General features: G+C 34.2%; 53 protein-coding genes and 1 pseudogene (1 of these 54 running past the window's edge). 5 read left to right on the top strand and 49 right to left on the bottom strand.

Annotation, left to right across the window (positions count from 1 at the left end):
• The 14 genes and pseudogenes from K5S59_RS02245 to K5S59_RS02180 all read right to left on the bottom strand — a co-directional run.
• Nucleotides 1-1,043 carry the 5' portion of an S-layer homology domain-containing protein gene (locus K5S59_RS02245; RefSeq protein WP_098873106.1) on the bottom strand. Its footprint begins 685 nt before the window's first position, so the window shows 1,043 of its 1,728 coding nt (coding positions 1-1,043); its start codon is at nucleotides 1,041-1,043; its stop codon lies beyond the left edge, outside the window.
• 160 nt (nucleotides 1,044-1,203) lie between these two features.
• Entirely contained in the window at nucleotides 1,204-1,797 is a 594-nt protein-coding gene (locus K5S59_RS02240; RefSeq protein ID WP_162937145.1) for a hypothetical protein, read from the bottom strand.
• Nucleotides 1,798-1,803: 6 nt separating this feature from the next.
• A complete protein-coding gene (locus tag K5S59_RS02235; protein ID WP_000386815.1) occupies nucleotides 1,804-2,823 on the bottom strand; it encodes a nuclease-related domain-containing protein in 1,020 nt (339 codons plus the stop codon).
• 209 nt (nucleotides 2,824-3,032) lie between these two features.
• Nucleotides 3,033-4,082: a GH25 family lysozyme gene (locus tag K5S59_RS02230; protein WP_001154089.1), complete on the bottom strand. Its 1,050-nt coding sequence runs from the start codon at nucleotides 4,080-4,082 to the stop codon at nucleotides 3,033-3,035.
• Between the two features lie 132 nt (nucleotides 4,083-4,214).
• Nucleotides 4,215-5,978: an ABC transporter ATP-binding protein gene (locus tag K5S59_RS02225; RefSeq protein ID WP_000136740.1), complete on the bottom strand. Its 1,764-nt coding sequence runs from the start codon at nucleotides 5,976-5,978 to the stop codon at nucleotides 4,215-4,217.
• Nucleotides 5,978-7,729, bottom strand: coding sequence for an ABC transporter ATP-binding protein (locus K5S59_RS02220; protein ID WP_098873102.1), 1,752 nt, complete (start codon nucleotides 7,727-7,729; stop codon nucleotides 5,978-5,980). The genes K5S59_RS02225 and K5S59_RS02220 overlap by 1 nt, the downstream gene beginning before the upstream one ends.
• Before the next feature lie 124 nt (nucleotides 7,730-7,853).
• Nucleotides 7,854-8,075 carry a YneF family protein gene (locus K5S59_RS02215; protein WP_087948877.1) on the bottom strand — a complete coding sequence of 74 codons (222 nt, stop codon included), beginning with the start codon at nucleotides 8,073-8,075 and terminating at the stop codon, nucleotides 7,854-7,856.
• A 78-nt stretch (nucleotides 8,076-8,153) separates the two neighbouring features.
• On the bottom strand, nucleotides 8,154-8,594 hold the full coding sequence (gene sirA / locus K5S59_RS02210) for a sporulation inhibitor of replication protein SirA (RefSeq protein ID WP_000860645.1): 441 nt from the start codon (nucleotides 8,592-8,594) through the stop codon (nucleotides 8,154-8,156).
• A 156-nt stretch (nucleotides 8,595-8,750) separates the two neighbouring features.
• Nucleotides 8,751-10,751, bottom strand: coding sequence for a transketolase (gene tkt, locus K5S59_RS02205; protein WP_000019749.1), 2,001 nt, complete (start codon nucleotides 10,749-10,751; stop codon nucleotides 8,751-8,753).
• Nucleotides 10,752-10,974: 223 nt separating this feature from the next.
• Nucleotides 10,975-11,456 (bottom strand): annotated as a pseudogene (locus K5S59_RS02200) (coproporphyrinogen III oxidase).
• A 73-nt stretch (nucleotides 11,457-11,529) separates the two neighbouring features.
• Nucleotides 11,530-12,333 carry a phosphonate ABC transporter, permease protein PhnE gene (gene phnE / locus K5S59_RS02195; protein ID WP_000047914.1) on the bottom strand — a complete coding sequence of 268 codons (804 nt, stop codon included), beginning with the start codon at nucleotides 12,331-12,333 and terminating at the stop codon, nucleotides 11,530-11,532.
• Nucleotides 12,333-13,127: a phosphonate ABC transporter, permease protein PhnE gene (gene phnE, locus K5S59_RS02190; protein WP_001000747.1), complete on the bottom strand. Its 795-nt coding sequence runs from the start codon at nucleotides 13,125-13,127 to the stop codon at nucleotides 12,333-12,335. The genes phnE (K5S59_RS02195) and phnE (K5S59_RS02190) overlap by 1 nt, the downstream gene beginning before the upstream one ends.
• On the bottom strand, nucleotides 13,124-13,897 hold the full coding sequence (gene phnC / locus K5S59_RS02185; protein WP_000569262.1) for a phosphonate ABC transporter ATP-binding protein: 774 nt from the start codon (nucleotides 13,895-13,897) through the stop codon (nucleotides 13,124-13,126). The genes phnE (K5S59_RS02190) and phnC overlap by 4 nt, the downstream gene beginning before the upstream one ends.
• Before the next feature lie 86 nt (nucleotides 13,898-13,983).
• On the bottom strand, nucleotides 13,984-14,922 hold the full coding sequence (locus K5S59_RS02180) for a phosphate/phosphite/phosphonate ABC transporter substrate-binding protein (protein ID WP_000915073.1): 939 nt from the start codon (nucleotides 14,920-14,922) through the stop codon (nucleotides 13,984-13,986).
• Nucleotides 14,923-15,105: 183 nt separating this feature from the next.
• Between K5S59_RS02180 and K5S59_RS02175 the strand changes: the two genes are divergently transcribed.
• Nucleotides 15,106-16,689 (top strand): bifunctional metallophosphatase/5'-nucleotidase, encoded by a 1,584-nt coding sequence (locus K5S59_RS02175; protein WP_001072210.1) that lies wholly within the window; start codon nucleotides 15,106-15,108, stop codon nucleotides 16,687-16,689.
• Nucleotides 16,690-16,728: 39 nt separating this feature from the next.
• Here the strand turns inward: K5S59_RS02175 and K5S59_RS02170 are convergent, their stop codons facing one another.
• Together K5S59_RS02170 and K5S59_RS02165 are read right to left on the bottom strand one after the other, a co-directional pair.
• Nucleotides 16,729-16,968, bottom strand: a complete 240-nt coding sequence (locus tag K5S59_RS02170; protein WP_001190582.1) for a DUF896 domain-containing protein — start codon at nucleotides 16,966-16,968, stop codon at nucleotides 16,729-16,731.
• 45 nt (nucleotides 16,969-17,013) lie between these two features.
• On the bottom strand, nucleotides 17,014-17,670 hold the full coding sequence (locus K5S59_RS02165) for a YneB family resolvase-like protein (RefSeq protein ID WP_000991463.1): 657 nt from the start codon (nucleotides 17,668-17,670) through the stop codon (nucleotides 17,014-17,016).
• A gap of 141 nt (nucleotides 17,671-17,811) precedes the next feature.
• Here K5S59_RS02165 and lexA point away from each other — a divergent pair, with 141 nt between their 5' ends.
• The gene (gene lexA / locus K5S59_RS02160; RefSeq protein WP_120450761.1) at nucleotides 17,812-18,432 is read left to right on the top strand and encodes a transcriptional repressor LexA; all 621 of its coding nucleotides are present in this window, start codon (nucleotides 17,812-17,814) and stop codon (nucleotides 18,430-18,432) included.
• An 87-nt stretch (nucleotides 18,433-18,519) separates the two neighbouring features.
• Here lexA and K5S59_RS02155 read toward each other — a convergent pair whose 3' ends face one another.
• The 32 genes from K5S59_RS02155 to hflX form a co-directional block, all read right to left on the bottom strand.
• A complete protein-coding gene (locus K5S59_RS02155; protein WP_098259284.1) occupies nucleotides 18,520-19,326 on the bottom strand; it encodes a DUF4097 family beta strand repeat-containing protein in 807 nt (268 codons plus the stop codon).
• On the bottom strand, nucleotides 19,327-19,869 hold the full coding sequence (locus K5S59_RS02150; protein ID WP_000032406.1) for a DUF1700 domain-containing protein: 543 nt from the start codon (nucleotides 19,867-19,869) through the stop codon (nucleotides 19,327-19,329).
• Nucleotides 19,862-20,185 carry a PadR family transcriptional regulator gene (locus K5S59_RS02145; RefSeq protein ID WP_001102620.1) on the bottom strand — a complete coding sequence of 108 codons (324 nt, stop codon included), beginning with the start codon at nucleotides 20,183-20,185 and terminating at the stop codon, nucleotides 19,862-19,864. Before K5S59_RS02145 ends, K5S59_RS02150 begins: the two co-directional genes overlap by 8 nt.
• 228 nt (nucleotides 20,186-20,413) lie before the next feature.
• Nucleotides 20,414-22,213 carry an ABC transporter ATP-binding protein gene (locus K5S59_RS02140; RefSeq protein WP_120450764.1) on the bottom strand — a complete coding sequence of 600 codons (1,800 nt, stop codon included), beginning with the start codon at nucleotides 22,211-22,213 and terminating at the stop codon, nucleotides 20,414-20,416.
• A gap of 11 nt (nucleotides 22,214-22,224) precedes the next feature.
• Complete coding sequence (locus tag K5S59_RS02135) at nucleotides 22,225-23,412, bottom strand: nucleotidyltransferase domain-containing protein (protein ID WP_120450765.1); 1,188 nt, start codon at nucleotides 23,410-23,412, stop codon at nucleotides 22,225-22,227.
• Nucleotide 23,413: 1 nt separating this feature from the next.
• Nucleotides 23,414-23,887, bottom strand: coding sequence for a lasso peptide biosynthesis B2 protein (locus K5S59_RS02130; RefSeq protein WP_120450768.1), 474 nt, complete (start codon nucleotides 23,885-23,887; stop codon nucleotides 23,414-23,416).
• Nucleotides 23,888-23,923: 36 nt separating this feature from the next.
• The gene (locus K5S59_RS02125) at nucleotides 23,924-24,232 is read right to left on the bottom strand and encodes a lasso peptide biosynthesis PqqD family chaperone (RefSeq protein ID WP_120450770.1); all 309 of its coding nucleotides are present in this window, start codon (nucleotides 24,230-24,232) and stop codon (nucleotides 23,924-23,926) included.
• Nucleotides 24,195-25,166 (bottom strand): aldolase, encoded by a 972-nt coding sequence (locus K5S59_RS02120; RefSeq protein WP_120450771.1) that lies wholly within the window; start codon nucleotides 25,164-25,166, stop codon nucleotides 24,195-24,197. The genes K5S59_RS02125 and K5S59_RS02120 overlap by 38 nt, the downstream gene beginning before the upstream one ends.
• A gap of 79 nt (nucleotides 25,167-25,245) precedes the next feature.
• A complete protein-coding gene (locus K5S59_RS02115; RefSeq protein WP_120450774.1) occupies nucleotides 25,246-25,371 on the bottom strand; it encodes a paeninodin family lasso peptide in 126 nt (41 codons plus the stop codon).
• A 15-nt stretch (nucleotides 25,372-25,386) separates the two neighbouring features.
• On the bottom strand, nucleotides 25,387-27,324 hold the full coding sequence (locus tag K5S59_RS02110) for a lasso peptide isopeptide bond-forming cyclase (protein WP_120450776.1): 1,938 nt from the start codon (nucleotides 27,322-27,324) through the stop codon (nucleotides 25,387-25,389).
• Between the two features lie 290 nt (nucleotides 27,325-27,614).
• On the bottom strand, nucleotides 27,615-28,778 hold the full coding sequence (locus K5S59_RS02105; protein ID WP_120450778.1) for an aminotransferase class I/II-fold pyridoxal phosphate-dependent enzyme: 1,164 nt from the start codon (nucleotides 28,776-28,778) through the stop codon (nucleotides 27,615-27,617).
• Between the two features lie 31 nt (nucleotides 28,779-28,809).
• Complete coding sequence (locus K5S59_RS02100; protein WP_098049409.1) at nucleotides 28,810-29,505, bottom strand: HAD family hydrolase; 696 nt, start codon at nucleotides 29,503-29,505, stop codon at nucleotides 28,810-28,812.
• A gap of 1 nt (nucleotide 29,506) precedes the next feature.
• A complete protein-coding gene (locus K5S59_RS02095) occupies nucleotides 29,507-30,469 on the bottom strand; it encodes an ATP-grasp domain-containing protein (RefSeq protein ID WP_374702077.1) in 963 nt (320 codons plus the stop codon).
• Between the two features lies 1 nt (nucleotide 30,470).
• On the bottom strand, nucleotides 30,471-31,076 hold the full coding sequence (locus K5S59_RS02090; protein WP_120450780.1) for a sugar transferase: 606 nt from the start codon (nucleotides 31,074-31,076) through the stop codon (nucleotides 30,471-30,473).
• Nucleotides 31,077-31,442: 366 nt separating this feature from the next.
• Nucleotides 31,443-33,953 carry a right-handed parallel beta-helix repeat-containing protein gene (locus K5S59_RS02085; RefSeq protein ID WP_120451108.1) on the bottom strand — a complete coding sequence of 837 codons (2,511 nt, stop codon included), beginning with the start codon at nucleotides 33,951-33,953 and terminating at the stop codon, nucleotides 31,443-31,445.
• Between the two features lie 239 nt (nucleotides 33,954-34,192).
• On the bottom strand, nucleotides 34,193-35,164 hold the full coding sequence (locus tag K5S59_RS02080; RefSeq protein ID WP_098238113.1) for a beta-1,6-N-acetylglucosaminyltransferase: 972 nt from the start codon (nucleotides 35,162-35,164) through the stop codon (nucleotides 34,193-34,195).
• Nucleotides 35,165-35,308: 144 nt separating this feature from the next.
• Nucleotides 35,309-36,874: a lipopolysaccharide biosynthesis protein gene (locus K5S59_RS02075; protein ID WP_098238114.1), complete on the bottom strand. Its 1,566-nt coding sequence runs from the start codon at nucleotides 36,872-36,874 to the stop codon at nucleotides 35,309-35,311.
• 17 nt (nucleotides 36,875-36,891) lie between these two features.
• Entirely contained in the window at nucleotides 36,892-38,160 is a 1,269-nt protein-coding gene (locus K5S59_RS02070) for a peptidase (protein WP_120450784.1), read from the bottom strand.
• Nucleotides 38,161-38,202: 42 nt separating this feature from the next.
• Nucleotides 38,203-39,171, bottom strand: coding sequence for a polysaccharide pyruvyl transferase family protein (locus K5S59_RS02065; protein WP_088029249.1), 969 nt, complete (start codon nucleotides 39,169-39,171; stop codon nucleotides 38,203-38,205).
• 69 nt (nucleotides 39,172-39,240) lie between these two features.
• Nucleotides 39,241-40,440: a glycosyltransferase gene (locus K5S59_RS02060; RefSeq protein ID WP_098238122.1), complete on the bottom strand. Its 1,200-nt coding sequence runs from the start codon at nucleotides 40,438-40,440 to the stop codon at nucleotides 39,241-39,243.
• Between the two features lie 133 nt (nucleotides 40,441-40,573).
• The gene (locus K5S59_RS02055) at nucleotides 40,574-41,713 is read right to left on the bottom strand and encodes a glycosyltransferase family 1 protein (protein ID WP_120450786.1); all 1,140 of its coding nucleotides are present in this window, start codon (nucleotides 41,711-41,713) and stop codon (nucleotides 40,574-40,576) included.
• 47 nt (nucleotides 41,714-41,760) lie between these two features.
• A complete protein-coding gene (locus tag K5S59_RS02050; RefSeq protein ID WP_120450788.1) occupies nucleotides 41,761-42,825 on the bottom strand; it encodes an EpsG family protein in 1,065 nt (354 codons plus the stop codon).
• A 35-nt stretch (nucleotides 42,826-42,860) separates the two neighbouring features.
• On the bottom strand, nucleotides 42,861-43,754 hold the full coding sequence (locus K5S59_RS02045; protein WP_098049403.1) for a glycosyltransferase family 2 protein: 894 nt from the start codon (nucleotides 43,752-43,754) through the stop codon (nucleotides 42,861-42,863).
• A 5-nt stretch (nucleotides 43,755-43,759) separates the two neighbouring features.
• Nucleotides 43,760-44,869 (bottom strand): glycosyltransferase family 1 protein, encoded by a 1,110-nt coding sequence (locus tag K5S59_RS02040; RefSeq protein WP_098873161.1) that lies wholly within the window; start codon nucleotides 44,867-44,869, stop codon nucleotides 43,760-43,762.
• Entirely contained in the window at nucleotides 44,854-46,011 is a 1,158-nt protein-coding gene (locus K5S59_RS02035; RefSeq protein WP_048544229.1) for a glycosyltransferase family 4 protein, read from the bottom strand. Before K5S59_RS02035 ends, K5S59_RS02040 begins: the two co-directional genes overlap by 16 nt.
• A 33-nt stretch (nucleotides 46,012-46,044) precedes the next feature.
• Nucleotides 46,045-47,871 (bottom strand): polysaccharide biosynthesis protein, encoded by a 1,827-nt coding sequence (locus tag K5S59_RS02030; RefSeq protein WP_120450790.1) that lies wholly within the window; start codon nucleotides 47,869-47,871, stop codon nucleotides 46,045-46,047.
• A gap of 290 nt (nucleotides 47,872-48,161) precedes the next feature.
• The gene (locus tag K5S59_RS02025) at nucleotides 48,162-48,824 is read right to left on the bottom strand and encodes a CpsD/CapB family tyrosine-protein kinase (protein ID WP_000323608.1); all 663 of its coding nucleotides are present in this window, start codon (nucleotides 48,822-48,824) and stop codon (nucleotides 48,162-48,164) included.
• A complete protein-coding gene (locus tag K5S59_RS02020) occupies nucleotides 48,773-49,513 on the bottom strand; it encodes a YveK family protein (protein WP_120450792.1) in 741 nt (246 codons plus the stop codon). Before K5S59_RS02020 ends, K5S59_RS02025 begins: the two co-directional genes overlap by 52 nt.
• A 508-nt stretch (nucleotides 49,514-50,021) precedes the next feature.
• A complete protein-coding gene (gene glnA / locus K5S59_RS02015) occupies nucleotides 50,022-51,356 on the bottom strand; it encodes a type I glutamate--ammonia ligase (protein ID WP_000135323.1) in 1,335 nt (444 codons plus the stop codon).
• Nucleotides 51,357-51,404: 48 nt separating this feature from the next.
• The gene (gene glnR, locus K5S59_RS02010; protein WP_000656784.1) at nucleotides 51,405-51,794 is read right to left on the bottom strand and encodes a transcriptional repressor GlnR; all 390 of its coding nucleotides are present in this window, start codon (nucleotides 51,792-51,794) and stop codon (nucleotides 51,405-51,407) included.
• 175 nt (nucleotides 51,795-51,969) lie between these two features.
• A complete protein-coding gene (locus tag K5S59_RS02005) occupies nucleotides 51,970-53,241 on the bottom strand; it encodes a methionine gamma-lyase family protein (protein ID WP_098872194.1) in 1,272 nt (423 codons plus the stop codon).
• The gene (gene hflX / locus K5S59_RS02000) at nucleotides 53,234-54,508 is read right to left on the bottom strand and encodes a GTPase HflX (protein WP_120450795.1); all 1,275 of its coding nucleotides are present in this window, start codon (nucleotides 54,506-54,508) and stop codon (nucleotides 53,234-53,236) included. The genes K5S59_RS02005 and hflX overlap by 8 nt, the downstream gene beginning before the upstream one ends.
• Nucleotides 54,509-54,600: 92 nt before the next feature.
• Here hflX and K5S59_RS01995 point away from each other — a divergent pair, with 92 nt between their 5' ends.
• Both K5S59_RS01995 and K5S59_RS30080 read left to right on the top strand, forming a co-directional pair.
• A complete protein-coding gene (locus K5S59_RS01995; RefSeq protein ID WP_048544241.1) occupies nucleotides 54,601-55,224 on the top strand; it encodes a trimeric intracellular cation channel family protein in 624 nt (207 codons plus the stop codon).
• A gap of 99 nt (nucleotides 55,225-55,323) precedes the next feature.
• Complete coding sequence (locus K5S59_RS30080; RefSeq protein WP_255299418.1) at nucleotides 55,324-55,458, top strand: hypothetical protein; 135 nt, start codon at nucleotides 55,324-55,326, stop codon at nucleotides 55,456-55,458.
• Nucleotides 55,459-55,493: 35 nt separating this feature from the next.
• Here K5S59_RS30080 and spoVK read toward each other — a convergent pair whose 3' ends face one another.
• The gene (spoVK, locus tag K5S59_RS01990; protein WP_048525539.1) at nucleotides 55,494-56,450 is read right to left on the bottom strand and encodes a stage V sporulation protein K; all 957 of its coding nucleotides are present in this window, start codon (nucleotides 56,448-56,450) and stop codon (nucleotides 55,494-55,496) included.
• Between the two features lie 261 nt (nucleotides 56,451-56,711).
• Here spoVK and K5S59_RS01985 point away from each other — a divergent pair.
• Nucleotides 56,712-57,671: tyrosine-type recombinase/integrase (locus tag K5S59_RS01985; protein ID WP_220784036.1), on the top strand; the 960-nt coding region annotated here is incomplete at its 3' end.

The following is a 57,671-nucleotide window of genomic DNA, read 5'->3' as shown; positions in this document are numbered from 1 at the left end:
AATTTACGAGCATTTTCAACAGCTTTATTATAATCACCATCTTCATTTACAGCGATTTCAATCGCAATCGATTCTCGATTTCCAGTTCCTTCTGCTCCATCTCCAGCATGCCAACCATTTTCATTTAGTGGAAGGTGTTGATAAATTTCTTTATCGTCTACCGTAAAATGCCAAGATGCTGAACGATCTTCCGTTCCTGTTGCTTGGTTATATAAATATATTGCATGGTTTCTAGCATTTGCCCCAACACTGTAATTATCTGTCTCATGAATCGTAATATACTTCGGATTCATCGCATAACCTGGACGAATATTTTCATTTCCTTTCGGTACAATCATTTCTTTTAAAGTTACGCCATAAATATCTGTTGTTTTCTCTTCTACTGGCGCAGCATACATAACTGCTGCACGTTTCGTACGTGTTGGTTCTGTATCCTGAATAAGCGATGCCTTCGTTCCTTCGAATTTTGCTGAAGGGGAATAAATCCATTTCATCTCATCATTGATTTTTACTTGGAACCATTCTCCCGCCTGTCCCATTACTTGAATAGTTTGTGGCTCCAATACATTTTCTTCTTTGTATGAAGCAAATGGTTCAGAGTATGTAGAGGCTTCTTCATTAATAACTAACTTTTCACTTGATAACGTATGAACTTCTTTAATCTCTACATTCCTCTCACTATTTTGTATCCATCCAGTTCCAGATGAAGTCCGAACATAGTAAGCGTTTCCTTTTCTCTTCTCAGCTTTTACGACTTGATTCGAAATATGAACCCCTGTCTCTTTTTGAAGATTACTAGCATCATATAAAGGTACTTCTTTCACTATATGTACAAGAAATTCACCTGGCACTTCATTTTGTACTCCTTTATCTTCTCCTCGACCATCTTCATCTTTCATATGGTTTTCAATACTTTTTAAAGCTTGTTCATCAGGTGAAACTGTCACAGTTTTTTCAAGCTCGCTAGCATAGGAATAATTTGGAATCGTTACCATACTAAATACAATCGATGCAGCTAAAACATTATAAAATCTTTTTTTCATCATAATACTTAACACGTCATAATTAAATACGTGTTAAATTCCCCCTCCTCAACTAAAATATATGTCATCTAGTAAACTATTAAACTACATAACCATTTACAATATAACAGACTCATTCCGATTCGTATAGATAGGAATGACTACTATTTGCCTACATTTACTATATTGGAATATAAAAAGAAGCTATAACATATAGCTTCTTTTTATATTCCATAACCCTACCATCTCTATCAAATTGTAAAACAAGCTGTTCACTATCAATTGAAATAAAGCCACGTTCATTTCCAAGATAGTACGAAGTGATAATCCCTTCTTCTCCATTTCTCGTTTCAGTAGGCGTTCCTAATAATGTTGTAATTTCTTCATTTGATTTCCCTGTTAATTTATATTTTTGCATTAGATCATCTACCATATGTACCCGTTTTTCTTCAGCATGTAACCACCGATCTTGATTAAACTTTGAGGTGTATGTATTCATACTTAATTGTGCAGTGCACACTAACAATAGAATACATCCTACTATCATTACACCTAGCATTTGCTTCTTTTCTGTATTACGATTTACAGAAGTACGTAAGACGAACTTTTGAATCACGACTAATATAGCAAATGGCATGACTACTACAAACATACTTTTTACACTTACTGACATATGGACCGAATCAATAACAAACATAAACGCAAGATACATTAGTATATATAAACAAACATAAACATACAAAATACCCCTTAATATAGCACTCAGAAAGCCCACCTCTTTTTAATTCATTTTATAATTCATCCGGTTAATGGTTTCTTGAAGCTTTTCTAACTCTTGATCTGTATATATTACTTTCCCTGTTAAAATCTCATTTCTGAAGAACGCTACAATTTGCTCTCTATCTTTTAATCTCGGTGTTTTTTCTTTAGAAAGATCTAGCACTTCTTTCCCACTCTCATTATAAAAATATACAATCGGTTTTACGTTTTCCTTTACAATATCAACTTGGATTTCTTTCAAACAATTGTATAGAATATGAGCTAGTTTCTTCGCTCTATATACTGGATTCCCTTCATTTTTCACTTGTATCGTTAATGAATCTTCACCTGTTATGCATTCAAACGTCTCTTCTTTCTCTACTTCTTGTTGGTACTTGCCAATTTCATCAATCATAAATGAATATATACTAGCATTTTCTTTCGTTAAGCCATGAATTAATTTCCCTGTCCATTCTTTCGTCTCAAGTAGATACATACCCGTTTTACTTAAGACAAGATGATGAATTCGAAAATCATTTCCGCCGTGCTGATTTCTAATAAAAACATTCGGCATAATATGAAATTCATTATCTAGTATTATGCCTTGTTCTACGAAGCCTCGCTTCATATAATGTAATGTTTCGTGTGTATTCACTTCAGCGCCATTTTTCGTATACTCTCGCAAATTTGCAATTAATTGTTGAAACATATGTATTTCGTTACTATGCTTTTCTTGCACTTCACTGCGTTCTTTACTATGTTGCACAGCTAATTGATTTTTCATCATACGCATATTTTCAAGTTCTCTAGCTGCACTTATTTGTAAATCATTATATTTCTTCTGTTCCATACTTTTCAATGTATTTTGTTGTTCTTTATGCTCTGTAACCGTAGCTGCAATTTCACTTTCATACGTTTCAATTGCTTGTTTCTTTTCAAACTCTACTTGCTGACTCTCTGATTCTAGCTGTTTATTTTTATAGAACAGCACGAATGCTACAGCTAATAATAATAAAATCACACCTATTAGCACATAATCCATATTTTTACTCCTTTATTCCATTTTCATTTATTTTTATAAACATCCATTATATTATACTATGCTTTCAATATACACTTTGCAAAAATTACATATTTTTAATGAAACGAGACTTTAATAAGCCATTTTTCCCATGCCCTACTGATCGTTTCAGGTTGCTCTCAAATAGCAGAATAAAAGGCACCTCAGGCGAGATACCTTTTACATGCATTTTATTGTACACCATACTGAATATAACTTGGATCATAGTATATCCAGCCATTTCCACCTAAACCAAGCCATCCATCTTGCTTACACCATACTCTATAAGCCTCACCATGATGTAACTGTCTTATAACATTTCCAGTTAATGATGGAGCATCCCGCAGATTCACATTATCACCAGTAATAGTCGCCACATAATGTTTATACTGAATGTAACTTGGATCATAGTATATCCATTCGTTTCCACCTAAAGCAAGCCAGCTACCTTGTTCGTTCAAAACTTCATACGATTCTCCTCTATTTAGCTGGCGGATTACACTAGATTGTAAAGATGGTCCACTCCGTAAATTTACATTATCGCCTTTAATTACAGCAACACCGTAGACTGCAGTAGCAGTACTAGGCGGGGAAACATTTCCACCACCATTTGTTCCATTTCCTTGCAAAGCTTCTAATGAAACCGCTGCTGATACGTCACAATTTCCTACTACACCTGAAATTTTTCCAGAATCTGTGTATTGCCATGCTGTCCACTCTGTCCATCCACCAGCATCAGCAGGCGGCGTACTAGAGTATTTAGAAATCCAAAGTGGAATATCACTTAACCCGTTAATTCCAAACTCATTAATATACCAAACTCCTGTATATAACATGACATCTTTTCCAGTAGCCTGTTTCACATAATTTATGAAACTTCTTGCCCAATTAGATATAGCAGTACCAGTTAAATTACTATTACTCGGATCTATCGGTGATTCTAAATCTAGAACTGGCATTAAGTCTGTCTGATTGCTTTGTAATATGTTCACAAAATGTTTCGCTTCTGAAATTGCATCATTTAGTTCTGGATGTGCAAAATGGTATGCACCGATTAATACATTCGCATTTCGCGCTGCTTGTACATTTTGAACCAAGGTAGGATCAAGATTATTCACACCTTCTGTCGCTTTTGCATACGCCGCTGAAATACCGGATCCTTTCACTGCATTCCAATCAATATTCCCTTCCCAATGAGACACATCGATAAACGTAATATTCGAACTAGATCTATCTTGCATATAAAAGCTCCTATCAATTTTTTTCATTTCGTATACATACAATATGTACAACTTTATTAAAGGGTCACGACGTTTATACTATAGACATAAAGAGCAAACATATTTTATAAACAAAATAAAAAAGCCTTGTAATTACAAGGCTTTTTGTAAACTTCCTTTATTTTGTAGTAAATACATATTATAATACAACCCTTGTTCACTCAGTAATTCTTGATGTGTACCTCTTTCTACTATTTCTCCATCATGCATAACAAAGATTTGATCCGAATCTTGAATTGTAGATAATCTGTGCGCAATGGCTATCGTCGTTCTTCCTTTTCTCATTTGCTGTAATGCTGTTTGGATTGCATCTTCTGTTTCTGTATCAATATTAGCTGTTGCCTCATCTAATACTAATACTTTCGGATTCGTCGCTATCGTTCTAGCGAAAGCAATTAATTGGCGTTGACCACTAGAAAATGCAGCTCCTCTTTCTACTACTTCCGTTTCATACTGCTCTGGTAATCTTTCAATAAACGTATTGGCTTGCACAAATTGTGCCGCTTCTTTTACTTCTTCATCCGTAATTTCTTCATTATACATACGAATATTTTGTTTTACATTTCCCGCAAATAAAAATGCATCTTGCAATACGAGTCCTATTTTCTTTCTAATTTCTTGCTCTTCAAATCCCTCTAAATCTACACCATCTATTACAATATTTCCGGACTTAATATTATAAAATCGCATTAACAAATTCATAATGGTACTTTTTCCGCTACCAGTGTGCCCAACGAAAGCAACCGTTTGCCCTTGTTTCACGTGAAAAGATACATTTTTTAAAACATCACGTTTTCCATCATACGAAAAAGTAACATTTTTAAATTCAATTTCTCCATTAACAACTTGAGGATTTCCATCCCCTTTTTGAACTGGCGCTAAATCTTTCTCATCCATTAAATGAAATACACGTGATGATGAAACAAGTGCCTGTTGGAAAAATGATAATTTCATCATCATCTCGTTTACAGGCTGGAAGAAACGGTGTATATAGTTAACAAACGCATATAGAACTCCTACTTCAACAGGACTCTTCAGCGCATCAATTCCAAATAAACCAAGTACTAACGCAATTGCTATAATATGAACTAAATCCGTTGCTGGGCGTAAAAGTAATGCGTCTAACTTTAACGTCCGTCGCCCTGCACTATAATGTTTATTATTCACTTCTTCAAACTCTTTTCTCATACGCTTTTCTTGTCTGAACACTTGAACAATATTCATTCCTTGAATAGACTCATTTAACTTTGCATTTAACACGCTCAATTGATTACGTACTTCTAAATAAAAAGCTGCACTTTTCCGGCGATATAGCACCATAATTGCAAACATGATCGGAATTAATACGAGAGAAAATAGAGCTAGTTTTACATTTAATAAAAACATTGCTACTAAAATACCTATTAAAAAGACTACATTTTTGACAAATGTGGATAATACACTCACATAAAAATCTTTAATTGCTTCCGTATCATTCGTTATGCGCGATACAAGCGTACCAATCGGCGTACGATCAAAGAAACTTAATGACAACTTTTGAACATGATCATATACTTCAACACGCATATCTTGAACAATTTTAAAAGCGATATTTTGAAAATACAATAAGTCTAAATAAGTAAATAATACTTTTAATAAGTGAGCAATTAGATACACTACAAATAGAGTAACAAGTGCTGATTGATCAAAGTTACGTGGTACTAAATGTTCATCAAGAAATTGTTTAATTAAAAAAGGACCCATCATTTCAGTTACTGTTGCACCAACTAAAAAGATAAACGCTAAAGATAGCAACCCTTTATATGGCTTCATATAAGAAAGCAATCTACTTAAATCACTCTGCTTCTTCTCAGTCATCATACGCCTCCTTTCTCAACTAATGCTTCTAACTGCTGGCTCTCATACATCTCTTTATACCAACCGTTTTCTTCCATTAATTGCTCATGTGTACCTCGTTGCACAATTCTACCTTCATCCACAACAAGTATAAGATTAGCATGTTGAATTGCACTTAAACGATGAGCAGTAATAATCGTCGTTTTCCCTGCTCTTTCCCTCTTTAATGCATTTAAAATCGTTTCTTCCGTTTTTGCATCTACCGCTGATAAGCAATCATCTAAAATTAAAATTTCCGCATCCGTTAATAAAGCACGTGCAATAGAAATTCTCTGTTTTTGGCCTCCAGATAACGAAACGCCTCTTTCTCCTACTACTGTTTCATACCCTTCTGAAAATTGGAGAATATCATCATGAATACAAGCAATCTCTGCAGCTCGGGTAATTTCATTATATGTAGCATCCGCCCTTCCGAAGGCAATATTCTCCCCAATACTCGCTGAAAATAAAAAATGATCTTGCGGCACGTATGAAATGGCAGAACGGACACCGTAAAGTGTTACATCGCGAATATCCCGCTCCCCAACTTTTAATCCACCATTAAAATGATCATACTCACGAATTAGACATTTTAATAAAGTCGTTTTCCCAGCACCTGTACGTCCGACAACTCCTAGTGTTTCACCCTTCTTTAAATCAAAGTGAACATCTATTAGCTGTAACAATTCATTTTTCTTATATGAAAATGAATCAACCGCAAATGTAACATCACCGCTCGCTATTGTATGCACAGCATCTTCTCTATTTACTACATCTGATTTTTGAGAGAGAATTTTTTCTACACGGTCATACGAAGCACGCCCACGCTCCATAATATTAAACAACCATCCAAAGGCTAACATTGGCCAAACGAGGGTACCTAAATACGTTGTAAATGTAACGAGATCACCTACAGTTAATTCCCCTCTCACAACTAATACTGACCCGTAACATACTGCAATTAAAAAAGAAAATCCAACGATAAGTGAGATTGTCGGATCGAACAACGAATCAATACGTGCGACTAACATATTTTTATGTACAACATCTTCTGACTTTTTTCGAAATGCTTGCAAATCTTCTTTCTCTTGTCCAAGTGATCGAATTACCTTCATCCCACTCATACTCTCTTGCACTTTATCATTGATTTCCGAAAACGATTGCTGCGCTTTATGAAACCTTTTATGTAATAACGTTCCATAATAGTTTGTCGAAATCGCTACAATCGGCATTGGAATTAAGCTTAACAATGTTAACTTCCAACTAATTGTAAAACCCATCGCTACGAGTACACATCCCCCAACTGCTAATGAGTCAACCAGTGTTAAAACGCCCGATCCAGCAGTTTGTTGAATCGCCTGAATATCATTAGTCGCATGCGCCATCAAATCACCCGTACGACGTGATTGATAAAAAGATGGACTCATCTTCGTAAAATGTTCGTATAAATTCTTCCGTAATTGACGAGCTAGTTTTAACGAAGATCCAAAAATCATAATACGCCATAAATAACGTAATATGTACATAGTAATCCCTACAACTACTAACAAAATAACCCACTTCAACAACTTCTCAGATGTTAATGTTCCATTATTAATTTCATCTACTACAATACCTAGTACTTTCGGGGCTACAAGTTCAAGAAGCGCGACACCAAATAACATAATAATTCCGATTATGTACGCTCGTTTTTCTTGTTTAAAAAACCAGGCTAAATTAATAAATACCTTCATTTTTATCCTCCTCCCTTAAAATGAGCGATATTTTCAGTTTACCAAAAATACAGAATTTTTAAAAGTTTTAAACACTTTAAAAGTCCAATAGGAAAGGGCACTCTTATCGAGTGCCCTTTAGCGCTTATTTTGTTTGTTGCTTGCTCATCGCGCTCATCATTTGATTGATTTTCTTTTGGGAAGGTTTTTGTCCCATTTGCATCATCATCATTTTTAACATTTGTTCATTAATTGGTGGATTTTTTTCTAAGTAGTTCATCATGTATTTGCGGGCAATAAAAAATCCTAACGCCACGCCTGCTACTAGTGCTACTATGCCCACTAGAATACCTAACCAAATTGGCATATATTTTCCTCCTTCATGTTGTCTACCTTACAGTGTACTAAAACCTTTTCAATAAGACAAGATACAATTCGACATTTTTTACACATATGTTCGTACTTGTTTTAGAGGGTTCAGCCATCCGTACTTTGTATTTTCATAATCCATTGCTAAAAATGTTAATTCACACTTCCTTAGCACCTCAAAGAAAGTCGTTTCCATAGAAACGTTTCCAGAGGTATTCATGCGAATATAGTGCGGTTTCACCATTATTTCGCCGTATTCCGCTCCTGTATAAAGTGTATGTGTATGATGTGTTCGATCATATTTACCAAGAACGCGCAAAGCTTGTTCTAATTTATGGTGAATTTTCATTACTTGTAATGGCATCGTTATATACATCATTTGTTTATATAACACTTTTTTCTCCGAAAGGGACCCAGATTCTGAAAATCGAGCAAATAAATCAAAAAACAAATATTCACGACCAAAGTAAGCTTTCGCAATATCCTCTTGAATTAAATACAATTCATACGTTTTCATCTTTCGCCTCCCAATCTGGACAACCTTTTCCCTTCATTATATAGAAGAAATTTTGCAATGATTGTCTGACTGCGGAGAGATAAAAAACTTTTTCTGTCGAAAAAACTCATTTACATAGAAAAACCTCTCCATGCCGGAGAGATTTTTCTAAAATCATTAAAGCATTTCTTTTACTTTACGAACAACGTTCTCTACAGTAAATCCATACTCTTCCATAATCTTCTCACCAGGAGCAGAAGCACCGAATGTATCGATACCTAACACATCTCCGTCAAGACCTACGTAACGGTGCCATCCGAATGTAGCACCCATTTCGATTGCGAAACGTTTTGTTACTGCTTTTGGTAATACAGATTCTTTGTACTCAGCAGTTTGAGCTTCAAAGCGATCCATAGATGGCATGCTGACAACAGCTGCGTCAACGCCGTCTACTGCTAGAGCTTTTTGTGCTTCAACAGCTAGACTTACTTCAGATCCAGTTGCAAGTAAGATTACATCAGCTGTTTCTTTCTTACTTGCAGAAACTACATATGCACCTTTTGCTACTTTTTCATACGTATCGTCTTTTGCACCTTCTAATGTTGGAAGGTCTTGACGAGTTAATACTAAAGCAGTTGGTTTGTTTGTAGATTCTAGAGCTAATCTCCAAGCTGCAACAGATTCGTTACCATCAGCTGGACGAATAACAGATACATTTGGCATTGCACGTAGCGCTGCTAATTGCTCGATTGGCTCATGTGTTGGACCATCTTCACCAACAGCGATACTGTCGTGTGTGAATACATACGTTACTGGCAATTGCATTAATGCTGCAAGACGAATTGCTGGACGTAAGTAGTCAGAGAATACGAAGAACGTACCACCGTAAGTTTTTAAACCACCATGTAGTGCAATACCGTTCATTGCTGCACCCATTGCGAACTCACGTACACCGTACCAAATGTTTTTTCCGCTGTAATCATCTCTTGTAAAGTCTTTTTCGTTATTCATGTATGTTTTGTTAGAACCAGCAAGGTCAGCAGATCCACCGAAGAATGATGGTACAGACTCTGCAATTGCATTAATTACAGCACCTGAAGAATTACGAGTTGCTGCTTTTGATCCTAATTCATAAGTTGGTAAGTTTTGCTCCCAACCTTCTGGAAGAAGACCATTCATTGCCGCTTGTAATTCGTTTGCTAATTCTGGGTATGCTTGTGCATATTCACCTAGCATAGTGTTCCACGCTGCTTGCGCAGTTTCACCAACATCTTGTACAGTTTTACGGAAGTTGTCATATACTTCTTCTGCTACATGGAAGTCTTGCTCAGCAGTCCAAGCATATGCTTCTTTCGTTAATTTTGTTTCGTCTACACCAAGTGGAGAACCATGTGAAGCTGATTTTCCTGATTTGTTTGGAGAACCGAAACCAATTGTCGTTCTTACTTCAATTAGCGTTGGGCGTTTTTCGTCAGCTTTCGCTTCTTCAATTGCCTTCGCGATAGCTTCAATATCGTTTCCATCCTCAACACGGATTACTTGCCATCCGTATGCTTTGTAACGATCTTCTACACTTTCAGAGAATGAACGATTTAAATCGCCATCTAATGAAATATCATTTGAATCGTAAAGCACAACAAGACGACCTAATTGTAAATGAGCAGCTAATGAAGATGCTTCAGCAGAAACGCCTTCCATTAAATCTCCATCACCACAAATAGCGTATGTATGATGATCTACTACATTATACGCATCACGGTTATATTTAGCTGCTAAATGTCTTTCAGCCATTGCCATACCTACAGCAGTTGCAATACCTTGTCCAAGTGGACCAGTAGTTGCGTCTACACCTGCTGTATGACCGTACTCAGGATGTCCTGGAGTTTTGCTTCCCCATTGACGGAAGTTCTTTAAGTCATCCATTGTTAGATCATAACCAGATAGGTGAAGTAGGCTGTATAGTAACATTGAACCATGACCTGCAGATAATACGAAACGATCACGGTTAAACCACGTTGGGTTATTTGGATTGTGTTTCATAAATTGAGTCCATAATGTATAAGCCATTGGTGCTGCACCCATTGGCATTCCTGGGTGACCAGAGTTTGCTTTTTCAATCGCATCGATGGATAATGTGCGAATCGTGTTGATAGAAAGTTGTTCGATTGAATGTGACATGCTATTCTTCCCTTCGCTTATATTAGTAAACGTTTTATACATTTATATGATAGCTTCCCACGCAAGATTATACAACATGTATCGACAAATATGTTGATATTTTTTTGGTTTTTCATAAAAAAATCAATGATTTCGGGAATGTATGGGTATTCAATATGACATACTTTTTCATTGTTTTTATTTTAAAAAGAAAGGGAATTATCTGTATATTTATTCATCATTTTCAAATTCCATAATGCAAAATATATCCTTCCCCATTTTTCACTCTGCAAAGCAAACGAATAAAAGAATTTAAATCTTGGCATAATTTATCTCGATCAAATACGTATCTTTCATATTCTCCATCAGTATTATTATCATTTTCCCATTGAAACTGCCCTGTCAGTTCGATTGTTTCTGGCGCTAGAGAAAACATGTTAACTAGCGAACAAAATAACTGTTCTGCTATCACTGCCCCTTGCTGTTCTATTTTCGTAATACCATAATAGTGAATTCCAAGTCCTTCTGCTCTTTTCGCTGGATAATAGGTCGGAATCCAATGGGTAAAATCTAATAGATATACGATTAACTCATCACTTAATACAACACACTCATCTATCGTTGCCTCTTCTTTATATAGAAAACAAAGTTCAATCCAATCTATACCTATAAAATCCAACCCTTTTTTTCATTCGAAACAAATACAAACTCGTGCTGTAAAGCCAAATTATCCCCCTATTGCTCACATTTATTATTCTTATTATATAAAAAAGCACCTTTTATAGGTGCTTAAAATAAATTATACAATTTTCTTCCGTATCGAACTTGAAATAAAGTCAATGATAATGACCATTAAAATGATGCCTAATAAAATAATTCCCACACGAGACCAATTGCGTGAACTCAGTGCAAAAATTAACGGTGTTCCAATCCCACCTGCTCCAATAACACCTAAAATGGCAGCGGATCGTACATTAATTTCGAACCTGTATAACGTATACGATAGAAAATCCGGTAATACTTGTGGCAGTACTGCATACCAAAGTATTTGAAAGCGATTTGCGCCTGTTGCTATTAACGCCTCCGTCGGTCCCTTATCTATATTTTCAATTCCTTCTGAATATAATTTCCCTAACATGCCAATAGAGTGTAACCCTAGAGCTAGAACTCCAGCAAACGAGCCTGGCCCAACGGCTTTTATAAATAAAAGTGCCATAACTAATTCCGGAAATGTACGAACAAAACTAAGTACAAACTTCCCAGTTCCTGAAGTTAATTTTCCACTGCTCATATTCGTTGCCGCCCAAAAAGCGAATGGAACAGATAAAAAGGCAGAAATAAATGTACCTAATATCGCAATTGCCAACGTATCAATTAAACCATGTAATAAATCCTCACCATCCGGCAAAGATACATACGACCAATCTGGATTCAATACACCTGTCATAATTGCTTTTGTAATTTCTCCTGCCGTATCCTTTATTCCCTCTAACGGGACTCCTGAAAAAGCCCATACATAAACAAATGCAAGTGCTATAAAAATAAACCAGCGATACACACTCGGTTTCTTCGGTTTTGGTACGATTAACGTCGTTTTACTCATTATAATTTCTCCCGCAACAATGTACTTACATAATCAATCAACAATACAACAACAAGGGTATAGATAATAATAGATGCCGTTTGTTGATATTGTAAAAACCCAAGTGTACGATCATAATATAATCCAATACCACCTGCCCCTACTAAACCTAAAACAGCTGCTGCACGTACGTTTACCTCAAATGTATAAAGAACATAAGAGACAAAATGCGCTTTCACTTGCGGAATTACCCCATACACAATCCATTGCACTTTATTTGCTCCTACTGCTGTCATCGCTTCTAATGGACCTGAATCAATCGATTCAATTGACTCATACAACAATTTCGCCACGAGCCCAATTGAGAAAAAAGTAAGAGCCAAAATACCTGGAAGTGGTCCTATTCCAAAAATAGCTACGAAAATTGCCGCTAATAATAAATCTGGTATCGTTCGAATAAAATTTAAAACCAATCGAGCTGGACTGTACAAAAATGTACTAGTAAACACATTACTTGCCGCCAATAGTGCCAGTGGAATAGCTAAAATCGCTCCTAAAGTCGTCCCAATAATCGCCATACGTATTGTATCTAACATCGCAGTTGTAATAACTTGAAAATAACTCCAATCAGGCGGCACCATCTCTTTTAACAAATCAATCATATTAGGAAAACCAACTACTAGTTTTGAAAACGATGCGTCGACCTGTACACTACTTCCCCACAACAGTAAAATGACTAGAATAGCCGTTAACATATGTTTCAACTTACTCGGCGGCTTCGGTATCGATTTCGAATATATCGTCACGTCATTCATTTAACTGCCACCTCTAACAATTCACTTTGCTGCGCTACGTCTCCATAAATTTCAGCAAATTTTTCATCCGTTGCCTCTTCTACTGAGCCATCAAAAACAATTTCGCCTGCATGTAATCCAATAATGCGTGTCGCATATTGCCTAGCTAAATCAATAGAATGTAAGTTTACAATTGTTGTAATTCCAAAATCTTCATTAATTTTTTTCAAATCATCTAATACTTGCTTGGTTGTTAGCGGATCTAACGACGCAACAGGTTCATCTGCCAATATGATTTTCGCTTCTTGCGCCAACGCTCTAGCAATCGATACACGTTGCTGTTGTCCTCCTGATAATTCATCAGCTCGCGTATATGCTTTTTCTAAAATATTCACCCTTTTTAACGATTGAAAAGCAAGCTCCAAATCTTCTTTTGGAAATAAACCTAACGTTGTACGCAGTGTCGAATGATACCCTACACGGCCAGCTAATACATTTTTCAATACCGTTGATCGCTTTACAAGGTTAAAACTTTGAAAAATCATACCAATATCTCGGCGCATGCGTCGTAAGCCTTTTCCTTTTGCAGCAGTTATAGATTCACCTTCAATCATGATTTCGCCTTCTGTAATCTCATGAAGACGGTTTACCGATCTTAGAAGTGTAGACTTTCCAGCCCCAGACAGCCCTACCATTACAACAAACTCACCTTTTTGAATGTTCAAGTTTATATTATTTAATCCTTTTGTACCATTCGGATACACTTTGGAGACATTTCGAAACTCTATCACACATCTTACCTACCTTCTATGTATTCAAAACGGCAAACTAACTGAAAATAAACCCTTCTTCCAGTTAGCTGCCATTTCCATATGTATTATTGCGTTTTTACTTTCTTTCCATATTCACGAACGATATCAAATTTACTATCATCAGATTTAACATATCCTTCATGTGAATATACTTCTTTAATGATTTTGTGACCTTCCTCATTCTTTCCTATTTCAATGAAAGCATCCTGTAATTTCTTGCTCCACTCTTCATCTAAATCAGAGCGTACCGAAATCGTATCGTTTGGAATTTTCTCTGTAAATTTCACTATTTTTGTTTGATCGAATATATTCGGATAATCTTTTTTCACAATATTACGAGCATCTTGGAATACAACAGCTGCATCTACATCACCATTTAAAAGAGCAATAAGCGACTGATCGTGACCTTTTAATGTAACAGGTTTCACATCCTTTAACGGATCAACCCCCTCTTTTAACAATACAGCTGCAGGCCATACGTATCCCGCTGATGACGTTACATCTTGATAACCAATTTTTTTACCTTTTAAATCTTTTACACTATTAATATTTGAATCTTTCTTCACTACAAACTCAGATTTATAAAAATCTACTAAATCCTTTGTAGGAGCTCCGGTTTCATCATCTACCCCAAAACGTTGTGCTTGTAAAATTACGTTTGCAGCCTTTTTCTCATGTGCTAGCACATATGCTGTTGGAGGTAAAAAGCCTACATCTACTTGCTTAGATGCCATCGCTTCTACAATTGTATTGTAATTCGTTGAAATACTAACTTTTACCGGGATATTTAATTTATCACTTAATAGCTTTTCCAATGGTTTCGCCTTCGCCTCTAACGTATCTGCATTTTGAGAAGGAACAAATTGTACATTTAACGTCTTCGGTACATAACCTTTTTTCGTATCTTCAGTTTTACTTGCACTAGATTCCTTCGTTCCACAGCCACTTAATAATCCCGCCGCCAGTACAACTGTCGTGCTCATTGCAAAAACTTTTTTCAACATATTAAAGCCTCCATTTTTATTGTTATAAATTACCTTCCGTAAACATGAAGAAATATATCACACATTTTTATTAATAATTGCTTATTTACAGAATCTTTACACATTCTATACATTCTCATTAAAATTCTCTTCATATATTTGATATGCTTAACTAGTAGATAACAATAGAAAAGGTGAATGATATTGAATCAAAAACAAATTGTAACTTTAAACATCTTATTAACAAGTGATATACACGGTACTGTTTATCCAATTCACTACCAAGATAACTCCAAAGCTGAAATTGGTTTAGCTAAAATTTCTACTCTTATAAAAAAAGAACGTTCCCAAAACAGAAACGTTTTTTTAATTGATAACGGTGACTTCATACAAGGAACACCCTTTACTTATCATTACGCTACTTATGCAAAAGATAAGCAAAATCCAATGTCCTTATTAGCGAACTATTTACGTTATGATGCTGCAGTTATCGGGAATCATGAATTTAATTATGGAATGGACGTATTAAATCATGCTATTTCTACTGCGAACTTCCCGTATCTATCAGCAAATATTTTAGATACAAACAGAAAAGAACCTTATTTCGGGAAACCATATATAATAAAACATATTGAATCAAATATAAAAATTGCTATTTTAGGGATAACAACGCATTACATTCCTAATTGGGAACAACCTCATCACATTCAAGATCTACAATTTGAAGATGCATTAGAAACAACAAAAAAATGGGTTTCTTACATTCGCGAACAAGAACAACCAGATTTACTAGTCGTAGCGTATCATGGAGGATTTGAACGCGATTTACAAACCGGGGTACCGACTGAAGTTTTAACAGGTGAAAACCAAGGTTATGCAATGTGCTATGAAATTGAAGGCATAGATATTTTACTAACAGGCCATCAACACCGGGAAATCGCTCACACCGTAATAAATGGTGTAACAGTTTTACAGACTGGATGCAATGGACACTCCGTCGGAAAAATAACAGTAACATTCGAGAAAACAGAACAAAAATGGGTAAAAAAAGAGAGTTATTCACAATTATTGCCCGTGCGAGGAATTGTGGCGGACCAACATATGCTTTCCTTGGTTACCGATTATGAAGAGAAAACACAAAATTGGCTCGATCAACCTATTGGACTAATCTATGGGGATATGCAAATTTCAGACGCTATGCAAACTCGTTTGCAAGATCATCCTTTTATTGAATTCATAAATAAGATACAGATGGATATAGCTAATGTTTCTATTTCTTGTACAAGCTTATTCCATAATACATCTCCAGGTTTCCCTGGTCATGTAACAATGCGTGACATCGTTTCTAATTATATTTATCCAAATACATTAAAAGTAATTAGAATAACTGGAGCAGATATAAAAAACGCCCTTGAACTTTCTGCTTCTTATTTCACATTACATGCAGATGGAACTATCATCGTAAACCCTACCTTCATAGAACCGAAGCCACAACACTATAATTACGATATGTGGGAAGGGATTTCGTACGTATTAAACATTTCCAAACCTATTGGCGAGAGAGTAGAATCTTTACAGTATAAAGGCGCTCCTCTTCATATGAATGAAGAATATGACGTCGTTATGAATAATTATCGCGCAAGCGGCGGAGGAAACTTCTTTATGTTTCAAAATAAGCCCGTAATAAAAGACATACCAACAGATATGTCTGAACTTATCGCTAACTATATATTGAAGCACAAAAAGATAGAGGCATCAGTCAACAATAACTGGAAAGTTATTAAATAACCGATATAATAAATAAAAAAGATGGGCTTCGCCCATCTTTTAGTTTAATTTTGCATTATCTTGCTTTTTTAAAGCCTTTAATTTCGCCGGTGTAACATCAGTACCTTCTTCGTTAACAACTTTAATTCCTTTAAGTTCGTTTAACATATTTTGACGAAATCCTTTTAAATATTGTTCACGTAGCGATTGGCGCTCACGTTGTTCTTCTTCAGTTAAGCCTTCAGCTTTTGCTTTTTTCGCTAAGAAGTTAATGCGTTCAATGAGTTCGTGACTTTGCATCTCGAATCCCCCTTTTACTCAAAACTGATTATTATCATACAATAGTTAGTCCTCTTTATCAAGCAATTGCTTTGTATATTCTACATATCTTCGATGTACAGTTGCCTTTGAAACTTCATGACCAAAACCACGAAGTGTTGCTGCAATTTCTTCAAAAGTTAATTCATTCCGGCGTAAACGTACAATTTCCTCAATTGGCACTTCTTTCTTCTCTCGTCCTACGCTTAAATGACGATTCTTCAAATTATTTTCTGGACGATAACCTTTTTCTACTGCACGTTGCATACCACGTTTAATTTTCAAGTTATGAATCTTTCTTTGATACTCTTCAACAATACCAATAATATCTAATACCATCGAATCAGAATCCGATAATTGTAATTCTCCATTATGCGTGTGCGTGTATACTTTTATTCCCTCTTTATGTAAACAATGCATTAATGCAATCTTTGCATTCCCCCTACCAAGGCGCGTTTCATCTTGTATGAGTAGCACATCAATTTGTTCGTCTCGAATGGTATCTAGCACTTCTAATATACCGTCACGTTCAATCGTATACCCACTAGCCTGTTCTTCAATTACCTTAGCAACATTCATTTGATAGCGCTCAGCTAAATGCAATAATTCATCTTTTTGACGTAATAATGACGTTTCTTGCGCTTCTTTCGTTGTACTCACACGTGCATAAATAATTGCATTCATTATGAACCCCTCTTTCTCACTATTATTTCCCTCCAGTGTAACATAAATTCGCCTTTTGTTCGAACTTATGTTTGTAGAATGTTTTTTCGCATGTTATACTTATTAATAAGAAAAACGAAAGAAAACGAGGTGTTAGAAAACATGGAAAAGTTAACGAAACGCCAGCAAGACATTCTCGACTTTATTAAGCTAAAAGTACAAGAAAAAGGATATCCACCTTCCGTACGTGAAATTGGTCAAGCAGTCGGCCTCGCTTCTAGTTCTACAGTGCACGGACATTTATCACGACTAGAAGAAAAAGGATATATTCGACGCGATCCAACAAAACCACGAGCAATTGAAATTTTAGGTGACGATCGAACGGATGCAGAAACACAATCTGTTATTCAAGTTCCAATTATCGGAAAAGTTACTGCTGGATTACCCATTACAGCAGTTGAAAGTGTAGAAGATCACTTCCCACTTCCAGCTAGCATTGTTGCTGGAGCAGACCAAGTGTTTATGTTACGTATTTCTGGAGATAGTATGATTGAAGCTGGTATTTTCGATGGAGATTTAGTTGTTGTTCGCCAACAACAGTCTGCATACAACGGTGAAATTGTAGTCGCTTTAACAGAAGATAACGAAGCAACTGTTAAACGTTTCTATAAAGAAAAAGACCATTTCCGTCTACAACCGGAAAACTCTTCATTAGAACCTATCATTTTAAAACAAGTGTCAGTTATCGGAAAAGTAATTGGCGTATATCGTGATTTACATTAAGCATAATAAAAGAAGATAATTACCTGATTTATATACGGTAATTATCTTCTTTTTTGTATTTTGATAGATTTTCATATATTCTATTTCTTATGAACGAGTTTCAATCGTCACATCGCCAGCAGTTGTTTTACCGCTAATCTTTTTACTACCATTACCAATCGTTATATTTTTATTTTCTTCATTAAAAATCATCACTTCACCAGCAGCACTTTGCCCCGTTATAACTGCATCTTGTGGTTTTTCCAATAAAGTTATATCTACATCACCAGCAGTTGAACTTGCCTCTACATCATATTTAGGATCATGATCCATAATGTGCACTTCCCCACTAGCCGACTTCGCTGTTACTTTCCCTATTACTTTTTTAAAGTTCACCTCACCAGCTTTTGTAGATCCCTCCACACTCTTAGCTGTGACATGTTTCAAATCTACTTCCCCAGCCATTGTTCCAACACTTACATGATCACTTTTCACATCACTTATTTCTATTTGTCCAGCGGATGAATTTACTTTTATCTCTTGGTAAGAACGTTCAGGTACAAGGAGAGTTATTGTAGACGTTTGAAACCTAAAATCGTAAAAAGAAAAATCAAATGAAGCACCTTTTTCTCTTTCCCCAATAATTTTTAATGTGTCACCATCTTCTGCAATACGAACCTCTTGTTTACGTGCATCTCCTGTGTGCTTTACATAAAAAGAAGAGTCGGGAGATTTTTGGACAACAATATCCCCAGCGTCTAACTTAACTTCTATATTTTTTAATGTTTCGTTTTTAATAACGTCTTCTTTGTTTCCTTTTTCTGCAGTTTGTACTGCTTTTTCATACGTTTGTGAAATCCCTATTACTCCAATAATGATACAAGCGATTGCTACTAACAATATTTTTTTCATCATCTACTCCCCTTTTATCATTTTGAAGTTCCATATTACATAACGTACGCATAATTTTTTAAACCACTTCGTACTATAATAAGCGATAATACATAACAACAAACCTACTCCAACAAACGTTATACTAACGAATACATCCAACCATATAAAAGTACCCATAAATACTTTTCCAATAACGAAAAATGGTGTCACTACACTAGCAATCCCACCGACCCAAAAAGAAAATATAAAAGCGATAATTGCCACTAACGGGCCTAACACAATAATGAAATTAAACAAACTAAGTCCAATCGCTGCCATGACAGCCCTTGTTATATTCGAAGTAGATGGGTCCTTTTTCATTTCATCAAAGCGATACAAAGCAAGTAAGTCTTTCGCAATTACTTTCGGAGAGCCAAGGCCTTTTATTATTTCCGATTCAGTTTTCCCCTCTTCTTTCCCAAACTGAAAATGCTCTTCATAATCAAATAAAATATCTTTCCTCTCTTCTTCCGGTAACTTTCTAAGATGACTTGATAATTCTTTAAGAAACTGTTCTTTACTCATCCCATTCCACCCCTTCAATAATTTCTTGTACGCCTTTTGCAAAATCACGCCACTCTGTTACTAACAAATTCAGTTGCGTTTCCCCTTGCTCAGTTAGTTGATAATATTTACGAGGCGGCCCCTCCGTAGATTCTTTCAAATACGTTTGAAAATACCCTTCTTTCGTTAAACGACGTAATAAAGGATACACTGACCCTTCCGATATTAAAAATTTATTTGAGATTTGCTGTACAAGTTCATAACCGTAACAATCTTTACGTTTCACAAGTGCCAAAACACACAGTTCTAACACACCTTTTTTAAACTGAACGTTCAAGGTCAATCCCCCTTTCTCATTTCAGTACTGTTCAATACACGGTACCCGTTATATCCATAATATACCACTTAGTATTATTCATTGCAAGGTACTCATTTATATTTACTCCCTAAATGTAGAAAACGTACAAATAAAAGCCTGAATAATGTCCTGTTTTAACTGGCCATCACTCAGGCTTTTATTCGATTCGAACTGTATGAATACAAAAATTCATTTACTCTTTCTCCTCTATGAACCCACTTCCATTTGTGACCCTAATAAATTTCGAAATACACCTTTTCTTTCTTTAGCTAATTGATTAAATTCACCTATTTGAACAATTTCACCTTTTCCTAAGACAATAACTTGATCTGCGTTGCGTATAGTAGATAAGCGATGCGCAATAACAACTATAGTCATCGTTCCTTTCAATCTTTCTATTGCTGATTGAATTTTCACTTCATTTTCAGTATCTAATGCACTCGTAGCCTCATCTAATACTAAAATCGACGGTTTTCTTAAAATAGCCCGCGCTAGTACAAGTCGTTGACGTTCACCACCTGAAAGCCTTACTCCTCGATCCCCAATCAGTGTATCAAGCCCTTTAGGAAGCGTTTGTACAAATTCAGCGGCGGCCGCAAAATTTAATGCAGACCAAATTTGTTCTTCACTTGCATTTGGCTCAATCATCAATAAATTTTCTCTTATGCTTGCATTAAATAAGAAAGGATCTTGTGGTACATAACTAATAGCCCGCCTTAATGACAATAAATTATCAGTTGTAAGGGGCGTACCATCTATTAACACTTGACCTTTTTCTGGCTGGATTAATCCCATTAATACATCAATTAATGTACTTTTGCCTGCACCAGAATGCCCCACAATGGCCGTCATACTGTTTATTGGAATTTGCACATTAATATTTTGAAGTGCGTATAAAGATTCTTGCTTATTATAACGAAAGTAAACATCCTTACACTCCATACCTTGTTTTATACGAATCGGCTCTATATGTTTTTGTTGATGTATATCCTGCATTTCAATCGCTTCCTTACATTCCTCTTGCAACTCCCATAATGACTTAAAAGCAGGAATACTTGCAGCCAGTTGTTCTAAATTTGATTGAATCGTCATGAATCTTGGCCATAGTCTGGAGAAAATGAGGATGATTAATAGTAATTGGGTTGGTTGCGCTTGAAACATACTTACTGATAATAATAAAAAAAATGCAATTAATATAGCCATTGAAACTTTATAAAACAATTGAGAGTTCGATCTTATTCTCATATACTCCATTTGCTCATTACTCATCTTTTTTGTTATAGATTGTAACCAATCTATACGTGATGCTTCCAAAGTATTACTCTTTATATCTTTAATTCCATTAAAATGATCTGTTATACCAGAAAGATAGTCTTTTGCCAATTCTGAGGTCTTACCGCCTAGTATTCGTGCTTTTTTTATAAAAACACGAGAAGCTACCAAGAATAATAAACCAAAGACCAAAACAAATATAGTTATTTGAGGAGATAATAAAAACGCAATCCCCACCTGTATAAATGTAAACAGAATAGCAGCTAACAATTGTAAAATTAAATTAACCCCATAACTTACACGAGCTAATTCTGTAGTTAATATATTTATTAGATTTGTTTTCCTTTTCTCTAAAAAAAAACTCCACTTTGCTTTTAAAATCATACTATATGTTTCTAGTCTTAATTCTCGTATAAAAGCTTGTTGCGTTCTCGCATCCCTTAGCGTTATATTTCTTTGTAGTAAATTTTGACCTAACACTATTAGTATATATATACCTAAAATAGAAACTAGACTTGCTGTTTTAGGAAAATCCTGCAAAAATCTAGAGACAGGTGCAATAAAAGTAGTCTCCTCGCCTATATTAATTATTCCAGTCATACTTATCATAGGAATTAATAAAATAATACCTATCCCTTCAAGTAAACTTATTAAAACCATACCAAATAAATTCACATACAGTATGTTTCCCGCCGAAGAGTATAGTTTCTTCATAAAATATATAATATGATTCATCGATGTTCCCCCTATAACAAAGCCAGCTTCTTTGTTTTCCTCCAAAGACATAAAAACGGACGTAGAGGAAAATATAAAAAATGAAGAAATTTAGGTAACGGTAATGTTTTTGCATCAATTGGATAAGGATATAGTTGGCTCATAATATATAAAATTTTTTGCTGATTAGACATTAGTGAAAATAAATATCGACTATGATAGATAAATACTTCTTCAGGGACAGGATCGGTATGCAAGTTTATCATTTGCTTGAAATAAAACAGTGCCTCTTGAGCTAACTGCTTTGAATGTTTTTTTGCTACTAATTCCATCATCCTTTCATCTAGTCGTACACCTAGCAATTGAGCTGCTAAAATTAATGCTTGTCCTCCTAAATGAAGCATTTGATATTTTCTCATTAACTTATGGATCTCACTCCAATTAAGTTCTTGATCGACAATTTTTTTTATATCTACTAACCAGCGTAATCTGGACCAACCATGTCTAGCACCATGAGATACCAAAAATAAAAATAAATCTTCCTTTCCTAACATATATACAGAATTACTCGTAAGGGTACTTTTTCTCTTTCTCCCCCAAAGCTCTTCAAACCCAGGTTCCTTACCCGGTCCGGGGTTTAACCTCCAATGAATTTCAACTTTGATCCGCTTTATTGGATGAAAAAATGTTATATGATGATGCCTCCATTTCCAATCATTTAATATCGTTTGAATATAATCGTCTTTTACATACCCCTGCTCTAAAAGTAGCATTTCTACTTTTTCTAAATTTTGCATCGGAATTAGAACGTCCAAATCACAGGATGTTCGTAAAGAAATATCCCCATATAAGTCCTGAGATAGTACAGGTCCTTTTAGAAAAATCATACGAATCTCATTTTCATTACATAGTTTATTTATTCGTTCCATTTCAGCACTTAAATAAAGCATTTGAAATGTATTTTTTTTATATTTTCTATTCAAGGTTTGTACAATATATGAAGGAATTAGTTCCTCATCCACCTGTTTAAGTTTTTGATATATCACCGGATAAACGCGATGATGCACAGCTTGCTCAAGAAATACCTCCCAATCAATATCCGAAAACCATTCATTACTGTAAGTTTGCACTGTTTCGTCATCTTGTAACTTCAAAATTGCAAAAAGAAGTTTCAATTCCTTAGACATGAACTCTATATTAAGACCAAAATCTTTCTCCATTTTATTCTCCTTTAATAATGTCCTCACTTAGCCTCTTTGCAAATGATCCAACGACAGTAAATTTCTCCATTCCTTCTGATCCAGTAACATAAAAAGAACCGCTCCGTAACCATGCATGCGCAATTAAATCCCCATGACTATCCTTAGCAGTTCCTAAATAAAGAGTACTCTCAATGTGACGTTTTTCGAGCATTTTCATCCCAGCTATAGCTTTAACAAGACACTGACTTTCCCAAAAAGTATAACGACTCATAATAGAAATAGCTTCAGAAACCTTCTTTAGTGTATCCCCATGTGGCTGAATTTGGGAAACTGATGTTTCGTTCATGTAATCCCCTAAAGAAGGTGCAACTTTGGAAAAGGTAATACTTTTTAGTACACGCGCCCACCCTAAAAAAATAAAAGCCTCTAAAAATAAAAGCTTTGTTTCCATGCTCAGCGATAAAAATACCCTTAACCTTTTCACAATATTCATTAATCCCTTCCTAACAGTTCTCTTGAAATTACGAATTTATCTATTAGATTGATCTTTTATTTGAATTAAACCTTCTTGAAATAAACACTCTAAAAAGGACAGAACTTGCTCTTCACAATCTTTTCGTTCAATTTCATAGTTAGATACTAACATAGTAACAAGCTGATTAATTTTTATCGGCTTTTCAATACGCTCCCATATTTCTCCGCCTATTTCACCTAAGTTATAATAATTTCCTTTTTGGACATTAAACATAACTTTTTCTCCATCCATATCACTTACTATATTACCTTCACTCTGTACAACATTATGTTCTAATGATATGTTTCTCGAATGAACAACCATCAACCATACTCCCTTTCTGTATAGTATTTAGAATAACTTGCACAAGCTCATGAGCTGTAAATTTTGAATCCGGGCGTCTTAATTGAAACATCTCCATTCCACTTGCAACATTAGATGAAGTTTCAAAATGCCATTCCATCAATCCTAATTTAGAAATCAAAGAATTTCTAAAAGTATGTTGGTATAACTTGTACAAGCGTGTGAGACCTTCTATACGGATCATCTCAATATCTTCTCCCTGAGTTTTTACTAATTCAATAACACCTGCAAGAGGTAATGGATCAGGAAAAAATTGAGAATTCACAGGAACAGCATACTTCGTTTCTCTTTCAAACAAAGGGCTAAATTGCGTTACTACCATTCCTAACTCATTTATGCTCTCTTGCCATAATTTTTGTTGTGCATAAGAAGGATGAACTACTGCAGTATTTTTATTCAAAAGAGACACAGCAACTACATCATCACTTAAAAGCTGATATCCTTTATTCAAAAAAGCCGAGGCTAACGTTGATTTTCCAGCTCCTGAATCACCAATTAATGCATACGCTTTCCCGTCTATGGCAATTACACTTCCATGCAATGGAAGTATTTTCCGCTGCATTAAAAGTGCCCCCATACAAGTTCCCAGAATGTATAATCGAATTTTATCTTCTTTCGCCTCTGACATAGGTGAAAAAGTTATTTTCTCGCCCGCTTGGATAGAAAATATTGCAGTTTGAGGAACATGAAACATCACTACATCATCTTCCACTACAATGGTTTTTTGTTGTGATTCGTCATATCTATCCCACCGTTCAGATAAATCAGTTATTTCGATTTGAACATCTGCCATCTCTTCCTTTTCATTCAGCTGAGACAACTCGGGTAATGGGATTTCACTTACTATTTTTAACCCGAAGGCTTTGTATAACACATTTCTCCTCGAATCGATCATCCTATTCCCCCCACACTGTCAATTTTTTTGAAAGCTCTTATATAATAAAACTATATAAGAGCTTTATTTGTTCAACAACTTAACTATACTTCACTGGATCATCTGGATCAGGTTGAATTGCGTCAGGAGTTTTATGTCCTGGCCCCGCCATAGTCATATTAATATTAAGTACTTCTAATACAGGTTGTTTCCATTCCTTTTTCATACGTATCACCTCCTTTCATATTATTTTTTTTATAAATCGATAGAAGATTAAGCTACGCATTAAAATTCTAAAATCTAAATCAAATGCATATTCTGGTCGAGGTTCTTTACATATTTTTGAGATAGCTTTCTTAATTACCTCTACATTTAGAAATTCAGAGATTATTGGATCTACACTAAGTTCTTGAACTTCCTCAATAAATTCGTTCCAAAATGGAGTCATACGGTAAACACCATCTGCACCTTGAACACCTCGGACGCGTTGATTTAATCGTACTTTATCAGGAAGGAAATTTTTTGTGGCTCTGCGAATAAGAGATCGATCTAAACCATTTTGAACATACTGTTCTTCTGGGACTGACAAACAAAATTGAATAATCCGTAAGTCATTTGTAGGATCACGATCCCATAAAGCATAACGTAACGATAATTTCGTTTCATACGTTCCATTTATGCTCCAATAATATGGTTTTTCAAATTGTTCTCTTTTCATGTCATATGCAGTTGAGATAGAAGTACCTGTTATATCAACATTCTGTTCTTTGAGTCTATCAAAAACATTCATTTTTTTTGCAAATTCTGGATTGATTATTATAGGAAAAACATCTTGTTCCTCTGAAGAAAGTAACTGATGAAAAAACGGAAAAGCTTTTCTTCTTACCACTTCAAAAACACGTGCTTTTTTCACTCCTAGGTTTCTACTATATAAATGTAGTTCACGATAAAAACGAATCCAATGTAATTTTTTTAACAACATTGCCTGGTAATCTAACATCGGCCCCCACGATACTGTCCAATTACCCCTTTGGCCACTAAGGAGTACTCCTATGTCACGCTGAGAAGCTTTTTCATAAACTCCACTCAACCAAAAAGTATTCTCAAAAAATTTATATGGCATCTCCATTGTTTCTAGCCAATCATCAATTTCCGATAGTGGGCTTCTCTCCGGCAATTCTAAATAATAATCCTGTATATTCCCTACATGCCCTACAGTTGATTGAATAAAAGGTCTTTCATCAGCTATTCTACCTTTATGTGTCCAATCTTCAAAACCTTCTACTGGAACATAACTAAACGTATGTAATTTTTTATTTTCAGCGCGTAAATCTTTTGCAGCAAAGCTAACAACAGACCCTGAGTCTAGCCCTCCACTCAAATGAGCTCCTACTTCGTGATGTGTTCGTAAACGTGCCTTCACTGCACTTTGATACACCTCTCGAAACGCCTCTTCATACTCTTCATTTGATTTTAAATTAAGCATTTTCCCAGCAGTTGGTATATAGTATCGCGAAAATTCGATTTTCCCATCCTTTACCAAAACAGTGTGTGATGGAGGGACCTGTTCTATATATTTATAGACTGTTAGCTGTGGATCTACTGACTCGAAATTTACAGGTATAGCTAAAAATTCAGCAATCCACTGCTCATTCAATGTTTTTTCAACATATGGTAGAGTAAATAACGGCTTTATGATAGTACAAAAAGCAAATTTATTCTCACTACGATAAAAATAAAGTGTTCGGCTCCCAGAAAAATCTCTAGCTCCGAACAGAATTTGTTTTTTCTCATCCCAAATCATAAAGACAAAATCGCCCACCAAATATTTCGGTACTGCTTCTCCCCATTTCTCATAAGAGAGCAAAATCAACTCACTATCTGTCATATTTTTTCTATCCGCATAATCTACTTGTAATTTTTCAAACAACTCATTACGGTTATCAATAATAGCATCTGCTGTAATTACCAGTTGTTTTTCATAATTATAGAAGGGTAATTGTTCACCAACTGACTCTGGTGTAATCCATTGTGCGTGACATCCCAGAAAAGCGTTTTCTTTACGCCATATTTGAATATCATCAGCAGGGTACTTTTGTAAGTCACTCATTAATCGTGTGCCATGTTCAATTGATACAGGTTCGTTATTAAAGTGAATAATGCCAGTTATAGCGCTCATTTTTCCCTCCTAATATATGAAAAGTTAATACAAATACTATTTATATATTAAATTCGTTAAACATGCCTCTTTATCATTCTTTTTAAAGAACAAAACCACTTATTTTATTACCGTCTCAATTATTTACTTTAATTCGCTTGTAGATTAAGATTTTGATATTTAAAACCTAGCACCATATCCTTTTTATGTCAATTTAAACTGAGTATTCGCAAATATTTCTCACAAAAAAATTCATTATAAAGAACTTTTATTCGTACATTTACAAATCAAATTCCACTTTTACTTACTTTTTATTTCTTTCCTTCTAGAGCCTTTAAAACGCCTTGAATGACCCTTTGTTGATCTTCAACTAACATATTAGATCCTGAAGGCAAACAAACACCACTTTGAAATAGGTGCTGCGACACATCTTCATTTTTGCTGTGCGGATAGTACTTCTTCCTTTTAAAGAGCGACTGTATATGAAGTGGCTTCCACATAGGACGTGCCTCAATATTCTCTTCTGCTAAAATTCTCAACACTTTTCCAATAGAAATCCCGGATTCCTTTTCATCAATTGTCAATGTAGTGAGCCAACGATTTGAACGAGTATTTTCTAATTCAGGCATAAAATAAAATCCTGGTATGAAAGATAGCGCTTCGTAATACCGTTTATATATAGATCTTCTAGCTTTCACCCTGTCTTCTAACACTTCTAATTGTCCTCTTCCAATACCAGCTAGTATATTACTCATTCGATAATTATATCCTACTTCACTATGCTCATAATGTGGTGCTGGATCTTTTGCTTGTGTCGCTAAAAATCTCGCTCTTTCTAATTCTTCCACATCATCAGAAACAAGCATTCCACCGCCCGAAGTTGTAATAATTTTATTTCCATTAAATGAATAAATACCAAACTTTCCGAATGTACCGCTTGCTTTCCCTTTATATGTAGAACCTAGAGATTCTGCTGCATCCTCAATTATAGGAACATCATAATGATTACACAACGAAAGAATTTCATCTAATTTAGCACTCTGACCATATAAATGAACAAGAATAACAGCCTTTGGTAATCTCCCAGCTTTATCAGCATCATGCAACGCAAGTTCTAGAGCTTGCGGTGACATGTTCCATGTTTCCGGTTCAGAGTCAATAAATACTGGTTCAGCCTCCAAATAAACAATCGGATTTGCACTCGCTACAAAAGTGAAACTTGAACAAAATACTGTATCCCCCTTTTGAACATTTAATAATTGTAAAGCTAAATGAATGGCAGCAGTACCTGAACTAACCGCAGCCCCACTTTTAACTCCTACAAAAGAAGCTAGTTCTCTTTCAAATTCATCTACATTTGGACCAAGAGGTGCAATCCAATTTGAATCAAAAGCATCTTTTATATATTTCTGTTCATGTCCACTCATATGTGGCGAAGAGAGGTAGATTCGTTTTTTGTGTTGAATAGTTTGCATGTAAACACATCCTCTATACATATTTAAAATATTATGTATTTAAAAACATATGTTTTAATACAGGTATATCAGGAAGTCTTCTTAAATTATCTATTGTGTAATGCGCTTTATAATCTTGCTCAACTATAAGATTACGGTAAATTCCATCTTCTCTATTAATATAAACCGTTATCCAATTTAGTTTCTTAGCAGTAATAAAATCCTTACTTAAATTATCTCCTATATAAACACATTGCTGATGTGGAACCTGTAGTTCCTTGCTTATTTTTTCATAAGGCAGTTGGCTCGGCTTCCAATATTCTCTTCCAAGCTTATCAGTGAGAATAATCGAATGAAATCTCTCTTTTAACTTTAATGCGTTTATTTTTCTTTCTTGGGTGATTAAATATCCGTCGGAAATTAGTCCTATTTTTACGTTATTAGTTAAATTACTCAGCACCCAATCCGCTTCATCTAATAATTGAATATCCGGTTTATGGAGCCTATACTTTTCTATTAATTTACTAATCAATTTTTCATCATACGTAATATTTAACTTTTCAAGCGCTTTATTAAACACAAACTTTCTTTCTCCCGAATCAAATAATTGAATTGCTATATTATAAAATCCAATTTTCTTATAGTCCTCTTTAATCCAATCATCCACTGCTTTAAAGCCACTTACGACATAATCTTTTTCTTTATACAAAGTATCATCCATATCAAAAACAATTGCTTTAATCACCATGTTAAGTACTCTCTGTAAAAACTGCTTCATCATATCTAAGCATTGTTAAATCTTCTCTCCAATTGAAATCTTGCTCCGTAAACATTTCTCCTTCACACATTTCAATCGTCCATAGTGGAAAATTCGCTCCCGCTTCAATCGATAACGGAATTCCTCCACCAAAACGAGGATTTATTTCAATAAACGTAATTTGCCCATCTTCCTTTTTAAAGCATTGTAAAGTAATACAGCCAATGGGATTAGGGAGGGCTTTTATTACAGTTTCTGCTGCTGTTATGATTTCAATATCCTTCTTGGTCATACCTTTACTTACCTCACCAGCTCGTGTCTCTATGCGTAATCTAGGTACAATCGTTTTTATATTCCCATAAAAATCTACCATGACATCTATAGTGTATTCCTCTCCTGAAACGTACTCTTGTATCATGGCGTTAGGTATATATTCCTTAAAAAATTCCAATTCCTTTTCATTCATTATTTTTGTCACACCTTTACTAGAACTGCCATCATAAGGTTTAATTAATAATGGAAATTGATATTCTTTTCTTTCAATCTCCTCATCACTATATACTTTAGGTGTGGGGATATTATGAGAAGTAAAGAAGTTATAAGTATTTACTTTGTTATTAGCTATCTCATTTAATTCTTTCCCGGAAACTAATACTTTTACATCAAGTTCTTTAAAAATCCGCTTATTTTCAGCTAAAAGAATCAATTCCGTATCAATTAATGGAATAACTAAGCCAATATTTTCTTTTTGACATATTTGTAATAGCTCTTCTATATAATTTTCTTCTATTACTCTCGGAACAATAAAATGCTTATCACTAAAATGAACAGTCGGGGCAGTTTCTTTTAAATCTGCAGTAATGATGTTCCCATTCATTTTTTCTTTCTCAAAAACTTCCTTAAATTTTTTTATTAAAGATACTCTCCTACCAGAACTAGTAAACAAGATATTCATATTATTTTTCATCATGTTTAATACTCCCTTTAAAAATTGGCATAGTTGCGTGGCTACCATTTTGTATGCCTTCTGATTTTAAGACTTTGCTAACAGTTAAATATAAAATTTTTAAATCTAGAAGAAAACTTTGATTCTCAACATACCATACATCCAGTTTAAATTTTTCGTCCCATGAAATGCTATTTCTCCCATTTACCTGTGCCCATCCAGTGATTCCAGGCTTTACATGATGTCTTTTAGCTTGTTCATTAGAATATAAAGGCAAGTATCCCATTAATAATGGCCGCGGTCCTACTAAACTTATATTACCTTTTACAACATTTATAAGCTGCGGCAATTCATCTAAACTATATTTTCTAAGAAATTTCCCAAACGAGGTTAACCTCGTTTGATCAGGTAAGAGCTGATCATTCTTATCCCTTGCATCGGTCATTGTACGAAATTTGTAAAGATAGAATATTTTTCCATATAGTCCTGGACGTTGTTGCTTAAATATGATCGGAGAGCCTAGCTTAATCCTAACTAAAATAGCTATTATTAGAATAGGCAATGAGAGAATTAACAACAGTGACAAAGCAACTAGCAAATCAAAAAGTCTCTTCATATATAATTATCCCCCTCATTCAAATTTTTCAGAGCGTTTTCCTAAACCATATCAATATAATAAATAAAAAGAAGGAAGGGCTACTGCTTCTCTTCCTTTCACTCTTGATTCTATTAAAAACAAATCATTTTTTATGTATGATAAACTCAGAAAAAGCACTATTGACCAATTAAAAATTAAGATAGGATATCTAGATACATATATAAGTTCTGGAAAAATTGACATATAACAAACATATAGGTTGGCCATAAAAAAATGCACCTCCAATTCTTAAAATGTAGCTAACATTTGAGGTGCGCTTCAGCTTATCAAAAGAAAAAAATAGCTTTTCTTTTTTTTATTAATAACTAAAAATGAATAACTACATTACTCGTTTATAAAACCGAATGTTTTGAATACTGCTAATGACCCAATTTCCTTCCATATAATATTATTATCAGTAACTACAATACCGGAAACTGATGAAAAGGTAGGTACATTTGTATATGACGTACCATCATTTAACGCTTCATATACATGATTACCCCAATTAATTCTACTACCTTTCGAATAATATTTAGATGCTACCCATGTTTGATTATTTGCATATCCGCCTGTCGTACAAATCCAGCCGACATATCCCCCGGCAGTCGGATTTGAATTTTTCACTTCTTGTCCTAATCTATAATAACCTGATGTTGGAATACTTGACATTCGGTAGTATGGATCCGTCACACCGTAAACAATATTTCCTTGCAGAAATTCTTTTCCTGTAATCATCATTGTTGCATTATTTAACACATTATTTTTCATTACAAGTTGAAGAGTATTACTTGCTGTTCTATTATCAATTCCTACTTGTGTTAAGTTCGTAGCAGTTACATTATTATTTTGAATTACTGCTTGTTTCCCCGCAAAAGCTACATCTAAAATAATAATAGCTCTTGGAAGAGTATCATTTGTAATTTTTATAACATTCCCACTTAATATAATATCATCAGACACATTTTGAATATTTAAGACTGTTCCATTTGTTTTTTCAATGTAACAATTAATCATTTTGAATGTTTTGAAATTATTTACTGTAAGTAACGTATTATTTATATCCGTACTAATGATCTTACATTCTCTTAATTCTAACGAATTTACTGTACTTGATTGTGCACCTAAAAACACAATGTCTTTAAAGAAACAATTTGTATACGTTCCCGCAAATAAAGTTGGAGTTTTCACATTTTTAAATATTGTATTTTCAAAAATCCATCCTGGTTTAAATGTTCCTGCTGTTGAATAATTTAAATATAATACATCTTGTCCTTCAAATACGCAATTTGATATCGTTTGTGGTTCATTTTTCACTTCTAAAGTCCATTGAAACATCGTTGACAAGGAGTTAAGTTTATCCACATCATTAAAAAAGCGACAAGAATCAACCCTAACTACATATGGGAATGGTGTATCAATAATCATTTTACTGTTATAAAAAACATTATCAAATATATTAATAGATCTGTTTGCATATACACCTTGAGCATTTATTTGTGCTCCATACACATAATTATTAGAGAAAATAACATCTCCTGCTAAAAAGACCTTTGCTAGTCGGATATTATTCCCGCTTACAATTACTCTATCTGCACCACCATTAATCGATACCCCAACATAAGCATTTGAAAGTGTATTCATAAGGGAATTGTTTACTATATAAATAAATTTCCCATTGACAACAATAATGTTATATTTTTGATTATCATGAAAATTATTTCTTTCAATATAGATATATTGGTTCAAATCATATCCATCTTCAATATCAATTCCACTTTGTGGATCAGTACCTGCGATATGATGAATGTCATTATCACGAATATACACATTTTTTGCGCCAGCTACAGTAATCCCTTGTCTACGACAATGATGTAAGTTGCATTTCTCAATATAAGTATATTGAGAAAAAGAAGGGACCCGAACATTTATTAAACAATTTGTGGAAGCAGGAACAGTACTTTGATGAAGAACAATTTTAGCATAGCTTGCTCCATTAGGAACTTCTACTTCATCAAAAAATTGCACATTAACTTTAGCAGATATAAATGCGTTACTTAAATTATAAAAAATAACATCATAATAATCACATATTATATCGGTACCCAACCCGCCAAAGCCATTCCCATAAAGACCGAAATAACCATACTTTACAATAGCCGCTTGCTTCATATCAATTTGTAATTTGGAGCGTATCTTTGTCGTACTACTTACTAACGAACCATCTGTTGTACTGATTGAGCCTTGTTCAAATGAACTAGCTAATGATGTTGGGAATGGCGAAATCTGACCAAAAGTGCTGTTAAGTGTAATAGCATCTCCTGTACAATTCGAAATCTCTAGATTATCTAAAGATACAAATCTTGTATTGTTCCCTCCATCAGCAACCTGAGTAAAACTCCCCACTGCAACTCCGTACCCTCCCTCATGTGTTCCTCCGCTAGTGTAATCATGCGTATCTTTATCTCCTTGGATAATACCATTTGTAACCCTAGAGTAAACTTGATTGTTACAGAAGCTTACAATCGCATATCCCGTCAAGTTATTTGTTTCCATTTTTAAAGTTGCACCATTCAAATTTAGCGTTAGGTAGCTTTGTGGTTCAATTGGTTTATTTTTATCAATCAAGTACGTTCCTTTTGGTAATACAACTTCTGTATATCCTTGTTGAGATGCCCACTTTAAAGCATTATTAATACCTTGAGAAGTGTTAACGGCATCAGTGCCATCATTTTTAGCATTCCATCTATTTAATTCAAGCAAATATGTGTTTGATTTAAATGTATCTTCTGGACCTTTTGGAACCCATTTTGATTTTGTTCTATCATAAGTCAAAATATCATTATTCGAAGGCATCTTGCTCGTTACATCTACGTCACTAAGTTCTCCCAGATTAGCCAAATCAAATTACACCTCTTTCTTGTTTTTCTATATATTATGTTTAGCGAGGTAAATTGATTGGATATTAATTATAGAGAAAAAAATAAAAACGGATGAACATAAAGTGACTTTATATCTCAAATTTTCACCGTTAAACAGTCGAAAAGTTAAAACAACAAGAACAAAGACGTATAGTATGATAGCCGATTTACATGCTATATTTTTATTCTATTTATAAAGTACTCTATTACTGAGTTATCAAAGTTTTGATCAAATTTCCTTGCAAAATATTGATCTGAGCTTTCTATTGAATTGATATCTTCCAAGGTGAAGGTAATCGGATGATTTCGGTTTTTAAAAGTCTGACCCCACCTCAAGTAGATTAAATTATTATTTACAACTTGTGATTTATACTCCGAATTCATTATTATTGTCTGAAAAAACCATTCATCTGGACATAAAGCATTTTTAAAAGCATCATAGTACCATTCATTTCTTTCTAAAAAATCTATAATATATCTTGCAATATTTAAAGGGATACAAAACCAGGATGAACCGTGATAAAGTGAAAACTCTTCAGGCAACTTATATGGGTTGGGAAATATATTAAATCCCCAACCATACAAACGCATAATTATTCTTCTAAAAACTCTAAAAGGATGAAATACATTGTATTGTTTCCTTGCTACCTTTGGCCAACTGATATTCTGAAAAGCAACATCTGAATTACTCCTTTCAATATGAGTTGCTGTCATAAATATTTTATTTTTATTATTTAATAGAAAATCTCTAAATCCGTTTTTCACCAATAAATCTTGACCACTCCTTAGGCACACAAAATCGTAACTTTTTTGTTTATCTAATACTTTTTTTAGCAACAAAATCGTAGCATCTACCTGGCTTATATCACCCCATTTTACGTCTATATTCTCATCCAAAACTTCTACATTAGGATTGTTTAATATTTTCCTACATAACTCATTGTGTGTTTTTTTATCAATATGAACAAATACATCGGCTTGTTCTTCTGAGATAATTTGGTCAATAAACCCATTTACTTGATCTGGATTTTTGTGAACTTGTAAGATATATGCTGTATGCGGAACCGTAGTATTCTCAATACAGTTCTTTGAAACTAATCCAGAAAATTCAGTTAGATGTGACTCCATACCTTTACATTCGTTCATAATTTCCTCCACTAAAATAAATTGACTAAATCCACACGTTCACTATATAAAACCATGAGAACTAATTTAAGTTAGATATTTTTTGTTTATTCATTTACATTTTCTATACCCAAAAGCTATTATTCCTCATATCACTATCACTCTTCAACTATTTTTAATATTTTTGGAATAAGTTTTTTTTATTAATAACTTAGATGAAATTTTGTTTACAATTTGTCTTACTATATCCCGTAAGTATTTAAACTCTTCATGTTTTCTAAACGCAATTAAAAAAATTACATTTGGAATAATAAGACACAAAATACTGCGTATTACTATATTTATAAATATATCGGTATAAAAGATATTGCCAAGAGCATCTGTTATGATTACAGAAACAAAAACCAGAAATCCAAACAAACTATATCTAACAAAATATAATTTTACCGATTTTTTGAAAACAAATTTAAATATAACATATGGATCGTACCAAAAATAGGTACACAATCTGCTGATAACAGTGCCAAAAAATACACCTGCAATTCCTATTTGTTTTGCGAGAATTATAGAAGCTACAATATTTATAACAGCCGCTATAATAGGCCTGTATTTTCCCTTTTTAAATAAACCAGTGGTTTCTCTAAAAGTTGTAGAAGCATTTTGCATTCCAGCAGTGAAAAAATTCAATATTATGGCAAATATTATATACTTATTAAACACATAATGCTCACCTAACCACAAAGTTATAAATGGGTTTATTAAATTCCAAAGACAAACTGTACAGAATCCATATATCCAAAAATTAACAAAATTAAGCACACGAAAAATAAAATATTGTGCATCTTCATTTTCTTTTACATTTAAATTTCCAACACTGGCAGTAATAGAATAAAACAAATAACCCAATAAAGTATTCAGTGTATTTAAAACCAGTAGATAATTCGAATAAATACCAACCCAAGTAATCCCAATAAATTTAGAGATAACAATATTGTCAGTTCCATTAATTACCACACCACTAATTTTGTATAACAATAGAGCATACAAATTTTCAAAGAAAAGCTTTCTATCTTCTTTAGATAATTTCTCTTTATTTTCCTCTTGTAGATACGGATATAGTTTATTCGCTTTATTCGCAATATACATATTTTCAATTACTCTTAATACCAGTTGGACCATTAATATTACAATATAATTTCCGATGATTATTAATAAAATGATTTGTAAAGAGTGAGACATAATTGTAAATATACTGTGTATTTTAGAAATAATGTGATTACGCTGATCAGCAATAATAATAGATTGTTTATACACAAAATAATATGATGAAACCGAACTCAATAAAAATAGCAGATAAATAATATTAATATTACTAATTGTCGTCTCGCCATTCATTAGGTAAGGAAGAAATGGTAATAACGATAATCCTATCAATAAAACGATTAATCCTATTAATCTATATGCCTTTTGATATAAGTTCATTAATGCCTGTATTTTACAACTATCATTCTCAGCTAAAGGCTTATATAAACTGTAAATTATAGCCGTATCAAAACCTAAATTAGCTAATGACAGCATAGTTAATATACTTGTAAAAAGTCCTTCCACACCTAGGTATTCTATACCTAGTGTATAAATAAAAACGGTTCTAACAATGAAACCCATACTAATACTAATTATTTGGCCTGACAAACCGAATAATATATTTTTCAGGGAATTTTGTATTCTCATAATAATACCTTCTACTTCTAATTGTTTTGTGCAAACATTCTACTTAATTTAGTACCAACCTTCCTCTTCAAAATAGGAAAGAACTTTATTACTCTATACTTAAGTAATGATTTTCTTCGCTGTGCTTTGAAATCATAATCTAAAAACCAATCTAGTAAATCTTTATATAATATATTATTATAATTTTCCTTCATTCGAACCTGAATTATATTCCAATAAATAACAATGAATGTATCTGTAAAAAACTTCACCTCATTATCCAAAGAAGTTTTAATGTATCGAAAAATATCATTTGGAATATTAAAGCCATAACTTCGAGGATCTTGACCTTCAGCGATAATTCCCATAATAGTTCTCAAGCACTTTTCACATTTACAACAATTTTCTTCATTTTTAAAACATACTCTGATATTAACCAATTTCTTAATGGCCGAATAATGATCAACAACTACCTTAACCTTATTTTGCCTGTTGAGTTCATATCCATCGTGAAAAACCTGACCTGATGCATACCTTATTTCATTGTCCACTGTAGGGTCAGATGCACAAGTAACTTCATATAAAGGAGAATTAGAGCTTGCAATATATATACATTTTATCTTAAGTTTGAAAGCTATTGGGATAGCTGCAGATATTATCGCTAAGCCATGGTGTAATCCATGCCACCATGTATCCTCTAATTTCCGCCTAAAGTCATGATCAATATTTCCTGCATTTATAAAAGTACCATAATTAGATTGTATAAGGATGTTTTCTAATCCTTGGCATTTAGCAAAATTTATAGCGTTTTCTTTGTCTGCCTCCCACACATCACTTTCCTCTATATTACCTTCATGCCATCCGTATTCAGTAATTAATAATGGTTTTTTGTCCTTTATTCTTATAAATGTAGTAAGCGCATCAAGACCTCCACTAAATAAAGATGCTGCTTCGAGTTCAGGAGTATAGGTATTATCTATAATTTTATCTACAACAATAGAACCCTTAAACCTGACACTAGGAAACATATTTTGATATGCAGTTTTTATATTATTGAGACATTCATAAAAAGATTCATCTAATTCATTTATCAATATTGTTGAATCAGTGATCCACACAAGAGGAATTACATTTGAAAAAAATGGAATAGCTAAAATACTATTTGGAATATCAGATATATCATAGTTATATTCAAGGAACATATGATTATTTATTTTAAAATATTTTTGTAAATTCCCTTTAACGCTAAAAAAGTAATCAACCCTGTTATTTTTTACAACAATTTCATCAAGAATTATAGTATTCATTTTAGCCTCCTAATAAGTTACCTTTCAAATTCTTGAGTATTATTAATTTGAGAATTGTTTTAACCATTGATCTACCACTTCAAAATTCACCTTAACATCTGTTATTATTTTTGAGTTAATCATTTTTTCAAGATTATCAAAATCAGCTCTTTCGATTAAATTTAGATTATATGTCTCACTCATCCCTCTAGCTCTTTCGTCTATAGAGATAATGATTGTGCGCTTTTTATGTCGCATTGCAAATATCCCACCGTGTAATCTTGTTCCAATATAATCAATATCTGTATTGAGCACTTTTTCATAAGCTTCTATATTAGGTGGAACAACTTTTATATCTTCTGTATTACTTAAACTTTCAAAATATAAAAAATCACTCGCATCCTGTATCCAAAAATAAACATCTTTATAATTTCTTCTCAGTACATCTATTAATAATTGATCTTTTACTAGGTCTTTCAAATGATGAGTGAGTGTAAAAATAACTGAATCTGATTTTTCGGTTGGAATCTCTTTACAGAACTCAGGTGTAAGAGACCACATTGTTGCACAACCTGTATTTAAAGCCTTTAACCCCATTTCTTCTAAAAATTTTTTTGTTCTTTCATCCCTAACACTATGTATATATTCATGTGATAAAACTTTTTTATATAACATTTTTGTATATGCGTTTATCTTATTACCTTTCCCTGCACCTACACCAACTAGAATACTACCTTTCAAAGGACCGTAATTGAACATATTAATATTCCACTGTGGGAAATGAGTAAGCATGTCCATTGTAAGTAAATTGGAACCACCTACAAATTTATATTTAGCATTACTATAAAGCTTTACCCTATGTGATCCTCTTGCTACTTGATACCAATGAAATGGTGAAACATGAGTCGGTAGTGTTAAAATATATGCACTTTTAGTTATATCAGACAACTGATACCTTACACACTTCATTATTATGTCATCCCCCTTGTTAAGAGAACCGACCGACGTATCTAACACTAAAACATTATCCATGAAAATAATACCTCCAAGTATATTTTAAAAGCCAATAAAAGGTTTTTAACTTTATAACTTAAACTATTATCACTCAATTAGCCTATATATCTTTTCTACTTCTGCTTCATTACCATAATTCCGTTGACTAGCATTATTTACAATTTTATTTCTAAAATCGACATCATCAACCAGTTTTTTTATCCCTTCGATAATCCCATCAATACCCATTGGACAAATACACCCATCTACTCCATCCTCTAGCTGACTTTTAGCAGTTGGAAAATTAGTTATAAGTACAGGTTTCCCAAGAATCTGTGCCTCCCGAACTGTCACAGCCTTTCCTTCATACCTAGATGGTTGTACATATATATCACACGCTTTTATATAGGGATAAGGATTAATCTTTTTGCCCAGCAGAAAGAATCTATCCTGAATTTTCAGTTTATTTATCAATATTTTAAGCTCAATCTCTTGAGGTCCATATCCTACAATATACCACTCAACATCGTATCCCTGATCTAATAATTTCCGAAAGGCATATATAGCATCATCAATCCCTTTAGCGTGTGAAAGCCTGCCTACAGTTACAAGCTTTATCCGATTAGGAGTTAATGGCATTACATTCGTAACATCTTGATTCGATTGTTCACGTACAAACTCAGGAGATATAATATTTTCGATAATCTCTACTTTTTTATTCATATAAGGAAAGATACTAAGAAATGAATCCCTACAACTTTCAGAAACCGCTACGACATTATCCATTTCTCTCCACATTTGATACTCCATACGTTTATTCAGCGGTATGTTTAAGTAGTCTGTATGAACCCAACCAATCTTCCTTTTCGCTCGAACCTTACTTCCTATGAAATAATGAGGCCATAAAAAACTAATTGCAGCGTCATATTCTTCCTCTAATCTCGGAAGATATGATAGGGACATTTTCCACCCGTATTGAATAACCAAGTATCCAGGTTCTTCACTCTTTATACACTTACCATGTAAAGTACCCATCACCCTGGCTATTAATCTGATGATCCCCATAGATGTATTACCCTCCTGCAGTATTTGCCCAATAGATTTTCTAAATGTAGTGTATTGAGATATTTCTGGTAATAAATTTGGTTCTTTTGGTAATAACGAGAAAAATTCCCCCTCATGTTTAAATAACATTAAATCTACGTCATATCTGTTGTAATCAATTTTATTTAGTAGTCCAATCAGACTTCGTTCTACACCACCGATTGCCATGTCAAAAGAAGTGATTAATATTTTTTTCTTTTTCATCATCAAATACCTCACAAAATTAATTATCAACTTCTATCATTTCTTATGATAGCCCCCTATTTTTCTTTACAAATATAATCCGGATTGGTTTATGTAACATGTTGTTGAAACACAATTATCTTATATATTCCTCTCACTCTATTCCATATAACGATAACCAATCAGGAATATTACTTTTAATATCAAAACCTAATTTTGATATATTGTTAATTATCTTTGATCTTTCAGGTTTTTCTTTTAATAAAGCTTTATTAATTTCTCTAGACCATACTTGAAGCTTTTCATCTAAGCTAATAAATGACATTATCCCTAAGCCCATATCAGTATTTTTAGGTATTGTATCCGCAACAATACAAGGTGTACCTGAACATTGCGCTTCTAACGTTACAATACCGAAACCCTCGAATAAAGAAGGAAATAAGAAAACATCGAATACTTTCAACAGTCTCGGTATATCCTTCCTCACGCCTAAAAATCTTATATTGTTGTTAACCCCCAATTCTTTTGCCTTCAATTCAATAGAGCTTTTTAACGGACCATCACCTACTAAAACAGCGATAAAATTTACATCACTCTTTAATATTTCTTTTAGAACTTGTAGGATAAAAATATGATTCTTTGATTCTGAAAACCGACCAATATGACCTATTATTTTCGCCTCATCTGGTATATTAAGCTCTTTTCTCACACTGGCAACATCCCTCATGTCCACATCAGTAAATTGGTTAATATCTATTCCATTTTTGATTAATTCTATCCTATTATCATTAATTATTCTTTTACCAAATAAAAAACGTGCAGCTTCAATACTACATGCACAATAATCCGTTCCAGCATATTTAATAATCGATTGCAAAACTTTTAGAGTAATTTGCGCTTTAATTCCAACTCCTTGAGACCAATTATTACTATGTGAATGACAAACCCTTTTTTTTATACCTGCCATTTTCGCAGCCACTGCAGCAAAGCCACCTTGATAATCGGTATGTGCATGTACGGCTACATATCGATTATCAGACATTATCTTTGTAAGTTCTTTAATATATGCAAAAGGCCCTACTTGACCTAGACTTGGAATTCTATAAACTTTACCACCTAATACTGCAATTTCTTCATCATAATCACATTTTTCAGTTCTGTGTGAAACAAAATCAAATTGAACTTTTGATTTGTCTATATTTCTATATACATTCATTAGTAGCGTTTCAGCACCACCTCGATTCATAGCACTGACAATGTGCAAAACTCTTGTGGCCTTTTTAGCCTTAACCATTGAAACCTACCCCAATCCTATAATCAATTCCATACATTGAACTTTTGTTATCCCAAAAAGTGACTCTTATAAATAATCCGCAAAGTAATGACATGCTCATATACAAAGTAAACAAAGTAACATACTAAAATTGCATAATAGACAAACTTCTGATTTTTTTCAGTGAACAACTTTACAACCCAAGAAATTAATATTAACTGGTATAATCCAAAATAAATAGCAAACCTTGCAAAAATCCAATTTTGTGTTGAAATAAGCATAAAAACTGCACCCAGTAATGCCATATTTACAATATAATCACTCTTTGGAAATAATTCTTTCAGTCTTTCCCTACCAAAGAACGCAAGTATGAGTGGTGCAGCCTCAACAACAACTCTAAGTATATTAGCACCACCTTCATGAAAATCTTTGTAATGACCATATTGAGTATCCCCTATCGCTGCAAAGAAAATCTCAGAAAATTGATTAAACCCTATAACGATAAGCACCGCTAAAAATAGAAGGATAAACGTTGTTGTTGACCAAGCTTTTCTGCGAATTAGAAAATATATTGGTATGAGAACAAGCGCACTCTGATGAAATGTTGATGCAAGCAGAACAATAAAAATATATTTTTTCCAGTTACCATCAAGAATATATTTGGTCGCAGCAAAAACAATAGCAGCAGCTAAATATTGCCTAATCCCATTCATTGAGGTTAAGTACATCCCAGACGTGATATAGACATATAAACTTAAGTCAATTAACCTTGAATATTTATATAGAACGAATACGATTAGTACATTTGTTATCAATGCCGTAACAAAAACCATGACCTGAGGGTCCTCGGTATACTTTTGTAAAATCATTTGCAAAATATTAAATCCCATATCTTTATTATTTTGGATGTATTCCCAATTAAACTCCGTAGCTGTGTATGCATGCATATAAAAATAAGTATCCCCAATATTAGTTCTAAGTCCCGACACTAATATAAGAGATAGCGCCGCCATCAAAATTAAAAATTGATTTGGCTTTATCGATGTAAGACTATTAGTCACCGGTATAGCAAAATACCTTGCAAAAAATGCGAGTATGAATACTATAGCAAGATTCATCCAAAGTATAGTCATTATTATTTCCTCTCATTTAATTACTAAATAAATCTCTATATGTTTACTTTCATTTTTGTTTTCATTGCAATGTAACTATAAAGGATAGCCCCAAATGGTAGTGCACACAGTGTTAACCCTTTACATGGCGATTCTTGTATAAATCTTTTATTTTTCGCTATGATACTACTAGATACATAATGTATAGCTTGCCTATACTTAAATAATCGATTAGTAAATGGCAATTTCATAAGTTCCTTGCGATAAAATGCAAACCCTTTCGGATTTTTCCGATATTGATTTAGCATATTCATTGATGATCCATCAGCCATGTATTCCACATAACAAAGTGCTTCGTTCATTAATAACATTTCATATTGTTGATCTAACATATAGTATTTATATGCTAACCCTACATATTTTTCATTTTTAAAAATGGGATATGGATATTTCTTAGTCAATTGTGTGCGATAGACCAGTTTTTTATCACCTGTGACACCATGTGTGTTGTAAAGATCAAAAAGCGTGGAATATTTAAGGTTCTCTGGTAACTTTGAGCCAATTATTTTCCCATTTGTATACAAGTCCAGTCCAATTATTCCACTAACTTGATCATTCCCATAGCTACTCCAAAAGGAAAGGATTTTTTCTACAGCATCATCTGGCATATAATCATCTGAATCAATACAAACATTTAACTCCGTATCAATCATTTCATAGGCTGTATTATGTGCACCATGCATCCCTTGATTTTGTTGCCAATGATACAGAATTTTGATTTGTTTTTCAGCTATCCAGCTATCGACCAATTCTTTTGTGTTATCATTAGATCCGTCATCTATTATTAACCATATAAAACTCTTACATGTTTGACGTTTTAAACTCTCATAACAATTTGTAAGACAATACGCTCTATTATAAGTAGGGGTGAAAATCGTTAAATTCTCCATATTCCTCACCTCGAAAGTACTGAATAATAGTCCTGAGTTAATTCTGCCGTATGTTTTATATCGTAGCCTTTGTCTAAAAATACTTGAGCTGGTATTTTTCTCGACAAATTACTAATTTCTATGTTTTTCATTTTTTCTATCCAAGCCTTTTTATCTGTTAGAGGAATATGTTCAACTAGGTTCATTCCCAAGTCCACTTCTTTCGTAATAGCATCTGATATAATGCAAGGTAAACCAACTCCTTGCGCCTCTATGAGAGTAAGTGGTAATCCCTCATGTATGGATGGAAAAACAAATGCATCAAATGCTTGAAGTATCCTTTCTATATCGGCTCGTATCCCAAGAAATCTTATATGTTTCTCCAAATTCAATTCCCTTACTTGATTTTCAATTCCCACACGAAGTGGCCCTTCGCCAGCTAGTAAAAGCATTGAATTTGGCCTAAATCGAGTTAACTGAGCGAATAATTCTATAAGGTAAGTATGATTTTTTTGATGAGCAAATCTTCCAACATGGCCAATAACAAGAGCGTCTTGTTCAAGTTGTAATTCTTCTCTTACTTGTTTTCTCATTTCTGGACAGAACAAAAACCTATCACAATCAATTCCATTTTTTAAGATTTTAGCTACATCAGCTTTATCTGAAAATAACCACCTGGCAGCAGCGTTTGAACATGCTAGCAAGTGTGTTGCACATGTATCTATAGATTTCCCTGCATACCATTTATAAATTTTTGCAGCAGTACCACCTTCACTACTAGTATTATGACTATGCGCAATCCTAACTGGCACTCTTGCTCTTTTAGCTGAACGAAGTACAAAACCGCTCATTTTATCCATATGTGAATGAATGATTTTATATTGTGGATGAGAGTTAAAAAAGATATCTAGTGCCTTTATATAACCTCTATGACCAACATCTGTAACGTATGGAATTCTATGAACTTTCCCGCCTAATTTTACTATCTCTTCATCAAATACCCCCTCTTTACAAGTTAAAAAATCAAATTGTACTTTTGAGCGATCTATATTACGATACAAATTCATAATTAAAGTTTCGGCTCCGCCTCTATTCATATTTACGACTACATGTAATACTCTTAATGGAGTGCCCAATTTAAATCCTCCATTTCATCCATATAACTTGTATAGATTTCTTTTTTCTCTTTCAATACTTCATTAACTGAATATTCATTCGTAATAATAGTACGTCCATACTGTCCAAACTGCGCTTGTAATTTAGTATTTTTAGAAATAGAATTGATTCTTTCAGCCATCGTCTGTATGTCATCGCGTTCTATAGTCCAACCATTTTTATTATTAATAATTAACTCCCTGTGCCCTCGGTTCCTTGTAGCAATAACTGGAAGTCCACAAGCCATGGCTTCCATAATATTAACTGGCAAACCCTCCCTGTAACTGGATGCCACGGCTAGGTCACACATCTGTAGCAAAGAGGCTATATCATTTCTATAACCAAGAAAGTGCACCATACTACTCACACCTAATTGCGTTGCTATTTTTTTGCACTCTTCCATTAACGGACCTTCTCCAGCAAGCAAAAGCTTTACATGCGGCATTTCATTTTTCAATTGTGCTAATACACGGATTAAAAAGCTTTGATTTTTATTCTTATTAAATTCAGCAGCATAAAACATTAAAAAATCTTTAGACTTATAACCATTTTCATGTCTTAGTTTCTCCTTTTCACTTTCAGTAACAGGAATATACCGCTCTATATCCACTCCTACACCATGAATGAGTTTAATATTTCCCGCCTGAAATCGATGTTTTACCGCTAAATTGTAATCTTCCTGATTAATTGTTATGAGACAATCTGTAGTAGTAGCTAAACTTCTTTCGATTGGATAGTATAAAAGCCAATTTATAAACGGCGATCCTTTACAAAAGTGAAATCCATGCGCCGTATATATGACCTTTGTCCCTTCCCTCCGTGCTTTTCGAGTAGCCAAACGAGCAATTACTCCTCCCATAGGCGTATGACAATGAATGATATTATATTTATTTTGATGAATAATTGATTTGAGTTTGTTATATGCATGAAGGTTTTGTATGCTAAGAGGTGATCTTTGAATAGGAATATTATATTTTTCAGTTACATACGGAAGGTGTATATTCCCATTTGCTGCAACGTGTACTTCCCAACCTTGGTCTGCAAACCATTTCAAATACGGTAAGTGAAAAGCTTTAAAATGATAATCCACAGTTGCACAAAATAGAACTTTTTTAGACACCATCCCACGCACCCGTCTTATTATAAATTTTTGTCGTTAACCTGATACTGGTATTAATAGTTTTAAAGTTTTACGCTGATTCACTAAATTTAACAATCGCTTTCTTAGTTCAAATCCATCTAATTCTGTATATTCAGAAATTATTTTTTCTATTTCTTCTATACGAACATTCATTTCTTGCCCTACATAAATTCTTGGGTGGACTTGCTGCTCATTCATTTCATCTTCTTTTAGTAATTCTTCAAAAAGTTTCTCTCCTGGGCGTATACCCGTAAATTCTATTCCTATTTCATCCACGGAGTTTCCTGACAATCGAATGAGGTTTTTAGCAAGATCCACTATTTTTACTGGTTCTCCCATATCGAGTACAAAAATTTCTCCACCTTTAGCTAACGCACCAGCTTGTACTACAAGTCTAGACGCCTCCGGAATTGTCATAAAATACCGAACCATATCTGGATGAGTAACAGTAACTGGTCCACCTTTTTGAATCTGCTTCTTAAATAAAGGGATAACACTCCCTCTACTCCCTAAGACATTTCCAAATCGTACAGTAACAAACTTTGTATGACTTATTTTATCTTTATGTTGTATTACCATCTCAGCTAATTTCTTTGTTGCCCCCATAACACTCGTTGGGTTCACTGCTTTATCCGACGAAATCATAACAAACGTTCCTACTCCATGTGTTCTTGCCGCCTCTGCTATATTCATAGTCCCAATCAAATTATTTTTAACTGCCTCTTCAGGATTGTTTTCCATTAATGGTACATGTTTATGTGCAGCAGCATGATATACAACATGAGGAAGATGTTTTTTCATTATTACATGCATCTTCTTTTCATCTTGAATATCTGCGATTTCTGGAATAAACACGCCTTTTTTATCATTATGTTTTTCATTTAATTCCATTTCTATTGAATATATACTGTTTTCTCCGTGACCTAATAAAATCAATTTTTTCGGCTCAAATTTCGCAACTTGTCTACAAATTTCTGAGCCTATTGATCCACCTGCACCAGTAACTAAAATGACTTTATCCGTTATATAATCTGAAATGATATCCACGTCTAACTCTACAGGATCTCGTCCTAATAAATCTTCTACTTGAACATCTCTGAATTCATTCACTGAAACTTTACCTGTTACTAAGTCTTCTAACATTGGAAGGATTTGTGTTTTTACATTTGTTTTTAAACAATCTTTTAAAATAATATTTCTTTCTTTTTTATTTAACGAAGGAATTGCTAAAATTATCATTTCAATATTCAGTTTTTTGATAACGTAATCAATTTGGTTCATACCACCAATTACGGGAATCCCCCAAATATCTAGATTATGTTTTTTGATATTATCATCAATAAATGCGACTGGCATTAATTCCGTAGCACTGTTCTTCAACAACTGTCTAGCAACCATTGTTCCAGCAGATCCAGCACCAACAATTAACGTTCTTTTCTTATCGCCTTTTTTTACATAATAAATATCTCTGTACATTCTCCAAATAAAGCGAGAACCACCTATTAATAAAATATGAATCATCCAAGTAACAACTAACAATCGAAAATACATTTTCCCCATGATTAGTTGCTGCACAGCCGCTGTAGTAAGTATAGAAAATGTAACAACCTTGCATATAATTAGCAATTCTCCTATACTTGCATATTCCAAAGCCTTTTTATATAACTTATAAATAAAAGCAAACAAATGATGACTAACTAATAAAGTGATAGAGCTAATAACTGATGATAAAGTGATAACACTGAAGCTAGCATTTACAAAAAAATAACTAAAAAAAATAGCAGTTAATACTATCAGTGAATCCATTAAAAGCAATAACGATATCCTCCGGCGATACGTCATATAACTTCCTCCTTTAATCAATTCCTTACTTAACTCTTTCAAACTTAAAGTTTCTAGCTATATTCTCTTTATTAAAAACACATAGTTAGAAACTTTAATAAAACATGGGCATCTAACCCTTCCTCACATTACACTTTTGACGACTGGCATCTAAGGTTATTTTCACAACCCACAGCATAATCGAGTGCCTCCATTGATAGCGGTTAGGAGACATCACCACATCACAATTCTATTATTTTTTCTTTATAACGAACAATTTGACGTACGAATGTTTAATTTAATAATATCTTCTAGACTTTCCCATTCAAAATCGCACCCAATATTCTACTCTTCGTAAAGCTTAGTGCTCTTTTCGTTTCAAGCGCATCTTCGTTCACAGTGCGATCATACCGGATCACCAAAAGTACTCCTTCACACTTATCAGCTAATACACTCGTATCTGTTACTTCTAATACAGGGGAAGAGTCAAATAATATGATGTCATACCGTTCCATCGCCTTTTGAATCAACATATCCATTGCCTCTGAGCTAAGTACTTCTGACGGATTGAATGGCACTGGACCGCTAGTTAATACATCTAAACTTTCCATCTTTGTTTTTTTTACAGCACCCACCAAATTTGTTTTTCCGTTCAATATGTCAGTTAATCCAATTGTATTTTCCACTCCAAACATTTCATGAATCGTTGGTGTTCGTAAATTCGCATCTATTACCAATACTTTTTCGCCTTTTTGCGCTATTGAAACCGCTAAATTAACTGTAATTGTTGATTTTCCTTCACCGTACCTCGGAGAAGTAATCACTATCGTTCTACTTTTATGAATCGACGAAGATAATTGAATGTTAGTTCGTAGCGAACGATACTGCTCCGAAATTTTCGATCTTGGGGCGGTATACGCAATCATACTTTCTCCTTTAACTTTATTTGTTTTCCGTCTATTTTTGTATGCCACTCTGTTCCCTCCCCCAATAACACTGTATTTTTCTCACTAAATTTATCTTTCATATTCTTCTTATTCATTTTAGAAATTCCACCTAAAACAGGGATATCTAACAATTGTTCAATTCGTCGTTCTGATTTGATTCTCTCATCCAATGAATCCAATAAAAAAATAAAACCGATACTGAGCACCATACCTAACGTGAATGCGATTAGTATCGTCTTAAAGTGATTTATATTTATAGGCATAGAATATTTTTGAACTGGATCTTCTGGTAATATGCTCACATTATTAAAATTCAGTATATTAGCTACTTCTTGTTTATAAACAGCAGCTGTAGTATTTGCAATTTTATGTGCAAGCACAGGATCCATATCCACTACATTTATCCTCATAATTTGAGAGCCTTGTACACTTTCCGTACTTATTTGTCCACTTAATGCACCTGCTGATCTGTTTATATTCAATTCAGCAGCTACTTTTTCTAATATTACAGGCTCATTCACCATCGCTTTCAATGTATTCATCGTTTCAGCGTTAGCTTGAACAATTATCCTTGCTGAGGAAGCATACAGAGGCGTTTTCATATACACACTATACAAAGCTCCTCCTACCGTTGTAAGAGTCGTAAACAATAGCAGTATCCACATCCTTTTCCATATTACAGTGAATAGATTTTTCAAATTTATTTCCTTATTCATTACTTCTCCCCCTCATTTAATACCAATGAGATTTCAGTTGAACATTCCATAAAAAAATAAAAATAAAATTATTATTTTTATTTTTCGAATATACAAAACTCCCTAATTACTGTCATTTTAGTTCTTTATATAGAACGAGTCAATATAATTTATTTTTGTTTAAACACTTCTTAATTTCAGTTCAAAAATTACGACAATATTCTTCATAATTCACTGTAGATAAATGACGAAAATCCCCTATTACTGCGGTATCAGGGGGTTTTTCTTTGTATTGAAACTTATTTCAACAAGACTTTTCACCCCATTAAAATAGGTCATATATATTAAACAATTCACTTTTTCAAATGATATTCATTTTGCATAGTTATTAGCAAGTACATTTTGGAATTTGTTTGCCCCTTTCTATTTCTCATATAAAGTGAAACTTTAATCAGTGGGGGTTTTCTTCATCCCCCTGCCCGATAAATAAAAAACCCTCAACACGTTATGTGTCAAGGGTTTAAGCCTCTTAGTATAGAGACATATATTGATCGCGTTCCCATTGGTGAACTTGCGTGCGGAATATATCCCACTCAATCTCTTTCGCTTCGATGAAGTGCTCAAGTAAATGCTCGCCTAGTGCACCACATACTACTTCATTAGATTGTAATGTAACTAATGCTTGCGCTAATGTTGCTGGTAAGTCAACGATACCTGCTTCTTCGCGCTCTTCTTTTGTCATTACATAGATGTTACGGTCTACTGCAGCTGGTGGAGTTAATTTGTTTTTAATTCCGTCAAGACCTGCTGCTAGTAATGTAGCCATTACTAAATATGGGTTTGCAGCTGGGTCAACACTACGTACTTCTACGCGTGTACTAATACCACGAGATGCAGGGATACGTACTAATGGGCTACGATTTTGTGCAGACCACGCTACGTAACAAGGAGCTTCGTATCCAGGTACTAAACGCTTGTAAGAGTTTACAGTTGGATTTGCTACCGCTGTAAATGCTGGTGCATGTTTTAAAATACCTGCGATGAAATGACGAGCATCATCACTTAATTGTAAGTCACCGTTTTGATCGAAGAATACGTTCTCACCATTTTTGAATAGTGATAAGTTACAGTGCATACCTGAACCGTTCACACCGTATAATGGTTTTGGCATAAATGTTGCGTGTAAACCATGTTTACGAGCAATTGTTTTTACAACAAGTTTGAATGTTTGAATATCGTCACATGAGCGAATTGCACTTGCATATTTAAAGTCGATTTCGTGTTGCCCTGGAGCAACCTCATGGTGAGACGCTTCAATTTCAAAGCCCATCTCTTCAAGTTCAAGAACGATATCACGACGACAGTTTTCCCCTAGATCCATCGGCGCAAGGTCGAAGTATCCACCGTTATCGTTTAATTCTAATGTTGGATTTCCTTTTTCATCTACTTTAAATAGGAAGAATTCTGGCTCTGGTCCAAGATTGAAATCTGAGAATCCTAAAGCTTCCATTTCTTTTAACACACGTTTTAAGTTGTTACGTGGGTCTCCATCAAATGGAGTGCCATCTGCATTGTAAATGTCACAAATTAGACGAGCAACTTTACCTTTTTCAGCAGTCCATGGGAAAATTACCCAAGTATCTAAGTCAGGATATAAATACATATCAGATTCTTCAATACGTACGAAACCTTCAATCGAAGATCCATCAAACATCATTTTGTTATCAAGAGCTTTCGTTAATTGTCTCACTGGAATCTCTACGTTTTTAATTACTCCTAAAAGGTCTGTAAATTGTAAACGGATATACTTTACATTCTCTTCTTCCGCCAAACGGAAAATATCTTCTTTTGTGTACCTAGCCATTATAAATTCCTCCTTAGTCCCTCTAAACACCTTCAGAATCAGTTATCCTTAGTGAAAAAACCTTGAAATGTCACCTTGTCGCAATGAAGTCCGATTAAATCTACCTGTATGTTGTAGTTCGTCTCGAAGTATTTTGCGAAGCTCAGTTTTTGAAATTTCTTTCGTTTCTTCTTTTACTTTCACTGTTTCTGTTTGATTTTCTTTCATTAATAACACTTGTTTAATACCAGCCATATTCAAGCCTTGATCTAATAAATCTTTAATCTCTAACAACTTATCTACATCGTTAAATGAAAATAACCTACGATTCCCCTTTGTACGGGTTGGAGAAACAAGATTATGCTCTTCATAGTAGCGAATTTGACGTGCAGATAATTGTGTTAAATCCATAACAATACCAATAGGAAACAGCGGGGCAGAACGTCTATCTTCTTTCATTGTTTCAGTTCCTCCTTCGCCTTAACTGCTTCTCATTTTATACCATGTTATGTTTAGTGTCAATAGATGTTAGCTTTTCTTACATGATTTTTTTATAAATTTTTTCATTCTTTTTTCTAATGAAATAAATCATTACTTTCACAAGAAAAAAGCTGTCGAAATCGACAGCTTCCCCTTAAGAAATTGTTAATAATTCTTTTTCAATTAATGCATCAATTGCAGAACAAATCGCAATCTTCACATGTGAATAAGTTAACCCACCTTGCACGTAAGCAACATAAGGCGGACGAATTGGGCCATCAGCTGACAATTCAATACTTGCACCTTGAATAAACGTTCCCGCAGCCATAATTACATCATCTTCATATCCCGGCATATAGTTGGCATATGGAGTGAAGTGAGAATTAATCGGAGATGCATATTGAATTGCTTGGCAGAATGCAATCATACGATCTTTATCATCAAATTGAACAGACTGAATTAAATCTGTTCTTGGTGCGTTCCATGCTGGTGATGTATTCATTCCTAACTTCTCTAAAAATGCAGCTGTAAAAATCGCACCTTTTAGCGCTTGTCCCGCTACATGCGGCGCTAAGAAGAAACCTTGATACATTTCTTGTAGACTGTATAAAGATGCCCCTGCTTCCGCACCGATTCCCGGAGATGTTAAACGATATGCACACGCTTCAACATACTTCTCTTTACCAACAATGTAACCACCAGTTTTAACAATCCCACCACCAGGGTTTTTAATAAGCGAACCTGCCATTAAATCTGCACCAACATGACATGGCTCTTGCTCTTCGATAAACTCGCCATAACAATTATCTACAAATACAATAACATCAGGTTTAATTTCTTTAACAAACGCTATCATCTCTTTAATTTGAGAAATAGTAAATGACGGACGAGTAGCGTAGCCTTTTGAGCGCTGAATACCAATCATCTTCGTACTACTATGAATTGCAGCCGCAACAGCCCCAAAATCAACAAGCCCCTCTTCAGTAAGCGGAACTGCATTATAACCAATATTATATTCTTTAAATGAACCTACACCTTTTCCGCGTACACCAACGATTTCTTCTAACGTATCATACGGCTTGCCAGTGATGTACAATAACTCATCTCCTGGACGTAAAATACCGAATAACGCTGTAGAAATAGCGTGAGTACCTGAAATAATTTGCGGGCGAACAAGACCAGCTTCTGCCCCAAATACATCCGCATACACTTTTTCTAACGTATCACGGCCAATATCATCATAACCGTAACCTGTCGTCGGAATAAAATGCGAATCGCTAATTTTATGTTTACGAAAACTTTCTAATACACGAAACTGATTACTTTCAATTACTTCCTCCGCTCGTTTATGTAATTCTGTAATCTGGCTCTCTACTTCTTTTACGATTGGAGCAATTTTTTCTCCATTTTTTAAACGATCAAACATTTTTATTTTCTCCTTCTTCCACTAAAAATCTCTTTAATTGCACATTAAGCGATGAATGAGCAAAAATATACCCTACGCAATCATATACAAATTTATCTTCCAAAAACTCCATCTTTGTTAAAAGTGTTTCCGTCTTTAACAACGTTAACAACTTACCTTCACTCGGAGGAATTTCCACTTGATAACCATTCATTTCTTCCTTCATTTTCGTTTCTATCGCTTCTTTTATATGTAATAAATCATTTTCTTCAAAAGCACTAGTCATTAAGAAATCACTTTTCGGAAACGGAATAAAGTTTTGATGTAATTCATCTTTTTTATTATATAACGTAATAATAGGAATATGATTAATTTCAAGTTCTGACAATAATTGTTTTACTGTTTTCTCATGCCCTACGTAATTAGGATCTGCAGAATCAACTACATGTAAAATAACATCTGCTTCACCAGCTTCTTCTAATGTCGAACGAAAAGCTGCAATTAATGACGTCGGTAAATCCTGTATAAAACCAACCGTATCAGTTAGTAATACTGTATAACCAGAAGGTAATGGCATCTTCCTTGTCGTCGGGTCTAGCGTTGCAAACAACAAGTTTTCTTCAAATGTATCAGCTTCCGTTAATCTATTAAACAGCGTAGACTTCCCCGCATTCGTATATCCTATTAACGAAACTTGAAATACTTTATTATCTTTTCTTCTCTCACGATATCTTTTTCGATGTTCCACTACAACTGCAAGTTGCTTCTTTATTTCATCAATGCGTGATCGAATATGACGACGATCCGTCTCCAGTTTCGTCTCACCGGGCCCCCTTGTCCCAATACCACCACCAAGACGTGATAAAGACAATCCTTGCCCCATAAGACGCGGCATTGTATATTGCAACTGAGCTAATTCTACTTGAAGCTTACCTTCCCTCGACTTCGCACGTTGCGCAAAAATATCTAATATGAGTTGCGTTCGATCAATTACCCTCGCATCTAATACTGAGGATAAATTCCGAATTTGACTCGGAGTTAATTCGTTATTAAATACGATAACATCCGGTTCTAATTCTTCAGTTAACATTGTAAGCTCTTCTAATTTACCTTTACCTATATACGTCGCCGGATGAAACTTCGGTCGTTTTTGCGTTGTAGTAACTAACAATTCTGCTCGCGCAGTCTTCGCTAGTGATGCAAGCTCTTTCATGGAATGCATAAACTTTTCATCATCTTCTTGCGGCAATTGACAGCCCACTAATATGACTTTTTCTTTTTCTTCCATCAAATATGTTCACTCATCCTTTTCGAAATTTAAACCTTCTAATATAATAGCAGAGGAAGCACATTTCATCTAGTTAGCGGGGGAGAAAATTCATGGCATGGGAGATTTTTAGCATCATAGGCACAATCGCTTTCGCACTAAGCGGGGCCATTGTTGCAATGGAAGAGGATTATGATATTTTCGGGGTGTATATTTTAGGAATGGCGACCGCATTTGGGGGAGGTGCCCTTCGTAATTTATTAATCGGTTATCCGATTGTCGCGTTTTGGCAACAAGACATGTTATTCCAAATCGCACTTTTATCAATGACAATTATTTTTCTTTTTCCAAATAAATTAATTAGACACTGGAAAAAGTGGGAAAATATCACTGATGCTATCGGTTTATCAGCATTTGCCGTACAAGGAGCATTATATGCTCAGAAATTAAATTTACCAATTAGCGCTACAATCGTAGCAGCTGTTTTAACTGGCATTGGTGGCGGTATTATCCGCGATCTTTTAGCCCGCAGAAAACCTCTCGTCCTTCGAGCTGAAGTATATGCTTTTTGGACGATTCTAGCAGGTTTCTTAATCGGCGCTCAAATTATTGTTAGCGATTGGGCTTTATACACCTTATTCATTTTAATTGTTTGCTTCCGCATGGTTTCTATTCATTACAAATGGCATTTACCGCATAGACGTATCGACACAAACGAACGTTCAGTGCATAAATAGCAATCCAACCTCTTTACAGATCGTAAAGAGGTTTTTCTTTTCTAACGAGTTTTTCTTTACATAATGTTTATACTAATCCTCAAAGCGAGGTGAATACAAATGACAAACCATGTTAATAAAGGTGCTCAAAAAAGCTCAGTAGGTCAAATTGGACATGATCCTAATTCTGCACACGAAAAAAGCGCTAAAATGGAGCACTTCCATAAATCTTATCAAGAACAAGCAAAAAAATAGTAAAAGCACTTATAAAGAAAAAACAGACGCACAGTTTACGTACTGTGCGTCTCCTCTTCAAGCATCAAATCACTACTTGATATCCCAATTAAATCATATTTATCATACGTATCTTCTTGCAACAAGCGCATAGCCTGTGTACGAATCGACTTTTCAACAATATTCCGTACATATCTTCCATTACTAAACGATGTAATTTGCGATGAGTACTTTACAGCATGTAAATGATCTCTAAATTTCCACTCAGCCTCTTTCGATAACTGGTATTCACGTTCTTCATACATCCTCTTCCCTATTTCTAACAGCTGATTTACCGAGTAATCCGCAAATTCAATTATAAACGGAAAACGGGATTGCAGACCTGGATTTAATGAAAGAAAATGATTCATCTCTCTTGAATATCCAGCTAAAATTAATACAAAACCGTGTTGTTTATCTTCCATATGTTTTACGAGCGTATCGATTGCTTCTTTCCCAAAATCTTTCTCTCCCCCTCGTGCTAATGAATACGCCTCATCAATAAACAAAATACCTCCCATTGCTTTTTTTATTAAATCTCTTGTTTTTTGAGCTGTATGACCGATGTATTCTCCTACAAGATCCGCACGTTCAGCTTCAACTAAGTGCCCTTTTGATAGAATATTCATCTCAAACAATAATTTCCCTATCATTCTAGCAACAGTTGTCTTCCCTGTACCCGGATTCCCTTTAAACAACATATGGAGTACTTGCTTCTCAGACTTCAACCCTATTTCTTGTCTTTTTTTATTTACATAAATCCAAGCATATATTTCTTTTATTATCTTTTTTATATCATCCATCCCAACAAGCTTTCCCATCTCTTCTTCAATTCTTTGCAGCATCTCATGTTTCGTAGTGGTTTCATTTGAAATTACCGTTTTATTTTCCGCGGCCGGTAAAGAAATTTTCTTTCGATGATTTAACACAATGTTAATTTGATTATTATTTTTCTTTCGCATCGATTGTTCCATACAATCACCTCATTTTATCCTGCATGAACGGGCAATAAGGCTCCACCTCAAAATTCAGCAAACGCGAGGAAGTTAGACGAGATATAACTGCCCGTAAACGCCCGATTGGTTCAACTAATAATCAAGGGGATGAACAAATACCCCACTGATTAAAGTTTCACTTTATCCACTCACCAAATATTATTATTCCTGTCTCCCTTGCAAATGACTATTTTCAGAAAAGTTTGCTATAATATAAGAAATAATGAAGGTGGTGGGACTATGGAGACAACGGAATTCCATGATACAATACAAGCCTTTTCTATTTTTTTATTGAATAAAGGCCGAAAACCTTCAACCATTAAACGTTATGTTTATGACATTGAAGATTTCGGACATTGGTTAGAAAAAAACAAAAAGCTTCCTTCCAGTAATATATGGGCTACACTTTGTACAAAAGACTATGAAGATTACTTTTCCGACTTAAAAAAGAATCGACATTACTCAGAGAAAACGATGCACCGTGTGTTTATTGTATTAAATAGAATGCATCACTTTCTAAATATCCCTAACCCATTAAAGAACATGGAAATCTCTATTCAACCAGACCGCACACTTCGTAATGAAGATTTCATTTCATCTGATGAAGAAAAAAGATTAAAACATATAATCACTTCATTAGAAGGACTTTCAGAAAAACAACGTCCTGTGCGCCCTTTATTAATGGATCGTAATGTCGCTATTTTAAACTTATTAATCGACTATGGATTATCCTTACAGGAACTTACAGCATTAACTATGCATCACGTACACTTTGAAACGAACACATTATCTATCCCAGCGACCGCAGGGGTTGAAAGAACAATTACATTAGCTAACGAAGACAAAAAACAACTATATACTTATTACAAAAGCATCCCTGAACCCGTTCGTCCAAAATACCACAGTCATGATCCATTATTTATCGCATTTGATTTTAATCGCGGAACATACAGATGGGTATACGAAAATGATGCACCGAAGGGATTAACAGAAATCGCTATCCAAAAAATGATTCGCCTTGAAGTGTCTAGGGCCAATTTACGCAAAGGAATCTCAGGACAACACTTTCGTAACACCTATATTTTAAACTTAATAAAAAAAGAAACTCCGGAGTCAGAAATTATAAAACTAGCTGGATTCAAATCAAAAGTTTCACTAAAACGATATTATCAATACGCAGAAAATAGAAAAAACGCCTTA

The organism is Bacillus sp. BML-BC051 (genome assembly GCF_019656175.1).
Lineage (GTDB): Bacteria > Bacillota > Bacilli > Bacillales > Bacillaceae_G > Bacillus_A > Bacillus_A mobilis.
The sequence above is the reverse complement of the archived record's forward strand: the minus strand, read 5'-3'. Positions and strand labels throughout refer to the sequence as shown.

What these genes read in the sequence shown, in the direction of transcription:
- K5S59_RS02090 (WP_120450780.1), bottom strand. Translation starts at nt 31,076, where the DNA reads ATGAAGAGACTTTTTGATTTGCTAGTTGCTTTGTCACTGTTGTTAATT.
- K5S59_RS02080 (WP_098238113.1), bottom strand. Translation starts at nt 35,164, where the DNA reads ATGAACGAATGTAAAGGTATGGAGTCACATCTAACTGAATTTTCTGGA.
- K5S59_RS02085 (WP_120451108.1), bottom strand. Translation starts at nt 33,953, where the DNA reads ATGCCTTCGAATAATGATATTTTGACTTATGATAGAACAAAATCAAAA.
- K5S59_RS02225 (WP_000136740.1), bottom strand. Translation starts at nt 5,978, where the DNA reads ATGACTGAGAAGAAGCAGAGTGATTTAAGTAGATTGCTTTCTTATATG.
- K5S59_RS02075 (WP_098238114.1), bottom strand. Translation starts at nt 36,874, where the DNA reads ATGAGAATACAAAATTCCCTGAAAAATATATTATTCGGTTTGTCAGGC.
- K5S59_RS02135 (WP_120450765.1), bottom strand. Translation starts at nt 23,412, where the DNA reads ATGGAGAAAGATTTTGGTCTTAATATAGAGTTCATGTCTAAGGAATTG.
- K5S59_RS02045 (WP_098049403.1), bottom strand. Translation starts at nt 43,754, where the DNA reads ATGGAGAATTTAACGATTTTCACCCCTACTTATAATAGAGCGTATTGT.
- K5S59_RS02060 (WP_098238122.1), bottom strand. Translation starts at nt 40,440, where the DNA reads ATGAAAAAGAAAAAAATATTAATCACTTCTTTTGACATGGCAATCGGT.
- K5S59_RS02235 (WP_000386815.1), bottom strand. Translation starts at nt 2,823, where the DNA reads ATGGATTATGTGCTAATAGGTGTGATTTTATTATTATTAGCTGTAGCA.
- K5S59_RS02065 (WP_088029249.1), bottom strand. Translation starts at nt 39,171, where the DNA reads ATGGATAATGTTTTAGTGTTAGATACGTCGGTCGGTTCTCTTAACAAG.
- K5S59_RS30080 (WP_255299418.1), top strand. Translation starts at nt 55,324, where the DNA reads ATGACAAACCATGTTAATAAAGGTGCTCAAAAAAGCTCAGTAGGTCAA.
- K5S59_RS02020 (WP_120450792.1), bottom strand. Translation starts at nt 49,513, where the DNA reads ATGAATAAGGAAATAAATTTGAAAAATCTATTCACTGTAATATGGAAA.
- K5S59_RS02050 (WP_120450788.1), bottom strand. Translation starts at nt 42,825, where the DNA reads ATGACTATACTTTGGATGAATCTTGCTATAGTATTCATACTCGCATTT.
- K5S59_RS02230 (WP_001154089.1), bottom strand. Translation starts at nt 4,082, where the DNA reads ATGCAAGATAGATCTAGTTCGAATATTACGTTTATCGATGTGTCTCAT.
- K5S59_RS02140 (WP_120450764.1), bottom strand. Translation starts at nt 22,213, where the DNA reads ATGAATCATATTATATATTTTATGAAGAAACTATACTCTTCGGCGGGA.
- K5S59_RS02035 (WP_048544229.1), bottom strand. Translation starts at nt 46,011, where the DNA reads ATGGTGTCTAAAAAAGTTCTATTTTGTGCAACTGTGGATTATCATTTT.
- tkt (WP_000019749.1), bottom strand. Translation starts at nt 10,751, where the DNA reads ATGTCACATTCAATCGAACAACTTTCTATCAACACGATTCGCACATTA.
- K5S59_RS02030 (WP_120450790.1), bottom strand. Translation starts at nt 47,871, where the DNA reads ATGACGTATCGCCGGAGGATATCGTTATTGCTTTTAATGGATTCACTG.
- K5S59_RS02005 (WP_098872194.1), bottom strand. Translation starts at nt 53,241, where the DNA reads ATGTTTGATCGTTTAAAAAATGGAGAAAAAATTGCTCCAATCGTAAAA.
- K5S59_RS02165 (WP_000991463.1), bottom strand. Translation starts at nt 17,670, where the DNA reads ATGAATGCAATTATTTATGCACGTGTGAGTACAACGAAAGAAGCGCAA.
- glnA (WP_000135323.1), bottom strand. Translation starts at nt 51,356, where the DNA reads ATGGCTAGGTACACAAAAGAAGATATTTTCCGTTTGGCGGAAGAAGAG.
- K5S59_RS02130 (WP_120450768.1), bottom strand. Translation starts at nt 23,887, where the DNA reads ATGAATATTGTGAAAAGGTTAAGGGTATTTTTATCGCTGAGCATGGAA.
- K5S59_RS02125 (WP_120450770.1), bottom strand. Translation starts at nt 24,232, where the DNA reads ATGGTTGTTCATTCGAGAAACATATCATTAGAACATAATGTTGTACAG.
- K5S59_RS02170 (WP_001190582.1), bottom strand. Translation starts at nt 16,968, where the DNA reads ATGCAAAGTCACGAACTCATTGAACGCATTAACTTCTTAGCGAAAAAA.
- K5S59_RS02070 (WP_120450784.1), bottom strand. Translation starts at nt 38,160, where the DNA reads ATGAATACTATAATTCTTGATGAAATTGTTGTAAAAAATAACAGGGTT.
- K5S59_RS02105 (WP_120450778.1), bottom strand. Translation starts at nt 28,778, where the DNA reads ATGCAAACTATTCAACACAAAAAACGAATCTACCTCTCTTCGCCACAT.
- K5S59_RS02095 (WP_374702077.1), bottom strand. Translation starts at nt 30,469, where the DNA reads ATGAATATCTTGTTTACTAGTTCTGGTAGGAGAGTATCTTTAATAAAA.
- K5S59_RS02110 (WP_120450776.1), bottom strand. Translation starts at nt 27,324, where the DNA reads ATGAGCGCTATAACTGGCATTATTCACTTTAATAACGAACCTGTATCA.
- K5S59_RS02100 (WP_098049409.1), bottom strand. Translation starts at nt 29,505, where the DNA reads ATGGTGATTAAAGCAATTGTTTTTGATATGGATGATACTTTGTATAAA.
- K5S59_RS02150 (WP_000032406.1), bottom strand. Translation starts at nt 19,869, where the DNA reads ATGAGTAAAGAACAGTTTCTTAAAGAATTATCAAGTCATCTTAGAAAG.
- K5S59_RS02180 (WP_000915073.1), bottom strand. Translation starts at nt 14,922, where the DNA reads ATGTTGAAAAAAGTTTTTGCAATGAGCACGACAGTTGTACTGGCGGCG.
- sirA (WP_000860645.1), bottom strand. Translation starts at nt 8,594, where the DNA reads ATGAAAACGTATGAATTGTATTTAATTCAAGAGGATATTGCGAAAGCT.
- K5S59_RS02055 (WP_120450786.1), bottom strand. Translation starts at nt 41,713, where the DNA reads ATGGTTAAGGCTAAAAAGGCCACAAGAGTTTTGCACATTGTCAGTGCT.
- K5S59_RS02155 (WP_098259284.1), bottom strand. Translation starts at nt 19,326, where the DNA reads ATGATGAAAAAAATATTGTTAGTAGCAATCGCTTGTATCATTATTGGA.
- spoVK (WP_048525539.1), bottom strand. Translation starts at nt 56,450, where the DNA reads ATGGAACAATCGATGCGAAAGAAAAATAATAATCAAATTAACATTGTG.
- K5S59_RS02220 (WP_098873102.1), bottom strand. Translation starts at nt 7,729, where the DNA reads ATGAAGGTATTTATTAATTTAGCCTGGTTTTTTAAACAAGAAAAACGA.
- K5S59_RS02215 (WP_087948877.1), bottom strand. Translation starts at nt 8,075, where the DNA reads ATGCCAATTTGGTTAGGTATTCTAGTGGGCATAGTAGCACTAGTAGCA.
- K5S59_RS02115 (WP_120450774.1), bottom strand. Translation starts at nt 25,371, where the DNA reads ATGAAAAAGGAATGGAAACAACCTGTATTAGAAGTACTTAATATTAAT.
- K5S59_RS02120 (WP_120450771.1), bottom strand. Translation starts at nt 25,166, where the DNA reads ATGATCGATTCGAGGAGAAATGTGTTATACAAAGCCTTCGGGTTAAAA.
- K5S59_RS01995 (WP_048544241.1), top strand. Translation starts at nt 54,601, where the DNA reads ATGGCATGGGAGATTTTTAGCATCATAGGCACAATCGCTTTCGCACTA.
- hflX (WP_120450795.1), bottom strand. Translation starts at nt 54,508, where the DNA reads ATGGAAGAAAAAGAAAAAGTCATATTAGTGGGCTGTCAATTGCCGCAA.
- phnE (WP_001000747.1), bottom strand. Translation starts at nt 13,127, where the DNA reads ATGAATGACGTGACGATATATTCGAAATCGATACCGAAGCCGCCGAGT.
- phnE (WP_000047914.1), bottom strand. Translation starts at nt 12,333, where the DNA reads ATGAGTAAAACGACGTTAATCGTACCAAAACCGAAGAAACCGAGTGTG.
- lexA (WP_120450761.1), top strand. Translation starts at nt 17,812, where the DNA reads ATGGAAAAGTTAACGAAACGCCAGCAAGACATTCTCGACTTTATTAAG.
- glnR (WP_000656784.1), bottom strand. Translation starts at nt 51,794, where the DNA reads ATGAAAGAAGATAGACGTTCTGCCCCGCTGTTTCCTATTGGTATTGTT.